Origin of the sequence: Burkholderia pyrrocinia (assembly GCF_022809715.1) — a bacterium.
Taxonomy (GTDB): domain Bacteria; phylum Pseudomonadota; class Gammaproteobacteria; order Burkholderiales; family Burkholderiaceae; genus Burkholderia; species Burkholderia pyrrocinia_C.
In genome coordinates this window covers 345,087-402,757 of the sequence record NZ_CP094461.1, presented here as the reverse complement: position 1 = coordinate 402,757, position 57,671 = coordinate 345,087, and the positions used below count along the sequence as shown (strand labels likewise).

Below are 57,671 nucleotides of genomic sequence, written 5' to 3'. Positions count from 1 at the left end.
GCAGCAGAAAGCGCTCGCCTTCACCCGGTGCCGCCGGATAAAGGCGATTCAACCGGTCGATGCCGGCCGCCGCGAATGCCAGCAGCTCGTCGTCGCCGTCGGCGTGCGGGGCGGGCGCGTCCACCCAGTCGGACAGCAAGGCGAAGTACAGCGCGCCGTTGGGGCTCGCCAGATGGTGAATTTCCAGTTGCTCGATCTGCTCCGCGAGCGCCGCTTCCGTCGTCAGCAGCACCGGCACCGCGACCAGGGTGCGCAGGTCCGGCGGGATGCCGTCGAGCAATGCGAGGCCGGGCAGGATCTTCGCGCCGACATCGCGCATCACGCTGCGATTGACGAGTGCGAGCGCGGCGTCGAGCGCGGGCAGCAGGCCGGCGAGGCCGAGCCAGATCAGCCAGTGGCCGGGCGGTTCGACGCGCGTGAGCCACGCCAGCATGCCCGCCAGCAGCAGTGCGGCGATCAGCCCGATACGGGCGAGATAACCGCCGAGGCCGGCGTGGCGCGTCAGGCGCCGCAACCACAACGCAACGGGCGGCCGATAGCCGATCTCCGCTTCCAGTGCGGCGCGGCCGTCGGCCAGCAGGTAGTAACCGGGGTCGGTCTCGCGGCCCGGCACCGCGCCTGCGGCCGGTGCGCGGGCTGCCGCATCGGCGACGACGCGGCGGGCAATCTCGAGCTCGCTGACCGGCGCGCCGCGCGCAAGCGCTTCAACGGCGTCGCGATACAGGTTGCGCGTGGGGAAATCCATCTCCGCGAAACCCGGGTGGCTGCGCAGCACCTGATCGACCAGGCTGATGCGTTCGAACAGATCGGTCCAGTCCACCTCCGAAATCAGCCGCATGCTGGTGATCACGTTGCGCACGGTCAGGCTGGCGGCGCCCTGCTGATGGTTGACTGACGCAACGATCTGGTCCGGCGTCGCGCCGCGCGCCGCCAGGTGCCGATGCAGCCACGCGAGTGCCGGCGCGACGGCCGGATCGGGATCATGCAGCCGCTGAATCAGCTGCACCGCGAACGCATCGTGCAATACGGCCTGCTCATAACGGGCGACGAGCGGCGCCGTCTCCAGCCGCGCTTGCCCGCCTTCGCCGAGCAGGCGATCGGCGAGCGCGTCGGCATCGAGCCGCGCGCGCCGGTCGTCGATGATCTGATCCGCGAGCCGCCGCAGGTTTTCGATCAGCACGATCCGCAGCGTGATCGCCACCGCCCACAGTTCGCCGATCGTCAGCGGTTCCACGGCCTGGTAGGCAAGCATGAAACGGCATAGCGCATCGGGATCGAAACGACTGTCGGTATGGGCGACGAATGACCAGTTGATCCCGAACACGCGCGGATAACCGGCGAACGGGCCGTTGCTCAGTTTGGGCAGTTGCCGGTAATAGCGAGGGGAAAGATCGTCGCGGATCTGCCGCACCTGTTCCGCGACAAGATAGTAGTTGTCGAGCAGCCACTCCGCCGCGGGCGTGATTTCCTCGCCGCGCGCATCTGCGGCCACCGTGTTCCGGTAGGCCTTCAGCAGATGATCCGCATTGTCCTTCAGCCGTGTGGCCAGCGAGGGGCCCGACGCCGCACCGGGCAACACCTTCTGCGCGCGAGCCAGGCTGCCAGCATGCTGCGCGAGTCGCTCGTCGCCGAAGAACTCCTCGCGAATCGGCCGGGCATTGCTCCACGGCGAGGTCCGGCGTCGCGAAACGCGCGCAACGTGAATCTTCAACAGGCTTTCTCCCAGATGGCTGCACCGCTCGGCCAGGCGCGCCCGGGCCGTCAAACCGCTTCCGACAGCGATATCGCGACAGGTTCGCCACGCAAGCCGCCGTGCTGCGCGGATCGGTCGACGGCGTGCTCGCACGCCATCGACACGAACGCATCGCGGGTCGTGTGCAGCGCGCCCGCCGTCCGATCGATGTCGTGCACGATGCGCTTCGGCAGGCACAGCTCGATCCGCACGGAACTCGACGTCACCCCGGTCAGGTCGATGTCGAAGAACCGCCAGATCCCGTCGCCGGCATCGACCTCCGACGCCTGCAATACCGACATGTCCGTGGTCGGCGGCGGAATGAGACGCGCGGACCGGTCATAACGGGCCACGACCCGCTGCGCGGCGGCCGCCTGCAACTCGCCATACGAGTCGCCCTCCACGTCGACCTCGGGAAAATCCGCAAGCGCGCCGCGATAGCGGGGATTCCCGTGCCGCGTGATATAGATCGGATATTTCATGAACCGCTCCAGACAGAAGAATGCGACGAATGTCATCGTGCATCGCGGCGGTCCGGTGAGTCGGTACGCTGAAGAACAGTCTTCGGGGCAGGTTTAGTGGTGACTTCTCGAATGGCCTGGAACCGATCGGCGACGATCCGCCGCTTCGACGCATCAGGCACAATACGCGGCTGAGAAATTCGACCGCGGTCAAACACATGCGCTTCGTCGTCGTCGGAACAAGCGGGTCGGGGAAATCCACCTTCTCCAGTGCGCTGGCGGCCGCTGCGGGTTGCCCATACATCGAACTGGATCAACTCTATTGGGGCCCCGACTGGACAGCCGTACCGCCCGAACAGTTCGAGAATGCCGTGCTTGCCGCGACGGCAGGCGACCGGTGGGTCGCCGACGGGAACTACAGCGCCGTACGCGACGTGCTCTGGTCGAGAGCCACGCACGTCGTCTGGCTCAACTTCGGGCGATGGACTGTGTTCTCCCGGGTGCTCTGGCGCACGCTAAGCCGCGGGCTCATGCGCACCGAGCTTTTTCACGGCAACCGGGAGTCGCTGCGGATGGCGTTCTGCTCCAAAGACTCGGTACTGCTGTGGTCATACACCACCTTCGCCAGGAACCGCGTCAAATTCGCCGCCCTGCGCGACGATCCGAAATACGCGCATCTGCAATGGACGGAGATCACCGAGCCATCGCATACCCGCGCGTTCATCGAAAGGCACGCCCGCGCCGGCAGTTGAGCATTCGATATATCAGGACTTCTGACTGAAAGTCCCGGACGCCGTGCAAACCATTCGCGGCCTGCCCTTGCCGGAACCCATCGCCGGGCGTATGGTTTATTTCTCTGTCGCCCTTTTTTTTGGGGAGATATCGAAATGGCTGCCATGCAATCCGCGGCCACGCCCCTCTCCGACGAGGAAGCCCGGCGCCAGCTGCGCCGCGCCGTCATCGCCAGCACGATCGGCACCACGATCGAATGGTATGACTTTTTCCTCTACAGCACGGTCACCGGCCTGGTCTTCGCAAAGCTGTATTTCCCGCAATCCCACCCTCTCGTCGGCACGCTGCAGGCGTTCCTGATCTATGCGGTCGGCTTTGTCGCGCGGCCGGTCGGCGCGGCGATCTTCGGCCATTACGGCGATCGCATCGGACGCAAGGCCACCCTGATCGTGACCCTGTTGCTGATGGGGCTCGCCACGTTCGCCGTGGCCTTCGTCCCGACCTACGCGACGATCGGCATCTGGGGCGCCGTTCTCCTCACGGTGCTGCGCTTCATCCAGGGCGTCGGCGTCGGCGGCGAATGGGGCGGCTCGGTCCTGATGTCGATGGAATGGGCGCGCACCAATGCGCATCGCGGCTTCGTCGCGTCGTGGCCGCAGTTCGGCGTGCCGGCGGGATTGTTCCTCGCCAACCTCGCCGTGCTGGCCATGAGCTGGCTTTCCGGCAGCAGTTTCCTCGCGTGGGGCTGGCGCGTGCCGTTTTTCCTCAGCATCCTGCTGGTCGCGATCGGGCTCTATATCCGCCTGAATATTCTCGAGACGCCGATCTTCGCGAAACTGCTGGCCGAGCGCCGGATCGAGAAGACGCCGATGCTCGAAGTGCTGCGCAAGCAGCCGAGGGATATCGTGCTGTCGGCGTTCGCGCGGATGGCCGAACAGGCGCCGTTCTATATCTTTACGGCGTTCGTGTTCACTTACGGGATCACGGCGCTCGGCGTCACGCGCGAACTGCTGCTGACGGCGGTGCTGGTTGCATCCGTGGTCGAATTCGTCACCATCCCGCTGTTCGGGCACGTGTCGGATCTGATCGGGCGGCGGCGGATGTACATGATCGGCGCGGCTGCCGTCGGTGTATTCGGATTCCTCTACTTCGCGATGGTCGACAGCCGGAATCCGGTATGGATCTTCGCGGCCATCGTGCTGTCGCTGGTCCCGCATTCGATGATGTACGGGCCGCAGGCTGCGTTGATTGCCGAGTCGTTTACCGGGCGGTTGCGATACAGCGGTGCGTCGATGGGGTATCAGCTCGCTTCGGTCATCGCAGGCGGCCCGGCACCGCTGATCGCGACGGCGCTGTTTGCCTACTACCATTCGGGGTATGCGATCGCGGTGTACGTGCTGGTGTGTGCAGTGCTGAGCCTGGTCGCCGCGTCGAAGCTCGGGGATTACACGAACAAGGATATTTCGCGGGAATACGACGAAGCGCGGGATCTGGGGGATCACGGACACGCGCCGCCGGTAACTTGACGGCCCTGCCGCGCGCCCCTCACTTTTTGTTGTCCGCGCGAACGGTGCCCAGCGCTTCGAGCAACGGCCGGAGCGCATCGAGTTCGGCGCCGAAGCCGGCCCAGTCCCCCGCCTTCATCCGCTCGATCGCGCGGTCGTAATGGGCCAGCGCTTCGCGGGCGCGCGCATCCGCCGCGCCGCGGGCCGGTGCCGCCACCGGCCCCGGCCCCGTCTCCCTGAAGAGCGCCGCGAGCGCTGCGCTCAGGTTTTCCTCCATCACGACGCGATCGCCGTAGGCCGCAATCACCCGCTTCAGCTCGGGCAATTGGCCCGACGCCGCGCGCAGATAAAGCGGCGACACGTACAGAATCGAATTCTCGATCGGCACGACCACCAGATGGCCGCGGATCACGCGTGAGCCCATCTGGTTCCACAGCGAGATCTGCTGCGAGATTTCCGTGCTCTGCTGGATGCGCGCCTCGATCTGGTACGGCCCGTAGATCAGCTTGTCCTTGGGGAACGCGTAGACGATCAGCTTGCCGTACCCGGGCGGATCGCAACGCGCGGCCAGCCACGCGATCATGTTCTCGCGCTGGCTCGGCACCATCGGCAGCATCAGCACGAAGCCGGCCTGCGCGTCGCCGGGCAGCCTCATGATCGTGTAGTACGGCGCCATCTGCGCGTTCGCTGCGTCGCCCCCGTCGATATCGCCCAGCGCGCGAGGAAACTGCCAGAGGTCCTCGCGGTTATAGAACACTTCCGGCGCATCCATGTGATAAGCACGGTAGAGGTTCGCCTGGATCAGGAACAGATCCTCGGGGTAGCGGATATGCTGCCGAAGATCCGGCGGCATCGCGTCGAGCGGCTTGAACATGCCGGGGAAGATGCGCGCGTAAGTCCGCACCAGCGGATCGGAAGGATCGCTGACGTAGAAGTCGACCGTGCCGTTGTACGCGTCGACCACCACTTTCACCGCGTTGCGAATGTAGTTGGCGCCGTCGCCGACGCCGGGCGGCGCATACGGAAACCAGCGGCTGGTCGTATAGGCGTCCTGCATCCAGAACAGGCGTCCGTTGCTTGCCACGACATACGGGTCGTGGTCGAGCGCGAGAAACGGCGCAATCGTGCGGATCCGGTCCCGGATGTTGCGGTGAAACAGGATCCTGCTGTCGTTCGTGATGTAGTGCGTCAGCAGGATGTTGGGATCGCCGAACTGCCATGCGAAGAGGCTGCGCCGCGCCGCGCCGCCGATCGCGACACCGTCGCGCCCGCTGTAGGACGTGTAGACGTTGCTGTCGCCCTTCGGGTAGTCGAATTCGGGCACGCTGCCCTTCACGATCACATAGCCCTGCCCGCCTTCGCCGAAGTAGATGCGCGGTTCGTGGATCGCCGGCCCGCCGTCCGCGGCAGGCGGAATGTCGCGCAGATACAGCGACGGCAGGCCTTCCGTGGATTTCTCGGTGACCGGCGACATCACGACGCCGTTGCCGTGGGTAAACAGCAGATGCAGGTTCACCCAGGTTCGGGCGTTCTCCGGCAGCATCGACTGCTCCAGCTCGCGCGCCGACAGCATGACCTGCCGGTAGCCGGAGTCGAGCCGGTAGCGATCGATATCCACGGAGAAGAACTTGTAGTAAGTCCTGATCTCCTGCAACTGCGCATAGGTATCCATCAGCGGCTGCACATCCCACAGCCGGATGTTGTCGACGGTCGCGCGATTGGCCTGCAGCGACGCGAGATTCAGGCCCTGCCCGGCCGCAAACGGCTTGACCTCGATCTGCGCGAGACCGTAAGCCTGCCTCGTCAACGCGATGTTGTGCTGGATATAGGGCGTCTCGAGCTGCAGCTCGCTCGGCTTGACGTAGAAGCGCTGGAACAGCGCGGGATAGACGATGCCGAGCGCAAACGACGTGCCGAACACCAGCAGCACCGCAGCGCCCGGCAGCCGATAGCCGGGCCGGCGCAGGTTGACCAGCATCGCAACGGCCGACGCAGTGGCGAGGCCGACGAGCAGCCACAGCACCGGCAGCATCACGTGGATATCGGTATAACCGGCGCCGACCACGACACCGTTGTTGTCGTAGAGCAGCAGAAAGCGTTCGAGCCACCAGGACCAGGCTTTCAGCAGGAAGAACAGCGCCAGCAGCGCCGAGCCGTGAACGGCGGCAGCCGACGAAAGCCCCTTCTGCGGGCGCAGCATGATGTCGCCGCGCAGCCAGTAGACGCTGCCTGCGACGATCGCGCAGCAGGCGACCACTTGCAGCAGCAGGTTCTTCAGTACGATCCAGACGGGCAGCGCGAACAGATAGAAACCGATGTCGTTGCCGAAGATCGGATCGCGCGCGCCGAACGGCACCCGATGCAGAAAGCGCAGCGCGACATCCCAGCTCGACATCGCACCGGCGGCGATCGCAAGCCCGAGGAAGACGGCACCCGCGGCGATGACCGCGCGCCATGGAACGCGCGATGCGACCTCGGCTGCAAGCGCCCGAAGGACATCCTCCGCACGCGTCGACGAAGCTTCCTCTACCTGCCAGACATCGACGGGCCTTGCAAAACGATGCGCGAGCAACCCCGACGCGCCGATCGCGGCCGCCGACACGGCGAGCACCGCGACGAACAGCAGCACCCTCGCGGACAGGATCGTCCAGAAGACGCCGGCATAGCCGATCGACGAGAACCAAAGCCAGTCGACCAGGATACCGGTGATGCGCCCGATGACGATCAGGCACGCGACGACGACCGCAGCCATGATCCCATAGCGCCTCAGGCGCGAGACGGACATTGCTTGCGAGCGCATCGATGCTCCTTTGCCGGGCCGTCATGCGAGGCCGGCTGCGGCCGGATCGGGGTGTGCCGCCGATCCGTCGGTCGGGATCGCGGCCGGCCGCATGTCTGAATGCTACGCTCGTTGCCGGCACGTCGCCATCCGACGGCATGCGCGACGTCACTCGCGGGCGATCGATCGCAGTGCACTGCACTGCAGCAAATCCGCTCGCTCCCACTCGCGGGACGCGATGCGAAGCCGGGTGAGCACACGATCAACGGGGCGTTTGCACGCCATCCGGGTCACGCTCACAATGAGCGTTCGGGCGGCTTGCCGCGCCGGAACGGACGGAGGGCGAAATGGACGATCCCCATGATCTTCAGCGCTTTGTCGACGCACAGGATTCGGTGTATGCGCAGGTATGCGACGAGCTGAAGAACGGACACAAGCGAAGCCACTGGATGTGGTTCGTGTTTCCGCAGATCGAAGGGCTTGGCAACAGCGCGATGGCGCAACGGTATGCGATCGCGACACTGGCCGAAGCCGTCGCGTATCTTCAGCATCCGCTGCTCGGCGAAAGGCTGCGGGAATGCACACGGCTGGTCAATCAGGTCGAAGGCAGTTCGATCCAGACGATTTTCGGGTATCCGGACTACCTGAAATTCCGGTCGTCGGTCACGTTGTTTGCGCATGCGACTGCCGACAACGCGGTGTTCGTGGAGGCGCTCGAGAAATATTTCGGCGGTGAGGCCGATCACGACACGCTCGCGCGAATCTAGGCGGGGGCGGCGCGAATGAACCTCCACGTAACAACATGGGCGGTGATTTTGAGCGACGCGTCGAACAACGATGGCCCGGGGTCAACCGACAGACCCCGGGCCAGGGATGTCCCGCCGGGGTGCCGGGCATCGCATGCATTGCCCGGCACCACCGATCGCGCTACGCCGCGCGAACGACGTCAGAACTGATAACCCGCGCCCACCACCGCGCCGAAGTCAGACCGGCTGTTGCCCGTCACCGATGCCTTGACGACCCAGCGGTTGCTCTCCGTCACGTACGAGTAGCCGGCGGCAAAACCCTGCTGACCGTGATAGTTCGCGGTTGCCGCCGACACCATCGAGCGACCCGCACCCGTCGGCTGCGGCAGGCCGGCCACTGCCATCGCCGACGCGACGCCGCCGTACATGTCCTTCTTCAGGTCGTTGAACGAGTTGTACACCTGCCCGATGCGCTGGTCGGTGTAGCTCTTCGCCTGCGTCGAAGCGGCCGTGAGGTTGTCGTTCAGCTGCTGCACGTTCACCGCGTCGGTCGGCGCCGTTCCGGCCGCGACGTTCGTGATCTGGCGTTCGCTGCCCTTCGCGCCGACCGAGAACGAATTGTCGCGATCGGCGACGGAGCCCTGGCCGACCGCCACCGCATTCTTGCCGGTCGCGGTCGCCGTCGACCCGATCGAACCCGCATCGGCACGCGCGATCCACGTCGTGTTCGCATCGGTTGCCGCCGTGCGGATCTTGTCGTTGGCCGCCACGCTCTTCATCGCGTTGTTGAACTGGCCGACGTTGACCGCATCGTTGTCGTTCACGCCCGCCGCGACACCGGTCAGCGTACGGTCGCCCGCCGTGCCGGAGAAGTTCACGCTGGTGCCGCCCGTGTCCTTCCCGACCGTGATCGCACCGTTCGGGTCCTGCTGCTGCACGAGGCCGGCCTTGCCGTTCGCGATGTTGGTCACGCTGCCCTGCAGGTTCGAGATGTCGGTCGTGTTCTTCGACACCTGCTGGTTGGTCGCGTAGAGCTGCGAGCCGTTCACCGCATCCGTGCTGGTGGCGCTGAGCGTGCCTGCCTGCACGTTGGTGATGCGCGTGCCGCCGGCGCCGCCGAGCGTGATCGTGCTCTTCGAGCTGTCGTCGTACTGCACCGCGAGCGCGCCGAGCTGGTTGAGATTCGACTGCACGTCCTTCAGTTGCTTCACGTTCACCGCGTCGGTGTCGCTGGTGCCCGCCGCGACGTTCTTGAGCACGAGCGCCGAGTTCGTGTCGCCGCCGACGAGCGACACCGAATTCAGCCGGTTGCCGTTCGTGTCGACGTCATACTTGACGACGTTCTTCACGGCTTCGCCGGTCTGGTTCGACACCTGCGTGATCTGCTGTTCGAGAGCGGATCTCACGCCCGACAGCTGGCCGCCGTTCACCGCGTCCGTGCTGCCCGCGGCGACGTTGCCGTCGGCCACGTTCGTCAGCTTGGTCGGGGCACCGCCGCGCGCCGCGCTGTAGGCGCCGAGTTTCGGGTCGAACTGCAGCGCGTCCTGCTGCAGCCCGGCGATCGCGGCCGTATTGCCGGCGATGTTCGTTTCGGCATTGCCAAGGCGCGTTTCATGATTCTCGAGCGTCGTCGTATTGCTGCCGACGCGGCCGTCGAGGTTCGTCAGCGCGTCGCCGACGTTGTTGAACGAGCCGCCGCCGACCTTATAAGCCGGCGCGCCGATCGAGCCGTCCGGATTCGCCGTTGCGCCGCCGCCGAGCGCGGCCGCGGTGCCGTCGATCGCGCGGCGCAATTGCGCGCCGTTCACCGCGTCCGTGCTGCCGGACGCCACGTTGCCTTCCGCGACGTTGGTCACGCGCACCGGGCTCCCGCCGTTGCCCGCGCCGAGCGAAACCTGCCGCTTGCTCGCATCGTCGTACTTCACGGCCAGCGCATCGAGCTGGCTCGTGCCGTCGTGAATCGCTGCGGTCAACTGATCGACGTTGACCGCGTCGGTTCCGTTCTTGCCGGCCGCGACGTTGCTGATCAGTTGCGGGCCGTTGCCGCCGTGGCTCGCGTCGTACGCGCCGAGGCTCGCGTTCCACTGGAGCGCATCCTGCTGGAGCGCGGCGATGTTGCCCGTGTTCGTCGTCACCTGGTTGCCGACGGTCGTGATCGACTGGTTGAGCGTGTCGGTCGCCTTGCCGAGCTGGCCGACGTTCACCGCGTCGCCCGCGGCAATGCCGTCCGCGACGTTGTGCAGGCCGACCGGCGCCTGCGCGCCCTGCCCGCCGAGCGTGACGCCGCCGTGCGCGTCGTCGTCGTACTGCACGGCGTTCTTCGTCGCCGCGCCGATCTGGCTGGTGATCGACGTGCTCAGGTTGCCGAGCGTCGTGCTGAGGTTGTTCGTCACGCTCGTGCTGAGCGATGCGAGGCCGCCGTTCAGTTGCCCGACGTTGACGGCGTCGTGCACGTCCTTGCCGTCAGCGACGTTGTGCAGCGTGGTGCCGTTGGTGCCGGCGAACGTCACCGAGTCGAACCCGCTCGCGCCGTCGTACTTCACGTTGCGCGTATCGGCCGCCTGCAGGTTGCCGATGTTCGAGGCGGCCGTGCTCAGCGACGTGTTGATGCCGGAGACGCTGTTCTGCAGGTTCGCGATGTTCGAAGCCGCCGTCGAAATGGACGTTTGCAGCGGCGCGACACTGCCCTTCAACTGGCCGACGTTCACCGCGTCGGTATCGGCCACGCCGGCCGCGACGCCGCCGATCGTGGTGCCGTTGCTGCCGTCGAGCGCGATCGCCGCATGCGAATCGTCCGTGTATTTCACGACGTTCTGCGTTGCCGACACGATGCTCGTGCTGAGGCTGTTGCCCACATTGGTCACGCGCTGGTCGACGTTCGTGATCGACGTCGACAACGAATTGCCGACCGACGTCACGCGTGCGTCGACATTGCCGATGCCCGTGCTGAGCGTGCTGTTCACGTTCTTCAACTGCTGAACGTTGACGGCGTCCGTATCGGCCGCGCCCGCCGCGACGTTCTTCAGCTGGCGTTCGCTGCCGATCGCGCCGAACGACACCGCGCCGCCGACCGGTGCGGCCGTGCCGCCGAATACCGGCGTGCCGCCGTTGTTCGCGCCGACGCTGCCCGAGCCGATCGCCACCTGGTTGTTGTCGTTCGTCTGCGCGCCCGCGCCGATCGCCACGGATTGCGTGCCGCCGGCGCGCGTCTGCGTCGCCGCGTCGTACGCGGCGCCGTTCGATACGCCGTCGCTCGACGTCGGGTTGGCGCCGCCGATCGCGATCGAGCGATCGCCGCTGGCCAGCGCCGAGTGGCCGAGCGCGATCGAGCTCGTGCCGTGCGCATCCGCGACGTTGCCGAGCGCCATCGAGAAATCGCCGACCGCGGCCGACTGGCGGCCGACCGCGAGCGACGTATTGCCTTGCGCGACCGCCACCGTGCCGATCGCCATGGCCGAGTTCGCCAGCGCCTGCGAGCCGACGCCGATCGCGATTGCGCCGCCGCTGCTGCTGCCGCCCTTGCTGCTTGCATTCGACTGGTCGCCGATCGCGATACCGCTGGTGCCGGCCCTGGCATTCGTTCCCTGCGTCACGTTCGAGGTGCTCACCGCCACGTAGCTCCCGCTCTTCGTTGCCACGCACAGCGGGTTGGTCCCGTCGATGCACTGGCCGTTCAGCGCGTTGTCCGGGTTGCCGCGGTCGACGAAATTGTCCGCGTGCGCGACTCCCGCGATCAGCACACCTGCACCCGTGAACATGGCGGCGGCAAGCGCCGAAATCTGATTCCTCTTCATGCTGTTCTGCTCCGTTTTGTAGCGTCTGGTTTGAATATGGACTACTTACTTTTATTGACAGCTTCGACTTCGACTGCGATTGCGACTTCAGTGCGGAACCTGTTCCCGATGCCCGGCGTGGCCATGTCGAACGTGACACGCACCGACCGCGCAAATCGACAGGGCGTCCGATAGCCCGGGCACGCCGTCTCTTTGCGGCCCGTTCCGTTAATCCGTTACATACATTAGGAATACGTAGTGTTATTTATGGACGAGCTCTCCCCCGACTGAATCCGGAGATTCAACCCGTCTTTATAACCACCCCGAATCCGACGTCGCGCCGACCGCGACCAACCTCGTCTCTTTTATTTCATCTCCGGCAACCGGATTTCCGTTTCGATGCCCAGGACATTCGCTCGGGCATGCATCGACTGATGCTTCGGACTCGACTCGCGCAACGTCCGTCGCGATTCGCGGAGCCTTCGTTTGTTCCGTGCCATCCGTCGCTCAAAGTTCGGACGAATTATGAGACACGATCGATGATTATCAAAGGCGACATTGTTTATAGATTGCAAAATCCAATATATTCAATGCGTTACTTAAAATATTGCCGCCTCGCAAACGATTGCGCATTGTCGCACTTAATCGGAATGTTTTTTGAGGCAGATAAATACTTTGCCGAAGCGGATTTGAATTAAATGCAATCGAACGACTCGCAGCCAGAAAGTCGACCAGACAGCAGACGTAAACCGCAGCACATCCCGAAAATACGTAAAACGGCATGGCACGAATATCGACAAGCCATCTGGCGGGATTCGAAATATGCTCCTACAATTCCGCTCGCATCGATACCGGCAGCCGCGACCATTCACGACGCGACCGCGGCAATCGTCCGCGCCTTTACCGGCTCAGCGATCAAAACAACGAACGCCGGGTATTGCGCCGGGCGGTTGCGTGCCGCGCAGTCCGGCCCGATCCGATTGTCGATGCGAGCGTGCGATGCGTTTGCGCGTCGTCATAGAGCGGCATCCGACGATTCCCCGAACCGGGCAGGCCACCCGCGGGATCGCGGCCAACCGCCTTTCCAGAACAGGTGCACGATGTCTCCATCGATCTCCGCATTGAGCGACGCCCATCTCCTGATCGTCGACGATCAGCCCGACCAGCTGCGTTTGCTGATCGACATCCTGCGCAGCACCGGCTGCCGGATCAGCATCGCATCCGACGGCGCGCAGGCGTGCGAACGCGCGCAGGCGCTGATACCCGACCTGATCCTGATGGATGTCCGCATGCCGCGCATGGACGGTTTTACCGCGTGCCGGCTGCTGGCCGCCGATCCGCTGACGAGCGCGATTCCGGTCATCTTCCTGACCGTGGCCGGCGAATTGCACGAACGCCTCGAGGGGCTGGAGATCGGCGGCGTCGACTATGTGGTGAAGCCGTTCGAGCCGGCCGAAGTGCTCGCGCGGATTCGCGTGCAGCTCGCGCGGACGAAGCGCGAGCGGCCGTCGGACACGGAAAGCCCGCTCGCGGCCGGCCAGGACGACGACATCATCGTGCGCGCGGCCATTCGCCACCTGTCGCGTACCTTGAACGATCCGCCGACGGTCGAGCAACTGGCGCGCGCGGTCGGCACGCATGAAAAGCGGCTGTCGCGCGCGTTTCGCGACAATCTCGGCCAGACGGTGTTCGAGTATCTGCGGCACGAGCGGCTGCGGATCGCGCAGGATCTGCTGGATTCGACGTCGCTCAGCATCGCCAGCATCGCGAAGGAAATCGGCTTTTCCACGCCGGCGAACTTCGCGACCGCCTTCCGCGAACGTTTCGGCATCACGCCGACCGAATGGCGGCGCCAGCGCCATGCGGGCCGTCGCACCTCGACCCGCGATCCGCAACGCGGCGCATAGGCCGGAGCGGCGCGAGCGCGACTACCAGTTGTATTTCGCGCTGGCCAGCACGGTCCGCTCGTTGCCGAACACGCACACCGTGTACGACGTGCAGCCGCTGACGTAACGCCGGTCGAACAGGTTCGCGACGTTCAGCGCGAACCGCCAGTGGCGCATCTCGTAGTGCATCGCCAGGTCGTACAGCGTCGTGCTCGGCACCGTCAGCGAGTTGTCGGGGGCGCCGGCCGACGCGCTCTGATAGCGCACGCCGGCGCCGATCCCGAGGCCCGCCAGCGCGCCCGTATGCCAGGTCCAGTCGGCCCACATCGACGCCATCTGCCGCGGCAGCGGCACGGACACGGGCCAGTTGTTCAGCGACGCGTCGTTCGCCTGCACGTTCTTGACGTCCTGATACATATACGACGCGACGACCGACAGCTCGCGGGTCAGCTTGCCGACCGCGCTCAGCTCGATGCCGCGCGAGCGCACCTTGCCGGTCTGCACGGATGTCGTGCCGGTGGGATCGAGATTCACCGGTGTCGGGGTCACGACGTTGGTCTGGTCGATCTGGTAAATGGCCGCGTTCAGCATCAGGTTCCGGCCGGGCGGTTGCCAGCGCAGCCCGGCTTCCGTCTGCGTGCCGCGCGTCGGCTTCGGCAAACCGCCGCCGGCCATCCGCACGCCGATGACCGGATCGAACGACGTCGAATAACCCACATACGGCGACAGCCCCGCATCGCCCTGATAGGTGAGCCCGACGCGCCCGGAGAACGCACTGACGTCCTGCCGCGACTGCGTGCCGGCCGTCTGCGACTGCGTGCCGGCCGTCCGGTCGTCGAACCGCGCATTCACGCGATCCTCGCGGCCGCCGAGCGTCAGCGTCCAGCGCCGCCAGCGGATCTGGTCCTGCGCGTACACGCCGACCGCGTTCATCGCCGTGTACTGGTCGACGTGGCCGAGCGACGTCGGGCCGGAGAAGATCGCGGCCGTCACGGGCCGATAGACGGGGTGGTACAGGTTCAGCGACGGCGCCAGCGCGAGCCACACGCTGTTGGTCGTCGTCTGCCGGTCGAACTGCAGGCCGAACAGCAGCGTGTGTTCGAGCGGCCCCGTGCCGAAGCGCGCCTGCGCGCGGTTGTCGATATCGAGCCGGCTGTAGTTGAGCTGGAACAGCCCCGCGAAACGCATCATGTTGGTCGTGCTGCGGGGCGCCAGGCCGACGCCGAACACCGTTGCGTCGTCGAGCGACAGGTGCGACCAGCGCACGTCCTGGTGCAGCGTCCAGATCGCATTCACGCGATGCTCCAGCGCGTAGCCGAGCGACCATTGCTTCTTCCGGTAGTCGTTGAACGCCGGGTCGCCCATGTAGATGTCCGGCGACAGGCGACCGTTCGGGTTCGGCAGCACCGTGCCCGACGCGGGCAGGAAGTTCGACGTGATGTCGCCGCTGTCCTGCAGGAACGACGCGGAGAACGTCAGCGACGTATCGGCGTTCGGCCGCCATCGGAACGACGGCGCCAGCGCGACGCGCCGGTCGCCGTTCGGGCCGGTCACCGCATTGCCGTCGCGTGCAACGCCGACGAAGCGATACGCATACCGGCCGTCCGGGTCGAGCCGGTCGCCGACGTCGAGCATGAACTGCTTGCGCGCATCGTTGCCGATCTGCACGCCGGCTTCGCGCACGCGCTCGCCGTCGGCGAGTTTCGTGTGCGCGTCGACGATCGCGCCGGGCTCGCCCGCGCCGTACAGCACCGACGTCGGCCCGCGCAGCACCGCGATCGAGTCGATCGTGTACGGGTCGACGCGCCAGTTCGCGATCACGGCCGTATTCGGCGTCGGCATACCGTCGACGTACAGCGTCGGCGTGAAGCCGCGCAGCGCCGCATACCAGTCGGTCCGGCTGTCGGAGCCGAACGTCGCGAAACCCGGCACGTAGCGCAGCGCCTGGTTCAGGTCGGCCGCGCCGGTCATCTCGATCTGTTGCGCGGTCACGATGTTGGTCGTCTGCGGGATCTCGGCCACCGGCGTGTCGGTCTTCGTGCCGGCCGTGGTGCGCAGCCCGACGAGCCCGACGGACGATCCGCCGGCCGTTCCTTTCACATCGATCGGCGGCAGCACGGCCGCCGCCGTGCCGGCCTGCGCCGCCGCCGCTGCGTTCGACGCCTGCGCGTGCGCGCCGCCCGCTGCGGCCACGCACAACGCTCCCCCGGCAGCGATCGCCCATGTGCGTCGCACCGCCCCTGTCTCCGTCAACATTGTTTCAATACTCCGTCGTGCTGTCTCGGCCCGTTCGGCCCCGGCGACGAGCGGTGCGTCGCCGCGGCCGTCCTGTGTTGTCGTGCTCGTGATGTCGGTTGCGCGCGGGTCGGCATGCACCGGCCTGCACTGTCCAGTGGCGCCGTTCGCGAGCGCAGCGATCATACCGGTCGAACGTGGCGCGGTCTTTAAAAAAACTGAGCGGGCGTTTGAAAGTCCGCACGCTTCGAGTCATGCCGTCGCCGATCGCGGCACGACGTCATGCGAAGCCGTATATCGCGAACGTTCCGGGCAAATTGAACATGCGCATCGAAACCGATCCGCAGCCACGCTGCCGGTACCTGGAATGCCGCGCAGCCGAAAGCGTAACGGACCCGTTCGACGGAGAACACGCCGAACGGGCGGCGGGTGCGCCACGCCATCGCCGGCGTGGCGCGCATGCCGGCCGGATCGGATCGGCGAAGCCGGCGCGACGGATTTCAGCGTCGTGAACGCGGCGCTGCAGTCGTACGGCGTGGACGTGCCCGGCGTGCCGGTGACCGTCACGTCGTTCGCGCTCGACGTGACGATCGAGCCGAAGAAACTCACGGCGCCCGGCCCGGGCGTGTCGTGCGTCGCGGCGCCTTTCTCGAACGTCGGCTGCGTGCCGTCGAACACGACGTTGTTCTGCACGATGCCGAGCGGAAAGTGCCGCCCGTTCGCTTCATAGCCGGAGAACATGATCTTTCCGCCGCCGAATTTCGCGCTGACGACGTCGTGAAAGTCCTGGACCGCGACGTTCGTGAAATCCGGATACCGCGTGCCGGTCGATGTGCTGGAGAACCTACCGCGCATCGCGCGAATCGATCGTCAAGGACTGCGATCCTGCTCGTCATCGTGTTGTTCTCCGTTTTTTTCATCCGTCGAGCGACACCGGCGTTGCTGCGCCGGCATGAAGTCGTATCGGCCCGCAAACCGGCATGCGATACGCAAAACATCACAAGTTGTCAGTTGTATGACAACAAAGAAAATAGCGCACCGCCATCGATCCACATACGTGAAGCGCCTCCTGCTCGCTGTGCCGGCGACGATAATATCTCGCAAACGTATCAATCACCATTTATTCCCATTTTTATTAGCATGTTAATCAATTTGCTTGCAGCAATCACTATCCGATCGACGAGTTGTTTCGTGACAACTTTTTATTCCGAAACGATGACGCGTCCGCTACACTCCGCGTCGTTATGCGATGACTGATTTCGACCGCGCTCAAGATGACGCTCGGCGGTCGGTCGCCCCGCTCGCCCTCGGTGCTCGCGAGCGGGTCTCGTCAAGGAACGATGCAATCATGAACGACACGCAATTTGGGCCCGGATCCGGCGCAGGCATCTCCCGGCGCACCTTCCTTTACAGCGTCGGTGCGCTCGCGCTGTCGGCATGCGGCAGCACGAACGCGAGCGGCAGCGTCACCGGCATCGCAACTTCCGGGGCGGGCAACCGCGCGCTCGCACGCGTTGCGACGGGTACCGCGACCGTCGCGACGCGCAAAGCGTTCGCGCATCCGGGCTTGCTGCATACGCAAGCCGATTTCGACCGGATCGCGCAGAAGGTATCTACCGCCGCGTCGCCCTGGCTCGACGGCTGGAACCGGCTGGTCACGAACGGTCATGCACAGTTGTCATGGTCGCCGCGACCGCAGGCCGTCGTGACGCGCGGCGGCACCGGCGCGCAAAACTACCCGGTGCTGTACAAGGACATCGCAGCCGCCTATGCGTGCGCGCTGCGCTGGAAGATCTCGGGCAACGTCGCGTATGCGAACAAGGCCGTGCAGATCATGAACGCGTGGTCGTCGACGCTGCAGAACCTCGCCGGGGACTCGAACGTCGATCTGGCAGCCGGCATCTACGGCTACGAATTCGCCAACGCCGGCGAAATCATGCGCACCTATCCCGGCTGGGCGGCGGCCGACTTCGCCGCGTTCCAGGCGATGATGGCCGACAAGTTCTACCCGATCGACGCCGACTTCCTGAATCGCCACAACAACACGGACATCACGCACTACTGGGCCAACTGGGATCTGTGCAACCTCGCATCGGTCATGGCGATCGGCGTGCTGTGCGACGACCACGCGAAGTTCGACGAGGCCGTCAACTATTTCATCGACGGGCCCGGCAACGGCGCGATCGCGCAGGCCGTCTACTACGTGCACCCCGGCCATCTGGGCCAATGGCAGGAGTCGGGCCGCGACCAGGGGCACAACACGCTCGGCATCGCGCTGGGCGGCGCGATCTGCGAAATGGCGTGGAACCAGGGCATCGACCTGTACGGTCACGACAACAACCGTTTCCTCGCGGGCGCGGAATATGTCGCGAAGGCGAATCTCGTGCGGCCCGACGGCACGTTCCTGCCGGTGCCGTACGCGTCGTACTCGAATGTCGACGTGACCCAGACGCAATTCTCGACCGCCGGCCAGGGCACGATCCGCCCATGCTGGGCACTCGTCCACAACCATTACGTGAACCGCAAGGGGCTGTCGGCGCCGTGGTCGACGAAGTTCGCGCACGCGATCCAGCCCGAAGGCGGCGGCGGCAATTACGGCGAAGCGAGCGGCGGCTACGATCAGCTCGGCTACGGCACGCTCACCTGCACGCGCGATCCCGTCGCGCCCGCCGCCGCGCCGAGCGGGCTGACCGCGTGGCCGGGTGCCGGACGGGTCGTGCTGTCGTGGTGGGGCGTCGCGAACGCGGCAAGCTACAACGTGAAGCGCGCGTCCAAATCGGGCGGCCCCTACACGACCGTCGCGAGCGGCATCGCCGATCCGCTGACGTACGCGGACAGCCCGGCGGCGGGCGTCTGGTACTACGTGATCAGCGGGCATACCGCGTCGGGCGAAACCGCGAATTCGGCGGAAGTCGCCGCGTCGACGGCGCTGCAACTGCATACGCTGCTGACGTTCGACGAGACGGGCGGCACGGCCGCCGCGGACGCGTCCGGCAACGGTCATGCGGGCACGCTCGCCGGCGGCGTTTTGCGCGGGCCCGGAAAAACCGGCAACGCCGTGTCGCTCGACGGTTCGACCGGTTACGTCGCGTTGCCGAACGACATCGTCGCCGACGTGTCGGATTTCACGATCGCGGCCTGGGTGAACTGGAACGGCGGACAGACGTGGGCGCGCCTCTTCGATTTCGGCTCGGGCACCGGACGCTATCTGTACGTCACGCCGAGGAGCCATCGCGGGACGATGCGCTTTGCGATCACGACCAACGGCGGGCACGGCGAACGCGCGATCGACGGCAACGCCGCGCTGCCGGCCGGACAATGGGCGCACGTGGCCGTCACGCTGGCGGCAACGACCGCGACGCTCTATCTGAACGGCAACGCGATCGGCACGGCGGGCGACGTCATCTTCGCGCCATGGCGCATCGGGCACACCGCGCAGAACTGGATCGGACGTTCGCAGTATCCGGGCGATCCGTTCTTCAGCGGCTCGATCGACGAGTTCCGCATCTATCGCGGCGCGATGTCGGCCGATCAGGTAAAGGCGCTCGCGCAGCGCGCGTGATGCGCGTCAAGCGGCGCTGTCGACGAGCCCTGCCGGTCAGGTAGAACGGCCGCAGGCCGAACTGCGGCAACGCAAGCGTGTCGGGCGCCGAGGGGCGCCCGCGTCAGTTCGCTGATTTTCATGCGCATCTCCTGCAATCGAGGACCCGTCATTCATCCCGGCGCCACGACGTGCACCGATGGCCCGTTTCCCTATGAGCCGAGGTGGCATCGTCCGGATTCCTGACGTACGTCAAGTACCCGTTTTCGCGCGCGTGACATGACGCCCCGGGAATGCGCGCCCTTTCGTACCTCGCCAGATAGTAGGCAACGCATGCGTTCTTTGCGTGTGCGAAGGCGGGTGCGCTACGCTCGATCCGGCCTCGTATCGAGGCCTGAAATTTAAGCGCTTAAAACTTTGAAGCCGACGGCCCCGTGCCCGACGGGGTCCATCACATGGAGGATGACGTTGACGTCCTCACCTCCCTAAAGGGATGTGATTCCCACACCTGGCGATGCACGTCCGCATCGGAGAATGTTCAATGCAGCGTTGATATCGCGATCATGCTCGACACCACAGTTGCTGCACTTCCACTCCCTTATTCTCAGTCCCGCGATACCTTTCGGCCGCGCCGTGCTGTCTGTCGACCCGCACGCCGAACAGGACTGGGTAGAACCGCTTTCGTCGACTTCCTCGAACGTGGCTCCGTGCGCGATCGCTTTGTAACGGAGCCTATTTCGGAAGGACGACCAGGACGCGTCGTAGACGCTTTTCGCCATCCTGGTTCTGGCGAGCTTGGCGGCCGACACATTGCCGACCGCGATGTAGTCGAAGCGCCGCACCAGATCGAGCGCGAGCTTGTGCTGGAAATCGGCGCGGGCATTCGCCACCTTGGCGTGCAGCTTCGCGATATGCCGCTTGTGCTTGCGTGCCCGCTGCGCCTTCGCCAGCTTCTCAGCCGCACGTCGACCGAACCGGTCGTTGAGCAGCTTCTCGCCGGTCGAAAGTGTGACGAAGTCTTTCAGGCCGAGATCGATGCCGACACCGGAACGGATCGGGCGCGCCTGAACATCGGGTATCTCGATCACGATATTCAGGAACCAGTTGCCGCGCGCATCCTGCGCGAAGTTGGTGCCGTCCTTGATCTTGCCGTCCGGCAGCGGGCGACTGCTGAACACGCGGAAGGTGTGGCCGGCGAAGCGGAATGCGTCGCCCTCGCGCTTCAGGTCGCGGCCCTTCAGCGGCACCCAGCCCAGCGATTTCCTGCCGCGATAGCGCAGGTACGGGCGCCGGTGCTGGCTGCGCGACTTCGCGTATTGCTCGCACGTTGCGTTGACCGTTCCCGAGTGAATGCCGAGTTCCTTGCTGCTGCCGGTCGTCAGCACGTTCAGGTCGAACCCCGTCGGCCACTTCTTGCTCCACTTGAGCGCGTGCTTCTGCGTGTCATTGCAGAAGTTCCACACGTAGCTCACCGCCCGGCTCTGTTTGTTCAAGAGTCCGTTGAGCGACTTCACCCGGTAGCGGTATACAAGAATCATGCCGGTCATTTTAACGTTGGAATGCCGCTGTCAAACAGCGGCGCTCCTTTCCTCCCCGCCCTGAAGGACGGGGTTTCTCGGAGCATCTGATGAACAGACGATCGATGTTGCGCTGGAGCGTTTCAACCGCGGCGCTCGCGTGCCTCGACCTGGCCGGCCCGCTGCCGGCCTTCGCGCAACGCACTGCGCGCGGTACGGCGGCGAGCCCGTTCGCAATGGGCGCCGACATTTCGACGCTGCCGGAACTCGAAGCCCATGGCGCAACCTTCTTCGACCGTGACGGCGCCCCGCGCGACTGCCTGAAGATCCTGCGCGCGCACGGCGTCGACGCGATCCGCATCAAGGTCTGGAACGATCCCGGCAACACGGATTTCTTTCCCGCGAACCAGAGCGCCGCGGCCGGCTACAACGATGCGGCCCATGTCGTTGCACTCGCGAAGCGCGCGGCCGCGCTCGGGATGCGCATCCTGATCGACTTCCACTACAGCGACTGGTGGGCCGACCCCGGCAAGCAATATCCGCCGCACGCGTGGGCCGGCAAGAACCTGGCCGACACCTGCGTGCTGCTGTCCGCGTATACGACCGACGTGCTGCGCCGGCTTCAGCGCGCCGGCGTGCGGCCCGAGTGGGTGCAGATCGGCAACGAGATCACGGGCGGCATGCTGTGGCCGCTCGGCCGTTACGACCAGTGGGACAACCTCGCTCAATTGCTGAAGACGGGCCACGACGCGGTGAAGGCCGTCGATCCGCGCATCAAGGTGATGCTGCACATCGACAGCGGCGGCGACAACGGGAAGAGCCGCTGGTGGTTCGACAGCGCGACGCAGCGCGGTGTCGCGTTCGACGTGATCGGCCTGTCCTACTACCCGCAATGGCAAGGCTCGCTCGACGACCTGCGCAACAACGCGAACGACCTCGCGGTGCGTTACGACAAGGAACTGATCGTCGTCGAAACCGCGTATCCGTGGACCACCAGCGACGGCGACTCGGAGCCGAACTCGATGACGAACACCGGCTCGACCGCATTCCCGCCGTCGCCGGCCGGGCAGGCGCAGTTCCTCGCGGCGGTGGTCGACATCGTGAAGGGTGTGCCGGGTCATCGCGGCAAGGGCGTGTTCTGGTGGGAGCCGGAATGGATCCCGACGCCGGGGGTCGGCTGGAAACTCGGCGCGGGCGATCAGTGGGACAACAACACGCTGTTCGACTTCCACGGCCGTGCGCTGTCGTCGCTCGACGCGTTCCAGCAACGCTGACCTGCCGCCGCACTGGCGCGCTGCGCGTCAGTGCGGCGCGTCGAAGCGGCGGCGCGGCTGCTTCGACGCACCTGCCGCACGTGTCATGCCGGCCTGCGGATCGCGTGCATCGTGAACGAGCAGCGCGAGCGCCACGAGTGCAAGTGCGCCGCAACCCGCGAACGTCGCGCGATAACCGAACAGGTCGACGAACGCGCCCGACAGCACGCCCGACACGATCGAGCCGACGCGCGCGGTACTGAAGAACATCGCGGTCGCGGTGCCGGGGCGCGCGGGCATCAGGTCGCACACGCGCGTCATGCCGAGGCACGACGTGATCGCGACCACGCATGCGCTCAGCAGTTGCAGCGGCAGGATCGCATCGACGTGCGTGACCTCCGCGAGCCCGACGAAGTACGCAGCATGCACGGCCGCACACGCAGTCAGCCAGCGCGCCTTGTTCAGCCGTGTCGAACGGATGCCGAGCCACAGCATCATCGGGATCTCGAGCAACGCGGCGAGACCGAGCGCGGCCGACACGTTGGTCGGCGTGCCGCCCAGCCTGCGCACGATATACAGCGGCAGCACGATCATCGTCGCGTTCGCCGCGAGCCCGATCAGCATGAGCGCGGCAAGCGTGCGCAGCACGACCGCACGCGGTGCGGCGACCGCCGGCGCTGCCCCGTCCGGCGGCACCGGATCGCCGCCGGATGCGCTCGCCGTCGTGGACCTGCCCGCATCGGCCGCCGCAGGCCGGCGCGCGGGTTCCGGAATGCGCGCGACGATCGCCGCGCACGCGACAAAGCCGGCGGCGGCCGCGAGAAAGAGCCCGGTGAAGCCCGCCTGCGCGAGTATCAGCGCGCCGAGCGCGGGGCCGAATACCCATGCGACCGACAGCATCGTGCGCAGCGCGGCCGACGCGAGCTCACGCTGCGCATGGTCGTCGACCGGCAGCACCGCGCGCGCGAACGAGAAGATCTGCGACAGCGACACGGCGCCCGCGCCGAGCAGGATCGTGCCGGCCGCGATCACGGCCATCGGTGCGCGCAACACGCACAGCAGCGCGAACCCGAGCGCGGCGGCCGCGAGCGACGCGACGAGCAGCGGCCGGTGCCGGTCGCGGCGATCGGACCAGCGGCCGGCCCACGTGCTTGCGACGACGCCGCTCGCCGCGATCAGCGTCATGAACACACCTGCGAGAAACGGCGACATTCCGACCGCCTCGACGCCGAACAGCGACAGGTACGGCGCGGTAAACGACATCGCGACACCAAGCATCAGCGCCGCGGCGGACAGCGGAACGAAATGCGCGATCCCGGCCAGGCCCGCAAAATGCGACCGCAGCGACCGTAGCGACCGCATCGCGTCAGTCCGGCTCGACCCACGCGGCCACGTCGACTGCGCCGAGTTCCGGGCCGCCGAGCACGAATCGCGCGCCGGCCGGTGCAGGCAGCGTGCATGGCGCGTCGCCGTAGTTCAGCGCGAACACGACGCGCCCGCGCCGGCGCAATCGCAGGCCGTCGGGCAGCGCCGCCACGGGCAACCCGGCATCGCGTGCGCAGCGGCCGACGATCGCACGCAACAGCGCGCGATCGAAGCACGCGGTCGCCATCGTCACGTGAGCGCGCCGCACCAGCGCGGGCACGCCGTCGTCGAACGCCGCGAGCACGTCGACTCCGGCCGCCGCGTCCGTGTCGACGTGATCGCGCCATTTCACCGCGTGGCCTTCGACGCCGTCGAACGCGACACGCGGCGCGAGCGACGGCCGCAACGATTCGACCTGCGCGATCCTCATCGGCAGCACGTCGCGCAGCTTGCCCGGCGCCAGGCCCGGCACGATCGCGAAGTCGGCCGTGCGCGAACCCGTGCGCGGCCCGAACAGCCAGTGCGTGCCGCTGCCGGCGACCTGCTCGACGACGCGGTCCGGGACGACCGGCAGCGTCGGCGCGACGACCAGCGCATAACGCGACACGTCGGCATCGGCCGCGACGATGTCGACGTCGAGCCCCAGCTCGCGCAGCGTGCGATACCAGTCGAACGCGTGCTGCTGATAGTCGAAATCGACGCCGTGCGGCTGGATCCGGATCAGCCAGTCGGCTTCGTAGTCGAACAGCAGCGCGACGCGTGCCGACGTGCGTTCGCCCGCAACGAGCGCGGGATCGAGCGTCGCAAGCTCGCCGGCGACGCGCGCCACTTCGTACCCGCCGGGCGACAGGCGGTCATCGGGCGTATTGAGCCCGGAATGCAGTTGCTCCTGCGCGTGCGGATACTGCCGCCAGCGGAAATACGACACGAGCTCCGCGCCGTGCGCGAACGCTTCCCACGTCCACAGCCGCACCGCGCCGGCGTGCGGCACCGGGTTGTACGGCCCCCAGTTGACGGGCCCCGCCTGTTGCTCCATCACCCACATCCGGCCGTTGCCGACGCCGCGATACAGGTCGTGCGAGAACGCCGACACGTCCGGATGGCCCGTGCGGGCCCAGCGATGCTTGTCCTGCTCGTCGAGCGGCAGCACTTCGGTGCGCGGCACCGGATAGCTGTCCCACGCGGCGACATCGAGGCCACTGCGCGCGAACGCGTAGTGATCGAATTCGGTGAAAAAGCCCATGAAGTTGTGCAGCACGTCGCGCCCCGGCGCGTGCGCGCGGATCGCATCGACCTGCACCGCATGGAAGCGCGCGACCTCGTCCGACTGAAAGCGCCGGAAGTCGAGCACGTGGGCGGGATTCGCGTCGGTCGGCGTATGGCGCGGCAATTCGATCTCGTCGAAACCGCGATATTCCATGCTCCAGAACACGTTGCCCCACGCACGGTTCAACGCGCCGACGTCGCCGTAGCGCACGGCGAGCCACGCGCGAAAGCCTTCGAGCGCCGCACGCGTGTAGCTCGGCAGCGTGTTGTGGCAGCCGAGTTCGTTGTCGGTCTGCCACGCGATCACGGCCGGATGCGCGCCGTAGCGCCGCGCCATCGCGTCGGCGATCCGCACGCAGTGCTCGCGATAGACGGGGCTCGAGATGTCGTAGTGGCGGCGCGAGCCGAACTGCCGGACGGCGCCGTCCGCGCCGACCGGCAGGATCTCCGGATGACGGTCTACCAGCCATTTCGGCGGTGCCGCGGTCGGCGTGCCGAGCACGATCTTCAACTGCTGTCTGGCGAGCGTGTCGATCGCTTCGTCGAGCCACGCCCAGTCGTAGCGGCCGGGCTCCGGCTCCATCCGGCTCCACGCGAATTCGGCGATCCGTACGCGGGTCAGGCCGAGTTCGGCCATCCGCCGCGCGTCGCGATCCCATTGTTCGCGCGGCCAGTGTTCGGGGTAGTAGCAAACGCCGAGTTGCATCGTGGATTCCTTGCAGAAGAAAGAGGATTGGACGGATCAGCCCTTGGTCGCGCCGAACGTGAGCCCCGCGACGAAGTGCTTCTGCATCGCGAAGAACATCAGCACCGACGGCAGCGCAGCGAGCACCGAACCGGCCGACACGAGGTTCCATGCGGTGGTCCACTGCCCCTTGAGCGCGGCGACGCCGACGGTGATCGGTGCCGCGTCGTCGCCTTGCGTGAGGCACAGCGCCCAGAAGTAGTCGTTCCACACGAACGTGAACACGAGGATCGCAAGCGCCGCGAGCGCCGGCCGCACGAGCGGCAGCACGACGCGCCAGTAGATCGCCCATTCGGACGCGCCTTCGACGCGCGCGGCTTCGATCAGCTCGAACGGCAGCTCGCGGATGAAGTTGCGCAGGAACAGCGTGCAGAAGCCCGTCTGAAACGCGGTATGGAACAGCACGAGCGCCCATACGGTGTTGTAGAGCCCGATGCCGAGCATGATCTGGCGCACCGGAATCATCAGGATCTGGATCGGCACGAAATTGCCGGCGACGAACAACCCGAGCAGCACGACGTTGCCGCGGAACCGGAAGTTTGCGAGCGCATGGCCCGCAAGCGACGCAAGCAGGATCGACGCGGCGACCGACGGCAGCGTGATCAGCATGCTGTTCGCGAAGTAGTGGAGCATCGGCGTCTGCGTGAGCGCGGTGCCGTAGTTGTCGACGAATGCGAACTGCTTCGGCCAGCCCCAGTAATGGCCGGCCATGACCTCGTCGGTCGAACGAACCGACGTGACGAGCACCGCGAGCAGCGGCACGAGCCACAGCACGAGCGCGCACGGCAGCGACAGGCGGTACAGCCAGCGGGACGAGCGTCCCCAGCGTGATACGGGCATCGGGTACATGAATCGCAATCCTTAGGGTCTGTTTACATATGGAACGCGCATGCGTTGCCACGAGAACGGCCGCTCGCGAGGCGCGCGACGCCGCGAATACTGACGTATTCGCAAGGAGCGCAACGCGGCGAGCGGCCGTTCTCGTGGCAACCCCAAATTAGAAAATTCATGTCACGGGAATGCCCGAAATCGCCCGTATGGCGGCGTCGCTCGTCGCTTGTTTGGCTCGGCCAAACGGCGCTCCTCACTTCTTGCCCTACGCGCGATTTCGGGCATTCGCATGTGCGTTCCATATGTAAACAGACCCTAAGATTCGACGCGCACCAGCTTGCACAGCTGCCACACGAGATAGACGAGCATGATCGCGAACAGCACCACCGCGATCGCGGCCGAATAGCCTTCGCGGTAGTACTTGATCGCCTGGTCGACCATGAAGTACGCGAGCACGGTCGAGCTGTCGAACGGGCCGCCGCCCGTCATCACGGAGATCAGGTCGAAGCTGCGCAACGCGCCGATCACGGTCAGCACCACCGCCATGAAGGTGGCCGGGCGCAGCTGCGGCAGGATCACGTGCCACAGCAGCGTGAAGCCGCGCGCGCCTTCCATCCGTGCGGCCTCGACGATCTCGCCGTTGATGCCGGTAAGCCCGGTCAGGTAGAGGATCATGCAGAACGGGATCTGCGGCCACAGCGCCGCGACGATCACACCGTAGGTCGCATAGTGCGGATCGCCGAGCACCGGGATGCCGTGCCCGACGAGCAGCTTCAGCAGCCCGAAAGTCGGATCGTAGAACCACGAGAACACCAGGCCGACGACGACGCCCGGCAGCACGAACGGCGCGAAGAACAGCGACTTCACGAGCCGGATCCCGAACACGTTCTGGTTCAGGTACAGCGCGAGCGCGAGACCGAGCGGCGGTGCGGCGAGGAACAGCGCGAGCCACAGCACGTTGTTCTTCAGTGCGACGTAGAACGTGTCGGACTGCAGCAGCTCGCGATAATTGTCGAGCCCTGCATACGTCATCGGCGTCATCCCGTCCCAGTGATGGAAGCTCAGCCAGATGCTGCTGACGATCGGATACAGCACGAACACGGTGAAGAGCGCGAAACCCGGCAGCACGAACAGCAGTGCGGCACGGTTGCGCCGGCGCGCGAGCGACGCGCGCGCATGCCGCTGCGGGCCGGCGTCGCGACGCACGGCGCCTTCGGACAGGCTGGTTGACATGAGGTGACCTTCGACGAAACGAACATGACGACGACAACGGAGCGCCGGACCGGCCGCGGCCGATCCGGTCCGCACGCTACTTCCGGTAGATGCGCTTGCGGGTCTGCTCGAGGCGCTGCAGGATCGCGTCGAGTTGCGCCGGGTCGGACAGGAACTGCTGCATAGCTTTCATCCCCTCGTCCGCCATTTCCTTCGTCATGTCGCGGTCGTAGAACTGCGCGATGCCGCCCTGCGTCGCGGCCAGCGTGCGGAAGCCGATCTTCGAGATCGGGTCCTGCGGCTCGGGCGCCTTGTTGTTCGACGGCAACTGGCCCATGCCCTTCGCGAACTCGCCGTTGATCGCAGGCTGCCCCATGAACGCAAGCAGGCGGCGTGCATCCGCCTTGTTGTGCGCCTTCGCCGGGACGACCATCACGTTGACCGGACCGTCCTCCGCAAGCGGCACCGACGCGTCGATCGCCGGGAAGCGGAAGAAGCCGATCGGGTTGCGCGCCGCGCTCAGCAGGCCCGCCGAATACCAGGTGCCCATCAGCGTCATCGCGGCCTGGCCGTTGACGATCAGCGGGCTCAGCGCATCGACGTCGTAAGACAGCGCGTTGTCGATGAAATACTTGTCGTCGATCAGCTTCTTCCATGCCGCGTACACGGCGCGCACGCGCGGATCGGTATAAGCGACATCGCCCGCCATCAGCTTCTGGTGGAACGCGTAGCCGTTGATCCGCAGGTCGAGGTAGTCGAACCATGCGGCAAGCGTCCACGCATCGCGCGCGGCCACCGCGATCGGCGCAATGCCCGCCGCCTTCAGCTTGCGGCATGCGTCGAGAAACTGCGGCCAGTCGGCCGGTTCGCCGTGAATGCCGGCCTTCTCGAACAGGTCCTTGCGGTAGAACAGGCCATAGGCGTCGTAACCGAGCGGCAAACTGTAGAGCTTGCCGCCGTAAGTCGACGACTGCTTCACGGCCGCATACGTATCGTTCCAGCCGTTCTTCTGCCAGTCCTGACTCAGATCCTCGATCAGCCCGCGCTTCGCGAAATAAGCGAGCCGCTCGCCGTTGTTCCAGCTCAGCACGTCGGGCGGATCGGTCGCGAGCCAGCCGGACATCTGCACCTTGTACGCCTCCTCGGCGACGTAGCTGACCTTCAGGTCGATGTCCGGATTCGCCTTGCGGAACTGGTCGAACACCGCTTGCCACGTCGCGCGCTGGTTGCCACGCGAGGCTACGTTCACCTTGAGCGTACCCGCGTCGGCGGCCCCTGCCGCCAGTGCGGCGGCGGTCGTCAGGGCAAGCAGCAGTTGGCTCGCACGAAGTCTCATCGTTGTCTCCTGGTATTGGTGTGATGGATGCCGCGTCGCGCGCGGCGGATCGGCGCCGCGCCGCTACGCGAATTCCGCCTCGGCACGAACGGCGGGCACCGCGATGCCGGCCTCGTCGAACAGGTGGCAGCACGACGGCGGCACGCTGAACGCATGGCGCTCGCCGCGCCGCAGCGCGGCCTGCCCCGGCAGCTTCGCGAGCAGCGGCACGCCGCCAGGGTGATCGAGATGCACGTAGGCGGCCTCGCCCAGTTGCTCGACCAGCGCGACATCGCGCACGATCGCGGGCAGCCCGGCGTCGCCGGCCGGGCCGACGGACAGATGCTCGGGACGGATACCGAGCGTGATGCGCGCGCCGGGGCCGATGCCGGACGGTAATGGACGGTCGTGCAGCGTCAGCACCTCGTCCGTGCCGTCGACGCGCAGGCGGCATCCGTGTGCATCGCTCGATACGACGGCCGCCGGCAGGAAGTTCATTCGCGGCGAGCCGATGAAGCCTGCAACGAAGCGGTTGGCCGGCCGGTGATACAGCTCGAGCGGCGCACCGGCCTGCGCGATGCTGCCGAAGCGCGCGACGTCGTCGCCCGCGTGCAGCAGCACGATCCGGTCGGCCAGCGTCATCGCCTCGATCTGATCGTGCGTCACATAGACGGAGCTCGACTGCGAGAAGCGTGCATGCAGGCGCGCGATCTCGACACGCGTCTGCCCGCGCAGCGTCGCGTCGAGATTCGACAGCGGCTCGTCGAACAGGAACACGCGCGGCTCGCGCACGATCGCGCGGCCGATCGCGACGCGCTGCCGCTGGCCGCCCGACAGCGCCTTCGGCTTGCGCTCCAGCAGCGCGTCGAGCTGCAGCACGCGCGCGGCCTCGGTCACGCGGCGGCGGATCTCGTCCTTCGGCACGCCGGCGATGCGCAACCCGAAGCCGATGTTGTCGAACACGGTCATGTGCGGAAACAGCGCATAGCTCTGGAACACCATCGCGACGCCGCGCTCGGCGGGCGGCGTGTCGTTCATGCGCGCGCCGCCGATCCGCAGCTCGCCTTCGCTCACGTCCTCGAGCCCCGCGATCATCCGCAGCAGCGTGGATTTGCCGCAGCCCGACGGGCCGAGAAACACGCAGAACTCATGCGACTCAATCTCGAGGTTCACGTTGCGCAGCACCGGCGCATGGTCGCCGTAGCGCTTCGAGACGTCCTTCAATGAAATGGCGGTCATCGCGCCCTCCTCTGCCGAATCACGCGCGTCGAATCGGAAAATTTAAACGCTTAAATTTTGATGGCGCGATTGGCCCGGTTCGCCGTACCATGTTGTCTCCTTCATGTGATGTGTCGAGAAATTAGCGTATCGCCTGTCCCTGCGCAACTTGTGGGACGCACTCCCAGAATATGAGCAAACACACCCACGCTTCCCCGTTCCCGCACGACGCTTCCCGACCGGCCGGGGGCCGCGCATGGTGACGCTCGCGGAAGTCGCGCGACGCGCGAACGTGACCGCGGCGACGGTCTCGAACGTGTTACGGAATCCTCAGAAAGTGAAGCCGGCGACCGTCGAACGCGTGATGGCGGCGATTCGCGAACTCGGCTATCGACCGAATCTCACCGCGCGTGCGCTCGCCGAAGGCCGCACGTCGACGCTCGCGCTGATGCTGTCGAACATCACCAACCCGTTCTATCCGGAGTTCGTGCTCGCCGCCGAGCGCGAGGCGCGCAAGCGCGGCCATTATCTGCTGGTGTCCAACACCGACGACGACCCGGCGATCACGCGCAACTACCTCGAGCGGATCGCCGGCACGCTTGCGGCCGGCGCGATCGTGATGAACACCGACCTCGCCGAGGCCGAACTTGCCGACATCGCGCGCCATGGCGCGGCGATCGTGCTGTGCATGTGGGAGCATGTGCACGCGTCGCGCACGCTGCCCTGCGTGACCGTCGATTTCGCGGCGGCGGGCGCGTTGGCTGCCGCGCACCTGTCCGGGCTGCGGCATCGCGCATTCGGCGCACTCGTCGGCAAGGGTTCGGGCGGCCCGCAGTCGATGCGGCTGCGCGGCTTCACCGACGAACTCGCGGCTCGCGGCCATGCGCCGGACGCGGTGACGACCGTGTCCGCGCACGATTCGATCGAGGGTGGCTACGAGGCGGCCGCCGCGCTGCTGCGCGCGAAGCCCGGCGTCACCGCGCTGTTCGCGACCAACGACCTGATGGCGATCGGCGCGATGCAGGCGGCGGCCGATCTTGGCCGGCGCGTGCCGGCCGACCTTTCGATCGTCGGCATGACCGATATCCAGCTCGCCCACCAGTTCCGCCCCGCGCTGACGACGGTCCGATTCCCGACATCATTGATTGCCGCGCGCGCGATCGCGCTGACGCTCGACATGATCGACGGCATCGAGCCGACTGCGGCCGTGCATACGATCGGTACGCCGGAGCTCGTCGTGCGCGAGTCGACCGGTACGGCACCGGCCCGATGATCGACGGACGGGCGCGCCGCATGCGAGCCCGTCGTTTCCTCCATCACCCCCGCACCCGCCGCAACCTGAGCGTCGCCGACGGCGACTCCCCGAACGCCCGCTTGTATTCGATCGCGAAGCGCCCGAGGTGCGCGAATCCCCATTTCAGCGCGACGTCGGTGACCGACGCGAGCCCCGGCGTATCGTCGGCCAGCAGTTCCTCGCGCACATGCTGCAGCCGCAACTGCCGCACGAAGCCCATCGGCGTGATCCCGTGGCGATTGCGGAAGCCGGCGAACAGCGTGCTCGGGCTGACGCCGGCGAGTTCGGCGAGCCGTTCGATCGTCAGCGGCTCGTCGAGATGCGCACGGATGTATTCCTCGACGCGCCGCACATAGAACGGCGCGAGCGCCATCGGCAGGTGCCGCGTGCCGTCGCGCGCGCTGTTCGGCTGGCCGTGCAGCAGCAGGTTGAGCAACGTCGATTCGAGCTGCTCGAACGCGAGCGGATGACGCAGCGGATGCGCATCCGTCGCGATCGCGCCGGCGAGGATCGGCAGCATCTGGGCCAGACACGTCCCCTGCGGTGACGACAGGCCGAATTCCGGTTCGAATTCGACCGGTGCGCGCCGATCGTCGCCGAAATGCCGCTGCGCGTGGCGCTCCATCACCTCGCGCTCGATGCGCAGGATGACTTGCGGGCACGCGTCGCCCCACCGCATCTTGAGCGGCAGCGTCGGCGAGATCAGCGACGCGGTGCCCGGCGACGACACGAAGCGCGTCGAGCCGCACTCGATCTCCGCGTCGCCGCGCAGCGGAATCTGCAACAGGAAGAAATGCTCGAGCGGCCCCGGCTCGATGCTGACGCCGCCGCCGTAATCGAGCAGGTTCAGCGACAGGTTGCCCCAGCGCGCATGGTGCATGCAGCTGTGCAACGCGCGCGATTCGCCGATCGGCGTGAGCCGGTGCGGCTTGAACACATCGGCGACGCGTGCGCGCACCTCGTCGACATCGTCCGACTGCAGCATCAGGTTGTCGTGATTGAAACAGGCGGCGTCGGCAAGCCAGCCGGTTTCTGAAATTTGCGCCATCGAAGTTCTCCCGTCATGCTCGATCGCACTCGCGCCGTGCATGCGTTCCCGGTATTGGGGAATCCCGCTGCACGATCCGGATAGCGCCCGGAGTATCCGGACAGTCCGGCCATCCGAACCCGCAAGTCCCGCGCAACCAACGCAAGAACCGGACCGTTCGCGCATCGTAGAAAACTGTGCGGGGCTTCCGTATCCGCACATACCCGCACACACCCGCGGTTCAGCCGCGCGCCCGCCCGGGCGCGGCGGCCGGATCGTCAGGTTTCCGGAGTTCGCGGATACCGGCCGAAGAAAGCGGATAGAAGCGCGCGTTTCGGCCGCCAATACTGGGCCCGTCACGGAAACAAACAGCATGGAGGGACACATGAAAGGACGTCACATCGAGATTCCGTCGCCGGACGGCGGAACGTTTCGCGGCTACCTGAGTACGCCGGCCGGCGGCAGCGGGCCGGGCATCGTGCTGTGTCACGAGATCTTCGGCGCGAACGCGACCATGCGGGCAACCGCCGACTACTACGCGGAGGAAGGCTACGCGGTGCTCGTGCCCGACCTGTTCTGGCGCCAGTCTCCGGGGATCGAACTCGGCGATTCCGCTGCCGATTTCGAGCGCGCGATGGCGCTTTACCGCGAGTACGACGAGAACAAGGGCGTCGAGGACATCGGCGCCGCGCTGCGCGTGCTCACGCAACGGCCGGAATGCACGGGCGAAGCCGGCGTGCTCGGCTACTGCCTCGGCGGCAAGCTCGCGTATCTCGCCGCCTGCCGGCTGCCGGGCGTGGCCGCCGCGGTCAGCTATTACGGCGTCGGCATCGAGCATGCGCTGGACGAGGCCGTGCAGCTGCGCGGTCGGCTCGTGCTGCAGATCGCGGCGCAGGACCGCTTCTGCCCGCCCGACGCGCAGCGGCGCATTACCGAAGCGCTGTCCGGGCGCGACGGCGTCGAGGTGTATGTGTATCCGGGCGTCGATCACGCGTTCGCGCGCATCGGCGGCGATCATTTCGACAAGGCCGCCGCGGCCATGGCGCATCAGCGCTCGATCGCCGCGTTCCGCGCCGCGCTCGGCCCGCACTACGACCTCTCCGCGCTGTGGGAAGCGCATCTGCTGCACGAGTTCGACACGCGCAACGTCGACGCGACGATGGCCACGATGGTCGCCGAGCCGTACGTCAACCATATTCCGACGCTGACGGGCGGCGTCGGCTACGACGAGCTCAAGCGTTTCTACACGCATCACTTCGTGCATGCGAACCCGCCCGACACCACGATCACGCCGATCTCGCGCACGATCGGCGCGAGCCAGATCGTCGACGAACTGCTGTTCTGCTTCACGCACACCACCGAGATCGACTGGATGCTGCCGGGCGTCGCGCCGACCGGCAAGCGCGTCGAGATCCCGCTCGTCGCGATCGTGAAATTTCGCGGCGACAAGCTCTATCACGAACACATCTATTGGGATCAGGCGAGCGTGCTCGTGCAGGTTGGCCTGCTCGATCCGGCCGGCCTGCCGGTCGCGGGCGTCGAAACGGCGCGCAAGCTGCTCGACGAGACCGTGCCGTCGAACGGCCTGATGCGCCGCTGGCAGGACAGCGAACCGCCGACGGGCGCGCATTGACGCGGCCCTTCCCCCACCCATCGATTCCGGGAGATACCCCATGACTGCCCTTGCAGGCAAAGTCGCGATCGTCACCGGCGGCGCCACGCTGATCGGCGCCGCGGTCGCGCAGGACCTGACCCGCGCCGGCGCGTGCGTCGCAATACTCGATCTCGATACCGAGAACGGCGCGCGCGTCGCCGATTCGCTCGGCGAACGCGCGATGTTCGTCGCGATCGACATCACCGACGACCACGCGATCGAGCGCGCGGTGTCGGCCATCGTCGAGCGGTTCGGCGCGATCGACGTGCTCGTCAACCTCGCGTGCAGCTACGTCGACAACGGCATCCAGGCGACCCGCAACGACTGGCTCGCCGCGATGGACGTGAACGTCGTGTCGGCGGCGATGCTGGCGAAGGCCGTTCATCCGCACATGGTCCGGCGCGGCGGCGGCGCGATCGTGAACTTCAGCTCGATCTCGGCCCAGTGCGCGCAAACCGGCCGCTGGCTGTATCCGACGTCCAAGGCGGCGATCCGCCAGCTCACGCGCAGCATGGCGATGGATCTCGCGCCCGACCGCATTCGCGTCAACTCGGTATCGCCGGGGTGGACGTGGTCGCGCGTGATGGACGAGATGACGCACGGCGACCGCGCGAAGACCGACCGCGTCGCCGCGCCGTTTCACCTGCTCGGCCGGGTCGGCGATCCGTCGGAGGTCGCGCAGGTCGTGACGTTCCTGTGCAGCGACGCGGCGAGCTTCGTGACGGGCGCCGACTACGCGGTGGACGGCGGTTATTCCGCGATGGGCCCCGAGCAGGCGGTGCCGGCCATTCCGCGCCTGGCGGAATGACCGCTGCCCGCCGCCGCTCCCCGCAATCATTCCGGCCGGCATCCGGCCACCCGAGGACATTCTCATGAGACGCATCGCTATCGTCGGCGCCGGCCAGTCCGGCCTGCAACTCGCCTTCGCCCTGCTCGACCAGGGCTATCACGTCACGCTCGCGACCAATCGCGACGCGGAGCAGATCCGCACCGGCAAGGTCATGTCGAGCCAGTGCATGTTCCATACGGCGCTGCAGATCGAGCGCGATCTCGGCCTGAATGCCTGGGAGGAAGCGTGCCCGTCCGTCGAGGGCATCGGCATCGCGGTGCCGCACCCGAACGGCAACGGCCGCAAGGCGATCGAGTGGTCGTCGCGGCTGACCCGCTATGCGCAGTCCGTCGACCAGCGCGTGAAGATGGCCGACTGGCTCGACGGCATTCGGCGCCGCGGCGCGGAGGTGCGCATCTGCGACGTCGGCGTGCCCGAACTCGAGGAACTGGCGCGCAGCCACGATCTCGTGCTGCTCGCGGCCGGCAAGGGCGAGATCGTCAACCTGCTCGGCCGCGACGACGCACGCAGCACGTTCGACCGCCCGCAACGCGCGCTCGCCCTCACCTACGTGAAAGGGATGACGCCGAGCCAGCCGTATTCGCGCGTGCGCTTCAACCTGCTGCCCGGCATCGGCGAGTACTTCGTGTTCCCCGCGCTGACCACGACGGGCCCGTGCGAGATCATGGTGTTCGAAGGCATTCCGGGCGGCCCGCTCGACTGCTGGGCCGACGTGAAGACACCCGAGCAGCACCTCGATCGAAGCCTGTCGTTCCTGCAGCAGTATGTGCCGTGGGAATTCGAGCGCTGCCGCGACGTCGAGCTGACCGATCCGAACGGCACGCTGTCCGGGCGCTTTACGCCGACGGTGCGCAAGCCGTTCTTCCGGCTGCCGTCGGGCCGCACCGTGTTCGGGATGGCCGATGCGGTGGTGGTCAACGATCCGATCACGGGCCAGGGATCGAACAACGCCGCGAAATGCGCGAACGCCTATTTCGACGCGATCGTCGCGCGCGATGCCGCGCCGTTCGGCGAGGACTGGATGCAGCAGACGTTCGAAGGCTACTGGGCCTACGCACAGCATGTCGTGCGCTGGACCAACTCGCTGCTCACGCCGCCGCCGCCGCACATTCTCGAACTGCTCGGCGCGGCCGGCCAGTTGCCGTCGCTCGCCGCGGCGATCGTCGACGGCTTCGACGATCCGCGCCGGTTCTCGCCGTGGTGGTTCGAGCCGTCGGCGTGCGCGGCGCTGATCCGCGAACACAGTACCCGTTCGGAGTAACCGACATGGAAACGACCGTTACCTGCAGCCCAACCGTCGACCCGATGCAATTGCGTGCCGCGTTCGGGCAGTTCCCGACCGGCGTCACCGTGATCACCACGTGCGCGGCCGACGGACGCAAGGTGGGCCTCACCGCCAACTCGTTCTCGTCGCTGTCGCTGGATCCGCCGCTCGTGCTGTGGAGCCTTCGCAAGGTCGCGCCGAGCCGGCCCGATTTCGTCGCGGCCACCCACTTCGCGATCAACATCCTCGCGCACGACCAGATCGACCTGTCGCGCCGCTTCGCGACGCCCAGTGCCGACAAGTTCGACGGCGTGCTTCACGTGGATTCGGACAGCGGCGGCGTGCCCTGCCTCGACGGTGCGAGCGCGCGCTTCGTGTGCCGCAACGTCGGCCATTACGAAGGCGGCGATCACCTGCTCTTCATCGGCCAGATCGAGCAGTTCGACGCGTTCGGCAAGGCACCGCTGGTGTTCCATGCCGGCCAGTATCGTGCGATTGCCGATCACCCCGATCTTTCACGCACTATTTGATTAGTTATACAAATAAATATCCAGGAGGTGGTGAACATGAAACTCGGCTCTCGCCTGCTCGTCGCCGCAGGCCTCGCGATCGCCGGCATGGCCGGTCACGCGTCGGCCAACGCGGCCGACCTGCCGCCGGTCAACCTCGGCATGACCAGCTTCCTCGACGGGATGCCGCCGGCCGGCTCCGGCTGGTACGGCACGCAGTACCTGCAGTACTACACGGCCGGCCGCGTCAACGACAATGCCGGCAACAAGGTCGGCCTGCCGAAGCAGGACATCGACCTGTTCGCGGGCCTGAGCCAGCTCGTCTATCAGTCGCCGCTGACGTTCGCCGGCATGCATCCGGGCCTCGACGTGATCCTGCCGTGGATCGCGTCAGCACGTACCGACGACGGCATCGGCAACGTCGCGCTGAATTCGCGAGCCGGTTTCGGCGATCTGCTGATCGGCCCGTTCATCCAGTTCGACCCGGTGATGGGCGCGCAGGGGCCGCGCTTCGCGCAGCGCGTGGAATTCCAGTTCATCGCGCCGACCGGCGCGTACGATCCGTCGCGCGCGATCAACCCGGGCAGCCATTTCTGGTCGTTCGACCCGTACTGGGCGGCGACGCTGTGGCTGACGCCGAAATGGACCGTGTCGTGGCGCCTGCACTATCTGTGGAACGCGACCAACCATCAGCCGGCCGCGTCGCTCGGCCCCGACGTGACGTCGACCCGGGCCGGCCAGGCGATCCATGCGAACTTCGCGACCGAATATGAAGTGCGCCCGGGCCTGCGGCTGGGGCTCAACGGCTACTGGCTGCGCCAGACCACCGACATGAAGGAAAACGGGCAGGACGTGCCCGGTACGCGCGAGGCCGTGCTGGCGATCGGCCCGGGCGCCATGGTCAGCTTCTCGCCGCACGATCACCTGCTGTTCAATACGTACTTCGAGTTCCAGGCGCGCAACCGGCCGCAGGGGACGCGGATGGTGCTGCGCTATGTGCATCACTTCCAGTAACGCGACGAAGCGGCGAAGCGGCGGGTATGCAAACCGGGTGGCACGAACGGCGCGATTCGTTCGCCCCGCCCGCCGCAGCCTGAAAATCCATCGTCAAGGAAAACGAACTACTTCGCCGCCTGCGCCGCCGGCGTGAACGTGCACTTCGGATCGTTCTTGCCCCGCGCCGAGCAGCACTCGAGCAAGTCGCTCACCGACTTCGCGTTGGCCGCATTCCATTCGGCGAGGCTGCGGTTGTTGTCGATCGGCATCCAGTGCGTCAGCGGATAACTGCTCGCGAGCTCGTTGCTGCCTTTCGGCGGCGGCAGCCTCCCGGCGGCGAGCGGCACGTAGATCTCGCAACTGTTCCGGTTGCCGATCCGGTGACAGCCGATGCAGGTATTACCCGGCGTGCTGATCGCATGCGATGTAAACGATGCGAAATCGGCGCCGAGATTGATGTACTTGCCCCACGGATCGGTCGGCACCTTGTTCCACACCTGCCCGATCCACGGGCTGTACATGACCGGGCTCGCGTCATGGCACGCCGCGCAGCGCTTCGTCGCGGTCGCGGCGGGCTTCCACCAGAATTCCACCGCCGACGGATGGCCGGGCGGCGGCGTCTTCTCGTTCGGCGGCGGCACGCGCGACGCGTTCATGCCGGCCGTGCCGCCCCGTTCCGCATGAAACCAGCAGGTCTTGCCGTTGCCCGCATGGTGCAGCACGATATCGACTTCGTCGTAATACGGGCTCCGGTTCGCGCGGATCTGCTTGCGGCGGCAAAACGCCGATATCTGCGTGTCGCCGTGCGAAAGATCGAGAATCTTCGAATAAGGCGTGCATTGCCCGGACGTCGGCGCTTCATACGGCAACAGCGCCGGGCGATCGCAGGTCATGTGCGCCGCATATCGCGCGGGCACGCGGCCATTGACGGTGATCGGCACGTCGGTGCCGCTGTTGCAGTCGAACGCGGGAATCTCGCCGATTTCGTCGGTGCACTGCTGCGCGTATTCGAGCAGCGACGCATCGCCGCCTTCCGCCGCGAATGCGGCAGGCGCGGCCAGCAGCATCGCCAGCGCGACGACGCAGGTTCGGATCGTCATGCCGCCCCCTTCGTGTAGTGCATCGCCACCTTGCGAATCGCCTCGATATATTTGACGTAGCCGGTGCAGCGGCATACGTTGCCGCCCACCCACGTCTCGATCATCGCGTCCAGTTCGCCGGCGTGCACCGGCTGCACGCGCAGGTGATCGAGCATCGCGGTCGCGGCCATCAGGAATCCCGACGCACAATAGCCGCACTGGAACGCGAACGATTCGAGAAAGCTCTGCTGCAGCGGCGACAGCGTGCCGCCCTGCGCGAGCCCTTCGATCGTGTACACGTGCATGCCGGCCATCGCGCTGACCGGAGTCGAGCACGACAGCGTCTTTTCCATCGGCGCATCGGGCGTGTTGCGCACGCCGACCGTGCACGCGCGGCACACGCCGATGCCGCAGCACAGCTTCGTGCCCGTCAGGTCCTGTCGCTCGTGCAGGAAATCGATGAGGTTCATGTCGCCGTCGGCGGCGGCCGCTTCGACGGGTTTGCCGTTCACATGCATGCGGACCGGATCGCTCATCGCAGTGCCTCCCGAATCTTGTCCGGCGTCACCGGCGTCACCCGGAACCGCCGCCCCGTCGCCATCGCCAGCGCATTGAGCAGCGCCGGCGCGATCGGGCACATCACCGCTTCCGCGATGCCGCGCGCATTCGCGGGATCGCCGCCGGGCGGCGGCAGCGCGATCAGTTCCTGCGCGGGAATGTCCGGCAGACGCGTCACCTCGTAGCGGTCGAGGTTCCATCTGCCGCCGCCCGGCCCGTCGGGACCTAGCGGGCACGTCTCGGTCAGCACGTTGCCGATCCCCATCGCCACCGCGCCCTGCGACTGCCCTTCGACGAGCGCCGGCGCAAGCTGCCGGCCGACGCTCACGGCCGTCACCACGCGTTCGACCTTCACGCGCCCGGTCGCCGGATCGACGGACGCGGCGACGAGCGCCGCCGACGGCGCATAGGTCGTGCGCCCGTAGAGGGTCGTGTCGACCGGCGGCGCCTGCAGCGTGCGCGACAGCGGCGTCAGGTAATACGGATCGAGGCCGACCGCCACATAGTCGTAGTCGACTTGCGCACTGCCGGACGCGAACGGATACGTGCCCTTCCAGAAGTACCCGGCATAACTCGCATGCACGGCGGCAACCGTCTGCAGGCCCAGCTTCGCGATCGTGCCGAGCAGCGCCGGCCACGGAATCGGCGCGAGGCCGTTCGCGACGAGCGCGCGATCGACCCAGCGCACGTCCTCGGCCCGCACCGGCACGCCCCACCATGCGCGAGCGGCCGGCAGCACGCTTTGCAGGAACAGCGCCTGCGCGGCCCCCTTCACCGCGTGGTACTGATGGAATGCGCCGAGACAGGCGCTCGACGAGCCGTACGTGTAGCGCACCGTCTTCGAGTTGGCCGCCGGATTGCTCGAACGCGTGAGCCCGAGCGCGTTGAACGGTCCGATCTCGCTCATCGCAATCGTTTGCGCGTTCTGCCCGAGAAATTCGGCCGGTGCGAGACCGAGCGTCGTGGCCGCGCCGTTGCCCATGTCGGTATACGGCGTGACCACGCGCAGCCTGCTGTCGGGCAGGATCTGCACCATCCCGAACATCCCGTCCCCGGACGTTCCGTATGCCTCGTTCGCCATCGCGAGGCCGACGCCGTACCGGAGGTTGCGCGCGCCGCGCTCCGCACGCGTGCGCTCGTGGTCGCGCCACAACGGATGCCGCTCGAGCCGGTCGAGCAGCGCGTCGAGCTGCAGGTCGAACAGGATCGGCGCGCCCGTGATCGCACGCCCCTTGCCGAGACGGGGTGCGTTGCCGAGAAAGTTGGCGCGGCGGATCGCGAACGGCGAAAGCCCGAGCCGGCGCGCAGCCTCGTCCATCAGCGTCTCGATCGCCATGAACGCCTGCGGCCCGCCGAAGCCGCGCTGCGATCCGCCGAACACTTCGCGCGTGTAGGTCGACGCTGCCTGCGCGCGTGCGCGCGGAATCTCGTAGCAGCTCATCGCGCTCAACGCGGCGAGCTGCGCGACGTACGGCGACAGGTTCTTCTTGCCGCCGCCGTTCATCAGGAAGTCGCACGTGATCGCTTCGAGCTTGCCGCGGCGGTTGAACCACAGCGATTCGGAGAATTGGGTCTCGCAGCGCTTCAGGCCGACCTGGAACTGTTCGTAGCGCGACTGCTGCCAGCGCAGCGCGCCCTTCGCGAACGGCGCGGCGAGCGCCAGATACAGCGGGAAGTAGGACTTGTCGCGTCCGCCGAAACCGCCGCCCGGATAACACGCGATCACATGCGCCTCCTTCACCGGAATGGCGCTGCCGTCGAACAGCGCGCAGGCGCCGGTCGCATCGTCGTACGCCGATTGCGTGCCGAGGACGAGGCCCATTTTCGCGGCGGATGCGTCGTACCATGCGAGCCCCGCTTCGGGCTCCATGAACATCGGGTCCATCGCCGGCGTCTCGAAGCCGTCGTTGCCGGTCGCGCGCACGCCGATCCACGCACCGGAGGCCGCGTTGCGCGCAATCGTCGCGTCGATGTTGACGACAGCCTCCTCGCGTTCCTTCAGGTATTGCGCGGTCGGCTTGCCGCTGCTGTCGGTCCGGTAGTTGTTCACGTAGTTGAAACCGCGTTCGTCGTCGCGCACGTAGATGGTCACCGGCGTATACGGCACGGGCTGTGCGGCTGCCGAGCGGTCGACCGCCGCGCCGTAGCGGATCACGCTGTCGTTGAAATCGAGCAGCTTCCTCGCGCGACGATAGACATCGAAGTTCTCGAAGATCAGCAGCGCGGCCGGTTGCCCGTAGCAGTCCGCCGGATGGCCGGGCCGTGCGAGCCAGTAGATGTCCTGGTTCGCGATCGGGTCGGGGACCGGCGCAAGCGGAATCCGCCGCGCGCTCAGCAGCGCGTTGTCGACGACGGCGATCGGCCGCAGCTCGGCCGGCAGCACGCCGAGGTCGTAGCCTTCGTACACGGCGTCGACGCGGCCGCACCGCAGCGCATAGAGCCAGTTCTCCTGCTGCGGCCAGCCGACGAAGTCGCGCGACTTGAAATCGCGCGCGTAGATTTTCTGGCCCGTGACCTTCGGCATCCCGTCGATGCGCCACCGCGCCTTGCCGGGCACCGGCGCCCAGCTCGGCCCGCTCGCGCCGGTATCGGCCTGCTCGCCGGCGTCGAGCGCCAGCGCCGGCAAATGGGTGATCGAGATCGCGACGACAGCGCCGCTCCCGGCCAGCTTCAGAAACGTCCGGCGTGTCACAGGCACATCGATGGCCATGCTGCGTCCCTCGTTCGATTTGTCATGGCTGGGGCACCGTCGATGCGCGACGCGCGCCGCCGCGCCGGCCGTGCGCGGGCCGCTGCGCGTGCGCTTCGCGGTGCTGGAGTCGGTGCGGAAACGGTCTTGCGGGCGCGGTGGTACGCGCCGGTAGTCAGGAATCGGGAGGAAGCGGACCGGGAAGGATGCGCGGCGGATTCGCGGGGCCGTCCGAGGCCCGTGGACGCCGGCTCGATGAAGCGTCAGGCTGCGTGCTTGTCGCTGATTGCTCGTTCATGATTCCCCCGGCCTTGATCGTGCGTAACTGGCCTGTTTTCCGTATTGTCGGGCAGTCTCTTGATTTTCAAGTGTTTTTGTTCGGTCTTTCCGGTATGCGTGACGTTTTTCGTGTTCATACCGTCATACGAGTTCGATTTTGAATAATGCTAGAAATTGGCACCGGAGATTTCAAGGAGATTTTCGGATAGCGCGCATGGCGCCGGTGCGCGTGAAGCGCCGAACCGTGCCGTTCTGGCTGCCTGCTGGCGGGACGGGGCGCGCGACAGAGATTACAAATTGCCTTCAATGAATCTGGCGTTTCGTCAACCGTCGTTTTCCCGCGGGTGCGTAAATAACGAACGGAAAGCAATCGCAATCAACAACTCAATGAACAATCCCGCGCATTATTGAATTGGATTAATTCGTCTGCGGGTGTTCAGCGTTTTCCGTCGCTTTTAACCGCGCCGGCGCAATGCCGGCAACGGGGCCTTCAGGGTTAGCAGTAGGGGGCAGCCGATGAGGGCGGTGGACTACGGCTTGCTCCATGGCCGACCATGGGTCCAGGTTGCATTGACGCCGCTATGGTCGACCTGTCTCGCGGCGCCGCCTGGGGAGGGAGCCTCCATGAAGCCTGTTGCCGTGCCGGCCGGCGCGTGTGTCGGGGCCGGCACGCAAAACCTCTGGCGCTGCGCTCGAAGCCGCGCGTGTCCGCCGCTCACGGCGCGATGCTGACGAACGTCGGCAGCAGCACGCGATAGACGTGAATCATCGCCGGCCCGAGCAGCACCAGCATCAGCGCGGGAAAAATGCAGAAGATCAGCGGGAACAGCAGCTTCAGCGCGATCTTCGCCGCACGCTCTTCCGCGCGCATCCGCCGCCGCGTGCGCAGCATGTCCGACAGCACGCGCAGCGATTCGCTGATGCTCGTGCCGAAGCGATCGGCCTGGATCAGCATCGCGCAGAACGACTCGATGTCCTCGACGCCGGTGCGCAGCGCGAAATTGCGCAGCGCCGTCTCCTTCGTGAAGCCGGAGCGCATCTCGAGCAGCAGCAGGTCGAGTTCGCCTGCGACCACCTCGCTGCGAAACCGCAGCTCCTCGCTCACCCGCATCAGCGCCGCGTCGAGCCCGAGCCCCGCTTCGACGCACACCGTCAGCAGGTCGAGCGCGTCCGGAAAATCCTCGAAGATCGTCTGCTGGCGCACCTTGACCCGCTGCGACAGCACGATGTTCGGGATGTAGTAGCCGATGCCGGCGAGCGCCACGAGGATGGCCGACAACAGCGCGCGCTCGTCGCCGAGCTTGGTCGTGACCAGCCCCAGCAGCGCCATGCACGGCAACGCGAGCGCGAGCACCGTCTTCGCGGTGAAATACAGCGCGGCCGCGCTCTGGTTGCGCCATCCGGCATTCATGAGCCGGACGCGCAGCGGCGAATTCTCCCAGCCCTCCTTCGGCACCGACAGCTTCGAGATCGGGGTGGACAGATCGACCAGCTTCGCGACCCAGCGCGACGCCAGATCGTCGCCGTCGCCCGGGCCCGCGACGGCACCCACGCCCGCACCGGCCCCGCCGGCCTGCTGGAGCCGGCGCTGGATGCTGCGCGGCGCGAACAGCAGCATCGCGACGAGCACCCCGCCGGCCACGAAGATGAACAAGCCGCCCAGCATCACGGCCTGGACCACGTTCAGATTTTGCATGACAGCCTCGCAAACGGTTCGTTATTCGACTCGCACGTCAGACGCGAATCCGGACAATCCGGCGGATCCAGAACAGGCCGAAGAGCATCGACACCAGCATCCCGCCGACCATCTTGATCCCTGCCGGATCCTCCCAGAGCACGGACAGGAACTCGCGGTTCAGCAACGCCATCACCGCGGCGGTGCCGAACGGCAGCAGCCCGAGAATCCACGCCGACAGCCGCCCTTCCGCCGACAGCACGCGCACCTTGTCGAACAGCTTGAAGCGCTCGCGGATCAGCGCCGCGATGCTGTCGAGCAGCTCGGCCAGGTTGCCGCCCGTCTCGCGCTGGATCAGCACCGCGATCACGAAGTAGCGCAGATCCTGCACCGGCACGCGCGTCGCGAGGTTCATCAGCGCGTCGTGCAGCGACACGCCGTAGTTGACTTCGTCGAACGTGATCCGGAACTCGCCGCCCATCGGATCGGGAAACTCGTCGCCGACCATCCCGAGCGTGCCAGTGAACGAATGACCGGAACGCAGTGCGCGCGCGATCATGTCGCAGATGTCCGGCAGCTGCCGCTCGAGCTTGAGCATCCGGCGCGCACGGCAGCGCATCACGTACATCGTCGGCAGGCACCCGGCAAACAGCGCGCCCGGCAGCGCTGCCAGTTGCGGCAGCGTGGCGAGGCTCAGCACGAGCCATGTGAACGCCGCGAACACCACGCTGAGCACGATCAGCTTCGGAAGCGTCCAGTCGAGGCCCGATTGCTGGATCACGAGATCGAGCGAGTGCACGCGCGGCACGCGTAGCAGCAGCCGGTCGAACGGCTTCGATTCGTCGAGCATCCGCTTCTTCAGGATCGACAGCCGCTCCTCCTGCACGTTGCCGCCGGCCGACATCGCGCGAATGCGCGATTCGATCCGGCGCGCGGCGGCGCCGTGCCGCGCGTTCCACCATTGATAGACACCTTCGATCGCGAGCACGACCGCGACGAAGGTGAGAATCACAAAACCGTAAAAGATCGTGTTCATGAAGCCTCCCCGGCAGCAAACGGCGCCATGTCGTCAGTCCGTCTCGTAACGCTGGGACGGGTCGTACAGCGAATCCGGCAGGTTGATGCCGAACGCCTGCAGCCGCTCGACGAACTTCGGCCGCACGCCGGTCGCGCAGAAGTGGCCGCGTACCGTGCCGTCGCGATCCACGCCGGTGCGCTTGAACGTGAAGATCTCCTGCATGTTGATGATGTCGCCTTCCATCCCGGTCAGCTCCTGGATGCTGACGATCTTGCGCTTGCCGTCCGTCAGCCGCGCCGCCTGCACGACCACCGAGATCGCCGACGCGATCTGCTGGCGCATCGTCTTCGGCGGCAGCGACAGGCCGGACACGCTGATCATGTTCTCGAGCCGCGTCAGCGCATCGCGCGGCGTGTTCGCGTGGATCGTCGCGAGCGAGCCTTCGTGGCCGGTGTTCATCGCGTTGAGCATGTCGAGCGCTTCGGCGCCGCGCACTTCGCCGAGGATGATCCGGTCCGGCCGCATCCGCAGCGCGTTGCGCACCAGCGTGCGCTGCGTGATCTCGCCCTTGCCCTCGATGTTCGGCGGGCGCGTCTCGAGCCGCAGCACGTGCGGCTGCTGGAGCTGCAGCTCGGCGGCGTCCTCGATCGTCACGATCCGCTCGTTGCGCGGGATGAAGCCGGACAGGATGTTGAGCAGCGTCGTCTTGCCGCTGCCGGTGCCGCCAGACACGAGCACGTTCACCTTCGCGTGCGACAGCGCATCGAGCAGCTCCGCCATCGGCGGCGTCAGGCTGTGGTAGCGCACCAGGTCGTCCATCTTCAGCGGGTTGACCGCGAAACGCCGGATCGACATCAGCGGCCCGTCGATCGCCGACGGCGGGATGATCGCGTTCACGCGCGAGCCGTCCGGCAGCCGCGCATCGACCATCGGGCTCGATTCGTCGATGCGGCGCCCGACGCGCGACACGATCTTCTCGATCACCTTCATCAGGTGCGCGTCGTCGTAGAACGTCACGTCGGTCAGTTCGAGCTGGCCGCCGCGTTCGACATAAACCTGCCGGTACGTGTTCACGAGGATGTCGGAGATGCTCGGGTCGCGCAGCAGCGCTTCGAGCGGGCCGAAGCCGAACATCTCGTCGTACACGTCGATCGCGAGCTGCCGCCGCTCGATGTCGTTCGCGGGCGTCCGCTCGTCGTCGAGGATGCGCGAGATCAGCGAGGAGATTTCCTGGCGGACCTGCTCCTGCGGCAGCCGCGACAGGCGCTCCAGCTCGACGCGATCGAGCACGGTCTGGTGAATTTCGCGGCGCAGCTTCTGGTATGCGTCGCGTACCGACGAATGCGCCGGGCCGGCCGGCTCGCTGCCCGCCGCCAGCGGCTGGGCCCGGTGCAAGGACATCTGTTCGCGCAATGACATGACGGTTCCCCGAGAGATTTACATGGACTTGAGCTTCGGCGTGGCCTTGCGGCCGAACAGCCGGGACATCAGCGGTTCGCTGCGCGTCGCGCTGCGTCCGGCGCGCACTTCGCCGTCGACGAGTTGCTTCGCACAGCCCTGCAATGCACGCGCGACCGCGGTGCCGCGCGCGAGCCGCGACACCGGATGGCCCTGGTTGATCGCTTCGAGCACGGTGTCGGCGTCGTCGGGAATCATGCAGGCGGCCTGCAGGCCGAGCACTTCCTCGAGCGCGGTGCGGGTCCGGTCGCTCGCGCGCGTCGCGCGGTTCACGACCAGTCGCATCTGGTCGGTCGAGTAGCCGAGCGACACGAGGATTTCCAGCAGCCGGCGGCCGGCGCGCACGTGCGGCATCGCGGGCTGCAGCACGAGCTGGATCTGGTCGCTGCGATCGAGCGCGACCATCGACAGCGGATTGATGCCGACGCCGATGTCGAAGATCACGAAGTCGTAGCGCGGCGCGGCGACGCCGAGGATCCATTCGAGCGCGTCCTCGCGCATCTCGGCGGCCTTGACCGGATCGCCGGCGCCCGCGAGCACGTGGAAGTTCTCGGTCACGTGCGCGACGCTCGCGTCGAGAAACGCGCTGTCGAGCCGCTCGATCTGCGCGCAGAGCTGCGGCAGCGTCGACGGCGGGGTTTCGTCGCTGACCAGGAACGCCGCGTCGGCGAACTGCTGGTTCAGGTCGATCAGCAGCACGCGGCGCTTGAAGCCCTCGGCGATCTCGAACGCAACGTTGCTGGCGACGAAGCTCGTGCCGGCCCCGCCCTTGCACGACATGAACGACACGATCCGCGTATCGTCGGTGTCGCTTCGCGTGCTTTGCGCGGCGGCACGCTCGAGCGCGTTGCCGAGCGCCTGCCGATCGAGCGGCCACTGCAGCACGTCGCGGGCGCCCGCGCGCATCGCGTCCAGCAGCACGTGCGGCGACGTGTCTGCCGTCACGAGGATGCAGGTCAGGCCCGCGTGCGCGCGGCAGATCCGCTCGATCGCCGACAGCTCCGACGGATCGGTCGACGTGCCGTCGATCAGCAGGATGTCGAACGCGTCGAGCCCGTCGGTGCGGTGCTCGATCTGCGACGGCCGTCCGGTCGCGCGTGTCGCGCGATAGCGTCCGCAGTCGGCCACGAGGCGCGCGATCTGCGTGAGCCGCGCGGTATCGTCGGAAGCTACGAGGATATTGATCATGTCGTGTGCCTCGTCTGTTCAGTTAATTGCAGGCGGTGCCGCCGGTCGCGGAAGTCAGGCTTTCGCGCGGCAGCGTTGTCGTGAACGGCGGCATCTTGATCGTCACGTTCACGAACGGAATCATCGTCTTGACCGTGACGTTCTTGACGCTCACGGTCACGAACGAGCAGGTGTTCACATCGCAGCTCGCCGGCGAGTAGTCCACCGACACGTTCGCGCTCGACAGCAGCGGCAGCAGCGCCGTCACGCGCTTCGCGACGCCGGCGGCATCCACGTCGCAGACCACCGCCGTGCGCGCGCCGAGGCGTACGGCCTCGCTCGCGGTGTTCCAGTAAAACAGCACGCGGCCGAATTCGAAGATGCCGATCAGCAGCATGATCAGCACCGACGCGATGAGCCCGAACTCGACGATCGTCGAGCCTCGCTCGCCGCGCCGGCGCGACAGCGGAAAATGGCGCGCGTTCATGACACTTGCCTCATCACGGTGACGATGTTGCCGAAGGTGATCGACGTCAGCCCCGGGTACGCGGGGATCGGTTGGTACTGGTAGCCCTTGATCTTCACTTCGACGACGTTGATGCTGCCCGTCGCCGTGCCGCTTGCCGCGTTGTTGTCCGCGTCGTAGGTCGGCAGGTTCGAGAACTGCGCCGGGTCGGACGCATCGCCGCAGCCGGTCGTATGCGACGCATCGCAGATGGTCACCATCGACGTGGTGAGCCCCGGCACCAGCTCGGTGCCTGCCGAGCCGCAGGTCGTGCTGCCGTATACGACGAGACACTGCGCCGCCGCCACCGGATACGCGCTGTCGCTCGGCAGCCAGATCGACAGGTAGCGCGCCGCGTCGCGCGTCGCCTTGGTCAGCGTCTCGTACTGGTAGATCGCGCGGCCGAACTCGGCCACGCCGGTCGCGAGCATGATCATCGGCATCAGCACGAGCGCGAACTCGACGGCGGCCACGCCACGGGTGCGCGAACGGCGAAACGGGGGCCTTTTCATGATCGCCTCTCCCTATTGAACGAGCATCGGCACCTGGACCCCGGATGCGCTGCCGTCGCCGGGCAACCCGTGCGTCGCGCACGGATTGTTGCCGGATACGGTCGAGCCGAGGTATTCGAGGTGGGCTATGACGGGGCCGCTGCCGGGGCTGAACGGCACGGGATCGAGCATCAGCACGCAATCCCATTGCGTGATGTGCACCTTGCCGCTGCTGCCGCTCAGCGCCGAGCAGTCGCCTTCCGGCGCGAGCGCGACACGGCGGTCGCCGCCAAAGGTCTGGTAGTTGCTCGCCGTCGCGGTGCCGTTGGTGGAGATCCCGCTGCCCGCCGGCGGCGCGCCGTCGCCCTGGTAGGTCTTGTAGGTCGTGCGGTCGGTCACGAACTGCGTGTATGCGTCGCCCTTGATGCCCGGCGTTCCGGGCGGCCCGTAGTTCGGGCCGACATACGCGTAGCCGGTGAAGTCGGGCTGGCCGCTCGAGCCGTTCGCGCCGTTCGTATAAATGCCGAAGCGCGTATTCCAGGCGCGCAGCGCCGCCGACTTCAGGCCGGTGCTGCCGAGGTCGGGTGGGCTCTTGATATTGCAGGTGTTGCCCGACAGCTCGTTCGCGATGGTCGTTTCGCTCGTCGAACCGTCGAGCGCCGCCCAGCCGAAGTTGCCCGGCCCGTAGGTCGAACCGGACGGCGACGTGATCCAGTCGCCGACGTTGTAGGGCGGCGCGCCCGTCGCGCGGCACACGAACACCGGGATCGCGCAGGTGGTCTGCCCGCCGCCGACCGTCGCGATCGCGCTCGCCGACACTTCGGCCGCGTTCGCGAGCTTCGTGCCCGGCAGCACGTTCAGCACCTCGATGAACCAGTGTGCGATGTTGCTCAGCGACGCGACGCACTTCACGTACTTGATGTTCGCCGGCGTCGCGACCGAGTTCTTCGTCAGGAACGGATTGGACAGCGAGTCGCTGAACGTGATGTTCGAATTCGTCAGCATCTGCACCGACTTGTTCTGGAAGAACACGAAATTCAGGTGGCCGGCGGCGATGCCGTTCGCCTCGGCGACCGACAGGCTGATGGCCGAAGTCAGGTCGCGTGCAGCCGACAGCGCGCACGCATCGGCGCTGTTCTGCAGTTCGCTGCGCGTGACGTACAGCTTGCCGAGGTCCAGCGCGAGACCGACGAACCCGATCATCACCGCCAGTGCGAGACCGACGATGATCGCGACGGCGCCGCGCTGGCGATGGAGGCCGCGACGCGTGACTTTCGGATAGCGAGCTGCGCTGGACATGGCGTTCTCCCTGAGCGTGCCGTCGTTATTGAGTCGCCTTGCCGATGCCGATCACGAACGCATTGGCAGGCGGCTGGATCTGCTTGAACGACTTGTCGTAGTTGTCGAGCGCGGCCGCGGCCGCGCCGCCGTCGATGCCCGACGCCGAAGCCGATGCCGCGTGTTCGGCGGCATGCGGGTCGATGATCTGGGCCTGCATCACGGAGCGGACCGAGTCGCCGAAGCGGCTGTCCCACACCGGGGTCGACGACATGCAGCCGGCAAGCGCGAACGCGAGCGGTGCGGCGAGCGCCGCGCGGCGCACGAATACGAGGTAGGCGGATTTCATGGAGCTTCCCCTTGGATGGCTTCAACGATCGGTGGACTTGGGTTCCGAGCGCGCGACCTGCGCCCGGGCACCCGCGGGCACCCGTTGCTTCGGTCGCGCCGCCGGCTGGGCCGGCGTGTCGGGGCCGGCCGCCGCGAGGCGCGCGGCGGCGGCTTCGATACGTGCGACGCGGGCCGCGTTTGCCGCGTCTGGCTGCGGCGCGGTGGCCGCTACCGGCGCAGGCGTCTTCTGCGGCTCGGCCGGCACCGGCGGCTGTGCGTCCGTGCCCTGCGGCGCGCGCGGCGCGGGCAGTGCGGCGGCCGCAGCGGCGGGTGCTTCCGATTGCGGTGCAGGTGCCGGACCCTGGGCCGGAGCCTGGGCCGGTGCCTCCTGCGGTGCAGCCGCCGCGCCGTTCGCGGGTTGCGCGCCCGCCTTGCGGACCCCGCGGCGGCCTTCCATGTTGCCCGTCGCGTACACGTCGATTTCGTGCGGCTTCGAGAAGCTGTCGGTCGGCAACTGCACGTCCGCGGTCTGCATCGGCTTCACGAGGTGCGGCGTGATCAGGAAGATCAGCTCGGTGCGGTCCTGCTGGAACGACGTGCTGCGGAACAGCGCGCCGAGCACCGGCACTTCGCCCACACCCGGGATCGCCTTCAGCGCGCCGCTCGCGTTGTCCTTGATCAGCCCGCCGATCGCGAACGATTCGCCGTCGCTCATCTGGACCGTCGTCGAAGCACGCCGCGTCGTGATCAGCGGCAGGATCGACGTGCCGCCGATGTTGGTCGCGCTCAGCGTGACGCCCGTCTGCGACAGCTCCGACACTTCCGGTGCGACCTTCAGGCTGATCCGGCCGTTCGCCAGCACCGTCGGCGTGAACTTCAGCGCGACGCCGAACTCCTCTTCCTGCAGCGTGATCGACGACGTGCCGTTGCCGCTGCTCTGCGGGATCGGGATGAAGATCTTGCCGCCGGCGAGGAACGTCGCTTCCTGGCCGCTGATCGTCACGAGATTCGGCTCCGCGAGGATCTTGACGAGGTTGTCGGTGTTCTGTGCGTCGGCCGAGATGCTGAACGGCTTGTTGTTCGCCTTGTTGAAGATGGCCCCGCTCGCGACGCCCGCGAGCAGGTTGCTGACCAGCGCGCCGCTCCACGAACCGAACCCGCCCTGGATGTTGAACGCGCTGCCCATCTGGTTGATCAGCGTCTTCGACACCTCGGCCACCTTCACCTCGAGCATCACCTGCTGCGGCGACGTGACGCTCAGCATGTTCAGCACGCCGGCGCCCTGCTTGCCGCCCCCGCCGGCATCACCCGCGCTGTCGCCGTACGCACGTGCGATCTGCACGGCCTGCTGCGCGGCCTGCGAGCTCGACACCGTGCCGGCCAGCACGATCGTGCCGGCCGCGGTCGACACGTGGATGTCGCGTTCTCCCGGCAGCAGTTGCAGCAGCGATGCCTGCAGGCCGCCGGCGTCCGCGCCGACCGCGACGTCGATCACGCGGCATGCGCCGCTCTTGCCCTGCACGATCATGTTGGTCGTGCCGACCGACAGCCCGAGGATGTACAGCGTCTGCGGCGACACCATCGTCGCCTGCGCGACGGCCGGGTTGCCGATCGTCCGATTGCGGACCGGCTCCGGCATCGGCACCAGCAGCGACTTGCCGAGCGGCACGCTGACGCTGCTCGACTCGCGCACGGCACCGACGCAGTTCGGCCCGCGCAGCGGCCCCGCCGCAGCGGCGGCCGCGGCGACCGGCGCCGGCGCCATGCTGATCGTCATCTGCACGGGCCCCTTGCCGACCGCGGCCGGCGCGCTGGCGCCGCCCTTCGTCAGCACGCCCGCCTCGATGCCTTCCTGGGCCAGTGCGCCATAAACGGTCAGCCATCCTGAACAGAGGATCGCGGCCATCATCGTGCCCCGTGCGACGCGAGTCCGCAGTGGGCCGGTACCTGTACGTTGCGATTTGAGCTTCATTTTGTTTGATCCCCCGAGAGACCGGCGCCGTGCCGGTTGTCGACTTCCGAGGCCGCCGTACCCTGCCGGCGGCCGATTTGTTTATCTGGCTGTGTTGATCTGCTTCAGAAACATTCGACGCTGCCCTTCACGCCGGCCAGCACGCCGACGCAGTCGCGCCGCGCTGCCGGCGCCGCGTGCGACGCGACGTGCACGCGCACCGTCCGCACCTGTGCGGGAACGGGAAGCGGCGGCAAATCGGGTACGGGCGGCTTGCCGAGCAGCGTCATCTTGGTCGCGCCACCCGTGTTCAGCGTCTTCTGGTCGACCTGATTGCGCAGCACGAGCGACAGCGTGCCGACGCTGCGCGCGAGGTCGAGCCGTTCGGCCTGGTCGGGCGTGACTTCCAGCGTGACCGCGTTGACGACCTTCGGTGCGGTGTCGTCGCGGCTGACCTGCTGTGCGACGGCGAGCACGAGGATGTGCTCGAGCACGATCTTGGAGATGCTCTGCCCGTCGGTCTTGCCCTGCTGCTCCTGCGTGTTGACGATCACGTCGACGTAGGTGCCCGGCAGCGCGAAGCCCGCGACGCCGACCACGTCGTTCACGCGCACCGTGATCGCGCGGCTGCCGTCGGCGATCACCGCGGACAGCCCGCCCTTCGTGCCGAGCGGTGCGAGCTTCGACTCGATCACCGGCTCGCCGCGCGCCAGGCTGGTGCGCACGACGCGCCCTTCGAGGGTTTTCGTATCGGTGAACGCGCCGGTCGGCACGCTGCCCGACGGCCAGCTCACCATGTGGATCTGGTTCGCCCCGAGCGGCTCGCCCAGGTTCAGGTCCGCGGCCGCCACCGCGACGGGCGTGACCGAGTTCGTGGATGTCTGCACCAGCCAGTGGGACGCGAACACGACCGCGGCAAGACCCGCGACCATCGCGACGGCCAGCATCATGAGCGCTCGACTGTTTTTCATGGCAATGCTCCTCGACGATTCGTAAAAAAAACGGCTCAACCGGTGATGTACGTACGTCCGCCTCGCTCAACGGGCGGCGTATGGTTGCCGTCCCGTTCGGGCGCTGCGCCGAAATAGCTCGCCCACGCGTCGTACAGCGCGTCGTGCGTCACCTCGGGCGGATCGCCGCGGTAACGTGCGCCGGCGGCGACAAGGCGCAGCAGATCCGCCGGAAAGCACGCGAGAAACGCCTTGCCGGTCGGCAGATGCAGCCGATGCAGCAGGAACTCGAATGCATCGCTCGCCGAGACGAGACCGAGCGATGTGCAGGCCGCGTCGTACACCGCGCGGTAGTGGTCGATCGACAGCGGACCGACGTGAAGCTTCGAGCCGAGGCGGCGCAGGAACGCGTCGTCGCAGAACTGTTCCGGCGCGAGGTTGCTCGAGAACACCGGCCACACGTCGAACGGCAGCACGAAGCGGTTGCCGGATTCGAGCGTCAGGAAATCGACGCCGCGATCGAGCGGGCGCAGCCAGCGATTGAGCAGGTCGCGCGGCTCGACGCGCTGGCGGCCGAGATCGTCGACGATGTACATGCCCATGTTCGCCTTCATGTGCGGTGGCGCCTGGTAGAAGCCGGCAGCTTCATCGCGGCGCAGGTCGAGCTCGTCGAGCGTCAGTTCGCCGCCGGACAGCACGACCGGCCGCTTGCACAGGCGCCAGCGGCGATCGAGCGACTGGCCGCCGGATTGCGGTTCCGCGTCGACATGCACGAGCGGGTCGTAGATCTGGATCACTTCACCGGCCGCGCAGATCGCGTGCGGCACCGGCACGCGGCCGTGCATCAGCGCGCCGAGCCGCTCGGCGAGGAAGGTCTTGCCGCTGCCGGCCGGACCGTAGATCAGCAGCGGACGGCCCGCGTTCAGCGCCGCGGCCGCCGCATCGATGACCGACGTGTCGATCACGATGCCTTCGAACGCGGCCCACACGTCGCCCTGGTCGATGTGCAGCTTGCGCACCGAATGCGCGCTCACGCATTCGAGATACGCTTCGAGCGTGACCGGCGCGGGGCCGCTGTAACCGCTGCGCGCGCGTTCCTCGAGCGCGAGCACGCGGCCCGCGTCGGTCAGGCGGAACGTCACGTCGAGATCGGTCGCGCCGCGATGGGTGAGCTCGACGAGATGCTCGCGCACCAGGAACGCGAAGACGTCGTCGAGCACCGCGAGCGGCAGGCAGTGCCGCTCGACCAGGTCGCCGTACGAAGGGCGGCCGAGCATCAGCGTCGACTTCAGCACGAGCCCGGCGACGAACGTCATGCTCAGCCCGGTTTCGCCGAGCGAGCGCGGCGCCGCCGGCAGCTGCGCGCCCAGCTTCGTATTGGCCTCCCGCGACGGCAACGGATCGGGCAGTTTGGATACCTGCGCGTCGCGTCTCGGTTCGGTGTGATTCGTGTTCATGGTCGTTCCATCCTCGTTGCGGGCTCGTCGCGCTACGCGCACGACGCGAACAGCATGCCCAGCGTGCCGGCCGCGATCGCGACGCCGTACGGCAGCGTGCCGACCGACGCGATTTCCGCTGGGCCGTCGGCTGCCCCTGCGCGCGCCCCTTGCGAACGGCGCGCGATCAGCACGCGGACGTTCGCCCACATCCGGCGCATCCGCCCGCGCAGCAGCGCGAACGCGATGGCACCGATCCCGCCGGCCACGAAGGTGGCCAGCACGATGTAAAACGTCATTTCCGCGCCGACCCATGCACCGATCGCGAGCATCAGCTTCACGTCGCCGGCCGCCATCCCGCGCAACAGGTAGAACGGCAGCAGCAGGCCGAAGCCGGTCGCTGCTCCCGCGAGCCATCCGAGTGCGCCTGCCAGGACGCCGTGCAGCATGCACTGGGCGACCAGCGCGCCGACGAGTCCGGCCGCGACGAGGCGGTTCGGAATGCGGCGGGCCGCGATGTCCGTGCTGGCCGCGGCGACCGCGAGCAGCGTCACGCACAACGGAACCGGGTACGGCGGCGCGACGAGTAACATGGCGAACCTCGCGGAGCGAATCGATGGATCAGGAAACCATTGCAAGCGCGGTGGTCACGGCAGCCGTCAAGGCTGTTGCGATCACCTCGTACGTATCGGCCAGCGAGCCTCTCAGCGTGACGACGCTGCCCAGCACCGCGACGGCGAACATCGCCCCGAGCAACGCATATTCGATCGACGTCACACCCTGCTCGTCGCCGATCCAGCGGCGACATACGGCACGCACCCTGGCTTGCATGATGGTCTCCGGTTCCGGTTGATCAGATGACCGGGGACGGCTCGAGCACTGCACCAGCCGAGCCGTCCGCGGTACGGTCCATCAGATGCCTGCCACCGCCGAATCCAGGTCGGCCGCGATCGTGCTGAACACGGTCTTGAGGTCCTTCCCGATCGTCGACAGCGCGAGGATGATGCCTACCGCGATCAGTGCGGCGATCAGGCCGTATTCGATGGCGGTCACGCCGTCTTCATCGCGGACGAAACGGCTGGCTTGTTGAATGAACTTGGACATGGTTATCTCCTTGCGTGATGACTTTCAAAGCCCTCGTGTACCGGCTGGATCGATCGATCTGGCATCGATACGTCGAGGAAAGTTGTTAATGCCGTGTGGTGCCGGCGAACGATTCGGACGAGCCGCCCGCCGCACCGTCCATCAGAGTCCTGCTACCGCCGAGTCCAGATCTGCGGCGATCGTGCTGAACACGGTCTTCAGATCCGTACCGACCGTCGCCAACGCGGCGACGATGCCGATCGCGATCAGTGCGGCGATCAGGCCGTATTCAATGGCCGTCACGCCGCGCTGATCCCGAATGAACCAGGCGATCTTTTCGATGATTCTTGACATGAGCATTCTCCTTTCGGACTGCTATGAAATACCCTTCGTCTGTCATGACGTCGGGGACGGGCACCACCGGCACTACGAGAAAATCGAAACGCGACGCTCAGCTGCGAGAACAGGGATGCGCACACCTGTCCGTGAGAACGGATTTCAGTGAGAAGGAACGCGAGAGATGCGCGTACGGTTCGATCAGCCGGATATACCGGGCTGGACGATCGACCTGAACGGCGTGACTGCCGTTCGACGCACGGAATTCAATTGAGCGGGAGCCGAACTCCCGGCGATGCTGAAAATCGCTTTTGTCGCGGCTCGCCGGCCGCGATGTGCTTTGCTGTTTCATTTTTATTCCCCGTCTGCTGCGATGCCGATTTCTTTTTGCCCTGACGATCCCGGGTCTCGTTGGCCTATCGACGAAGGTTCTCGCGGTTCATCGACCTGGAGCTGCGTGTTTTCCCCGACGCGCTCCGGCCCTCTTCTCCGCAGGTGATTCCTAAGCTGGCTCCGTCTGTTCCCGGAACCGCCCGGTCGTCACGTCGTCGACTGCCGTGCCAACGCTGACGCAAAGAGCAGGCCACCTCGAGCGAAATCCAGGCGTATCAAGGGTTCCGGCGATCTCCGGGTTCCCGCGTCAATGGTGCGACGAACGAAATGTTTCAACTTTGATATATGCATTCCCGCGAGCGAGGTACGCCGGAACGCTCGCCGCCGCGCTGCACAAAGGATCCAAAATTTTTTCTCGGGACTTTCCCGAACGCGGGCAGCCGGTTGCATTTCACGGGATCGGCAGGACGCGACACCGCTCGAAAACACGGAATGTTTCAAGCCAGAAACATGAAATCCGGCCGGGTCGTTTTTTCATACCTGAAAACGCGGTTTTCACGCCTGTCACCGATTGATCGGGATCACCGCTTCCTGTGCGCGGTTTGCATCACGCGATTTTTTCTTCAACAATGAATTCACCGGACAACGCCATTCAGAGCGATTCGATCCGGCGGCACGACAACATGAAACGGCTGCGACAGACCAGGCAGCCTCCACTACATACGGGGCATCATGTACACAGCCAATCGTGGAACGCGCGATCGCGCCATATGCCGGGCTCAATGGCTGACGGCGGACCGGATCGTTCCGTACAGCTGCATCATGCTGATGCTCTTCGCCGCGCTGCTGGCCATCTGGGGCGTCGTGACGGACGGCTTCACGTCGAATGCCACCGCCCGCCCGGGCACCGACTTCTCGGTCTTCTGGACCGCATCGAACCTCGTGTTGCAAGGCCATGCCGCAGCGGCCTACGACTCTTCGTCATTCCTGCAGGCCGAGTTCGCGCACTTCGGTGCGTATCTGCAGCACCGGCCGCTTCCCTGGCTCTATCCGCCGACGATGTTGCTGTTCATCGCGCCGGTTGCCCTCGTGCCTTTCCTGCCCGCATATTTCCTCTTTTTCGCGGGCAGTCTTTTATGCTACGCGTTCGCCGTCTCGCGGTTGTCGGGATTGCGCGCGCATCTTCCGCACCCGCGCGCCGCGGCGCTCGTCGTGGTCGCGTATTCGGCGGTGTGCATGTCCGCGCTGTTCGGCCAGAACAGCATCCTGACCGCCGGCCTCGCCGCGCTCGCGCTGCATCTGCTCGGCAAGCGTCCGGTCGCGGCCGGCGTGCTGATCGGGCTGCTCGC

At 66.6% G+C, this 57,671-nt stretch carries 47 protein-coding genes (2 of these 47 cut by a window edge); 16 read left to right on the top strand and 31 right to left on the bottom strand.

Annotation, left to right across the window (positions count from 1 at the left end):
* A protein-coding gene (locus MRS60_RS32140) for a GH36-type glycosyl hydrolase domain-containing protein (RefSeq protein WP_243567379.1) crosses the window boundary here: on the bottom strand, positions 1–1,711 show its beginning. The gene continues 6,920 nt to the left of window position 1, outside the view; only the first 1,711 of its 8,631 coding nucleotides appear in the window; it begins with the start codon at positions 1,709–1,711; its stop codon lies beyond the left edge, outside the window.
* A 50-nt stretch (positions 1,712–1,761) separates the two neighbouring features.
* The gene (locus MRS60_RS32135) at positions 1,762–2,214 is read right to left on the bottom strand and encodes a type II toxin-antitoxin system HicB family antitoxin (protein WP_243567378.1); all 453 of its coding nucleotides are present in this window, start codon (positions 2,212–2,214) and stop codon (positions 1,762–1,764) included.
* Between the two features lie 197 nt (positions 2,215–2,411).
* On the opposite strand from MRS60_RS32135, the gene MRS60_RS32130 reads away from it, so the two are divergent.
* Both MRS60_RS32130 and MRS60_RS32125 read left to right on the top strand, forming a co-directional pair.
* Entirely contained in the window at positions 2,412–2,945 is a 534-nt protein-coding gene (locus MRS60_RS32130) for a toxin (protein ID WP_243567377.1), read from the top strand.
* Positions 2,946–3,080: 135 nt separating this feature from the next.
* Positions 3,081–4,451 (top strand): MFS transporter, encoded by a 1,371-nt coding sequence (locus MRS60_RS32125; protein ID WP_034182297.1) that lies wholly within the window; start codon positions 3,081–3,083, stop codon positions 4,449–4,451.
* 19 nt (positions 4,452–4,470) lie between these two features.
* On the opposite strand, the gene MRS60_RS32120 is transcribed toward MRS60_RS32125, so the two are convergent.
* A complete protein-coding gene (locus tag MRS60_RS32120) occupies positions 4,471–7,230 on the bottom strand; it encodes a UPF0182 family membrane protein (protein WP_243567375.1) in 2,760 nt (919 codons plus the stop codon).
* 326 nt (positions 7,231–7,556) lie between these two features.
* Here MRS60_RS32120 and MRS60_RS32115 point away from each other — a divergent pair, with 326 nt between their 5' ends.
* Positions 7,557–7,976 carry a DUF1810 domain-containing protein gene (locus tag MRS60_RS32115; RefSeq protein WP_034182299.1) on the top strand — a complete coding sequence of 140 codons (420 nt, stop codon included), beginning with the start codon at positions 7,557–7,559 and terminating at the stop codon, positions 7,974–7,976.
* Between the two features lie 179 nt (positions 7,977–8,155).
* Here the strand turns inward: MRS60_RS32115 and MRS60_RS32110 are convergent, their stop codons facing one another.
* Entirely contained in the window at positions 8,156–11,749 is a 3,594-nt protein-coding gene (locus tag MRS60_RS32110; protein ID WP_243567374.1) for a YadA-like family protein, read from the bottom strand.
* Positions 11,750–12,828: 1,079 nt separating this feature from the next.
* On the opposite strand from MRS60_RS32110, the gene MRS60_RS32105 reads away from it, so the two are divergent.
* Positions 12,829–13,635: a response regulator transcription factor gene (locus MRS60_RS32105; protein ID WP_243567430.1), complete on the top strand. Its 807-nt coding sequence runs from the start codon at positions 12,829–12,831 to the stop codon at positions 13,633–13,635.
* A gap of 21 nt (positions 13,636–13,656) precedes the next feature.
* Here the strand turns inward: MRS60_RS32105 and MRS60_RS32100 are convergent, their stop codons facing one another.
* Positions 13,657–15,870 (bottom strand): TonB-dependent siderophore receptor, encoded by a 2,214-nt coding sequence (locus tag MRS60_RS32100; RefSeq protein WP_243567372.1) that lies wholly within the window; start codon positions 15,868–15,870, stop codon positions 13,657–13,659.
* 233 nt (positions 15,871–16,103) lie between these two features.
* Here MRS60_RS32100 and MRS60_RS32095 point away from each other — a divergent pair, with 233 nt between their 5' ends.
* The 4 genes from MRS60_RS32095 (at position 16,104) to MRS60_RS32080 (ending at position 19,411) form a co-directional block, all read left to right on the top strand.
* Positions 16,104–16,361 (top strand): hypothetical protein, encoded by a 258-nt coding sequence (locus MRS60_RS32095; protein WP_243567371.1) that lies wholly within the window; start codon positions 16,104–16,106, stop codon positions 16,359–16,361.
* On the top strand, positions 16,358–16,579 hold the full coding sequence (locus MRS60_RS32090; RefSeq protein ID WP_243567369.1) for a hypothetical protein: 222 nt from the start codon (positions 16,358–16,360) through the stop codon (positions 16,577–16,579). The genes MRS60_RS32095 and MRS60_RS32090 overlap by 4 nt, the downstream gene beginning before the upstream one ends.
* A complete protein-coding gene (locus MRS60_RS32085) occupies positions 16,558–17,106 on the top strand; it encodes a hypothetical protein (RefSeq protein WP_243567368.1) in 549 nt (182 codons plus the stop codon). The genes MRS60_RS32090 and MRS60_RS32085 overlap by 22 nt, the downstream gene beginning before the upstream one ends.
* A gap of 91 nt (positions 17,107–17,197) precedes the next feature.
* Positions 17,198–19,411 (top strand): LamG-like jellyroll fold domain-containing protein, encoded by a 2,214-nt coding sequence (locus MRS60_RS32080; RefSeq protein WP_243567366.1) that lies wholly within the window; start codon positions 17,198–17,200, stop codon positions 19,409–19,411.
* 464 nt (positions 19,412–19,875) lie between these two features.
* Here the strand turns inward: MRS60_RS32080 and MRS60_RS32075 are convergent, their stop codons facing one another.
* Positions 19,876–20,928, bottom strand: coding sequence for an RNA-guided endonuclease InsQ/TnpB family protein (locus tag MRS60_RS32075; protein ID WP_243567429.1), 1,053 nt, complete (start codon positions 20,926–20,928; stop codon positions 19,876–19,878).
* Positions 20,929–21,017: 89 nt separating this feature from the next.
* Here MRS60_RS32075 and MRS60_RS32070 point away from each other — a divergent pair, with 89 nt between their 5' ends.
* Positions 21,018–22,181, top strand: coding sequence for a glycoside hydrolase family 53 protein (locus MRS60_RS32070; protein WP_243567364.1), 1,164 nt, complete (start codon positions 21,018–21,020; stop codon positions 22,179–22,181).
* A gap of 27 nt (positions 22,182–22,208) precedes the next feature.
* On the opposite strand, the gene MRS60_RS32065 is transcribed toward MRS60_RS32070, so the two are convergent.
* The 6 genes from MRS60_RS32065 to MRS60_RS32040 form a co-directional block, all read right to left on the bottom strand.
* On the bottom strand, positions 22,209–23,522 hold the full coding sequence (locus tag MRS60_RS32065; RefSeq protein ID WP_243567363.1) for an MFS transporter: 1,314 nt from the start codon (positions 23,520–23,522) through the stop codon (positions 22,209–22,211).
* 4 nt (positions 23,523–23,526) lie between these two features.
* Positions 23,527–25,497 carry a beta-galactosidase gene (locus MRS60_RS32060; protein ID WP_243567362.1) on the bottom strand — a complete coding sequence of 657 codons (1,971 nt, stop codon included), beginning with the start codon at positions 25,495–25,497 and terminating at the stop codon, positions 23,527–23,529.
* 36 nt (positions 25,498–25,533) lie between these two features.
* Entirely contained in the window at positions 25,534–26,385 is an 852-nt protein-coding gene (locus tag MRS60_RS32055; protein ID WP_034182307.1) for a carbohydrate ABC transporter permease, read from the bottom strand.
* Between the two features lie 297 nt (positions 26,386–26,682).
* Entirely contained in the window at positions 26,683–27,600 is a 918-nt protein-coding gene (locus tag MRS60_RS32050; protein WP_243567361.1) for a carbohydrate ABC transporter permease, read from the bottom strand.
* A gap of 76 nt (positions 27,601–27,676) precedes the next feature.
* Positions 27,677–28,915: an ABC transporter substrate-binding protein gene (locus MRS60_RS32045; protein ID WP_034182309.1), complete on the bottom strand. Its 1,239-nt coding sequence runs from the start codon at positions 28,913–28,915 to the stop codon at positions 27,677–27,679.
* A gap of 63 nt (positions 28,916–28,978) precedes the next feature.
* Positions 28,979–30,133, bottom strand: coding sequence for an ABC transporter ATP-binding protein (locus MRS60_RS32040; RefSeq protein WP_131946497.1), 1,155 nt, complete (start codon positions 30,131–30,133; stop codon positions 28,979–28,981).
* Positions 30,134–30,368: 235 nt separating this feature from the next.
* Between MRS60_RS32040 and MRS60_RS32035 the strand changes: the two genes are divergently transcribed.
* On the top strand, positions 30,369–31,385 hold the full coding sequence (locus tag MRS60_RS32035; RefSeq protein ID WP_105390930.1) for a LacI family DNA-binding transcriptional regulator: 1,017 nt from the start codon (positions 30,369–30,371) through the stop codon (positions 31,383–31,385).
* 43 nt (positions 31,386–31,428) lie between these two features.
* On the opposite strand, the gene MRS60_RS32030 is transcribed toward MRS60_RS32035, so the two are convergent.
* Complete coding sequence (locus tag MRS60_RS32030) at positions 31,429–32,454, bottom strand: AraC family transcriptional regulator (RefSeq protein WP_217591124.1); 1,026 nt, start codon at positions 32,452–32,454, stop codon at positions 31,429–31,431.
* Between the two features lie 364 nt (positions 32,455–32,818).
* Between MRS60_RS32030 and MRS60_RS32025 the strand changes: the two genes are divergently transcribed.
* The 5 genes from MRS60_RS32025 (at position 32,819) to MRS60_RS32005 (ending at position 37,724) form a co-directional block, all read left to right on the top strand.
* Entirely contained in the window at positions 32,819–34,066 is a 1,248-nt protein-coding gene (locus tag MRS60_RS32025; protein WP_217591125.1) for a dienelactone hydrolase family protein, read from the top strand.
* A gap of 40 nt (positions 34,067–34,106) precedes the next feature.
* Positions 34,107–34,895, top strand: coding sequence for an SDR family oxidoreductase (locus tag MRS60_RS32020; protein ID WP_217591126.1), 789 nt, complete (start codon positions 34,107–34,109; stop codon positions 34,893–34,895).
* Positions 34,896–34,959: 64 nt separating this feature from the next.
* Positions 34,960–36,198 carry a styrene monooxygenase/indole monooxygenase family protein gene (locus MRS60_RS32015; RefSeq protein ID WP_034182315.1) on the top strand — a complete coding sequence of 413 codons (1,239 nt, stop codon included), beginning with the start codon at positions 34,960–34,962 and terminating at the stop codon, positions 36,196–36,198.
* A gap of 5 nt (positions 36,199–36,203) precedes the next feature.
* A complete protein-coding gene (locus MRS60_RS32010; RefSeq protein WP_034182316.1) occupies positions 36,204–36,731 on the top strand; it encodes a flavin reductase family protein in 528 nt (175 codons plus the stop codon).
* Positions 36,732–36,767: 36 nt separating this feature from the next.
* Positions 36,768–37,724: a SphA family protein gene (locus MRS60_RS32005; protein WP_105390934.1), complete on the top strand. Its 957-nt coding sequence runs from the start codon at positions 36,768–36,770 to the stop codon at positions 37,722–37,724.
* Between the two features lie 107 nt (positions 37,725–37,831).
* On the opposite strand, the gene MRS60_RS32000 is transcribed toward MRS60_RS32005, so the two are convergent.
* From MRS60_RS32000 to MRS60_RS31915, 18 genes are all read right to left on the bottom strand, one after another.
* Positions 37,832–38,806 (bottom strand): hypothetical protein, encoded by a 975-nt coding sequence (locus MRS60_RS32000; RefSeq protein ID WP_131946490.1) that lies wholly within the window; start codon positions 38,804–38,806, stop codon positions 37,832–37,834.
* A complete protein-coding gene (locus tag MRS60_RS31995; RefSeq protein WP_243567360.1) occupies positions 38,803–39,321 on the bottom strand; it encodes a (2Fe-2S)-binding protein in 519 nt (172 codons plus the stop codon). Before MRS60_RS31995 ends, MRS60_RS32000 begins: the two co-directional genes overlap by 4 nt.
* Positions 39,318–42,053, bottom strand: coding sequence for a xanthine dehydrogenase family protein molybdopterin-binding subunit (locus MRS60_RS31990; protein ID WP_243567359.1), 2,736 nt, complete (start codon positions 42,051–42,053; stop codon positions 39,318–39,320). The genes MRS60_RS31995 and MRS60_RS31990 overlap by 4 nt, the downstream gene beginning before the upstream one ends.
* Positions 42,054–43,026: 973 nt before the next feature.
* Positions 43,027–44,007 carry a type II secretion system F family protein gene (locus tag MRS60_RS31985; protein WP_243567357.1) on the bottom strand — a complete coding sequence of 327 codons (981 nt, stop codon included), beginning with the start codon at positions 44,005–44,007 and terminating at the stop codon, positions 43,027–43,029.
* 37 nt (positions 44,008–44,044) lie between these two features.
* Positions 44,045–45,022 carry a type II secretion system F family protein gene (locus MRS60_RS31980; RefSeq protein ID WP_243567356.1) on the bottom strand — a complete coding sequence of 326 codons (978 nt, stop codon included), beginning with the start codon at positions 45,020–45,022 and terminating at the stop codon, positions 44,045–44,047.
* Between the two features lie 33 nt (positions 45,023–45,055).
* The gene (locus MRS60_RS31975; RefSeq protein WP_034182322.1) at positions 45,056–46,423 is read right to left on the bottom strand and encodes a CpaF family protein; all 1,368 of its coding nucleotides are present in this window, start codon (positions 46,421–46,423) and stop codon (positions 45,056–45,058) included.
* An 18-nt stretch (positions 46,424–46,441) separates the two neighbouring features.
* Positions 46,442–47,650 (bottom strand): AAA family ATPase, encoded by a 1,209-nt coding sequence (locus MRS60_RS31970; RefSeq protein WP_175749150.1) that lies wholly within the window; start codon positions 47,648–47,650, stop codon positions 46,442–46,444.
* A 22-nt stretch (positions 47,651–47,672) separates the two neighbouring features.
* Positions 47,673–48,116, bottom strand: coding sequence for a TadE/TadG family type IV pilus assembly protein (locus tag MRS60_RS31965; RefSeq protein ID WP_034182324.1), 444 nt, complete (start codon positions 48,114–48,116; stop codon positions 47,673–47,675).
* Positions 48,113–48,646, bottom strand: a complete 534-nt coding sequence (locus tag MRS60_RS31960; RefSeq protein WP_034182325.1) for a TadE/TadG family type IV pilus assembly protein — start codon at positions 48,644–48,646, stop codon at positions 48,113–48,115. The genes MRS60_RS31965 and MRS60_RS31960 overlap by 4 nt, the downstream gene beginning before the upstream one ends.
* Positions 48,647–48,658: 12 nt before the next feature.
* Positions 48,659–49,924, bottom strand: a complete 1,266-nt coding sequence (locus MRS60_RS31955; protein WP_243567354.1) for a pilus assembly protein TadG-related protein — start codon at positions 49,922–49,924, stop codon at positions 48,659–48,661.
* Positions 49,925–49,949: 25 nt separating this feature from the next.
* Positions 49,950–50,252, bottom strand: a complete 303-nt coding sequence (locus MRS60_RS31950; RefSeq protein WP_034182327.1) for a hypothetical protein — start codon at positions 50,250–50,252, stop codon at positions 49,950–49,952.
* A gap of 21 nt (positions 50,253–50,273) precedes the next feature.
* Positions 50,274–52,205 carry a type II and III secretion system protein family protein gene (locus MRS60_RS31945; RefSeq protein ID WP_034182328.1) on the bottom strand — a complete coding sequence of 644 codons (1,932 nt, stop codon included), beginning with the start codon at positions 52,203–52,205 and terminating at the stop codon, positions 50,274–50,276.
* A gap of 104 nt (positions 52,206–52,309) precedes the next feature.
* Positions 52,310–53,155, bottom strand: a complete 846-nt coding sequence (gene cpaB, locus MRS60_RS31940) for a Flp pilus assembly protein CpaB (RefSeq protein WP_034182329.1) — start codon at positions 53,153–53,155, stop codon at positions 52,310–52,312.
* Between the two features lie 35 nt (positions 53,156–53,190).
* Positions 53,191–54,591 carry an ATP-binding protein gene (locus tag MRS60_RS31935; protein ID WP_243567352.1) on the bottom strand — a complete coding sequence of 467 codons (1,401 nt, stop codon included), beginning with the start codon at positions 54,589–54,591 and terminating at the stop codon, positions 53,191–53,193.
* A gap of 32 nt (positions 54,592–54,623) precedes the next feature.
* Entirely contained in the window at positions 54,624–55,163 is a 540-nt protein-coding gene (locus tag MRS60_RS31930; RefSeq protein WP_034182331.1) for an A24 family peptidase, read from the bottom strand.
* Positions 55,164–55,191: 28 nt separating this feature from the next.
* Complete coding sequence (locus MRS60_RS31925; protein ID WP_034182332.1) at positions 55,192–55,401, bottom strand: Flp family type IVb pilin; 210 nt, start codon at positions 55,399–55,401, stop codon at positions 55,192–55,194.
* Between the two features lie 81 nt (positions 55,402–55,482).
* On the bottom strand, positions 55,483–55,674 hold the full coding sequence (locus MRS60_RS31920) for a Flp family type IVb pilin (RefSeq protein WP_011349893.1): 192 nt from the start codon (positions 55,672–55,674) through the stop codon (positions 55,483–55,485).
* Positions 55,675–55,815: 141 nt separating this feature from the next.
* On the bottom strand, positions 55,816–56,007 hold the full coding sequence (locus MRS60_RS31915; RefSeq protein ID WP_034182591.1) for a Flp family type IVb pilin: 192 nt from the start codon (positions 56,005–56,007) through the stop codon (positions 55,816–55,818).
* A 1,047-nt stretch (positions 56,008–57,054) separates the two neighbouring features.
* On the opposite strand from MRS60_RS31915, the gene MRS60_RS31910 reads away from it, so the two are divergent.
* A protein-coding gene (locus tag MRS60_RS31910) for a glycosyltransferase family 87 protein (RefSeq protein WP_243567350.1) crosses the window boundary here: on the top strand, positions 57,055–57,671 show its 5' portion. Its footprint extends 622 nt past the window's final position; the window shows 617 of its 1,239 coding nt (coding positions 1–617); it begins with the start codon at positions 57,055–57,057; its stop codon lies off the right edge, out of view.

Bases quoted from the DNA above. Each gene is read 5' to 3' on its own strand.
- MRS60_RS31920 (WP_011349893.1), bottom strand. From the start codon at position 55,674: ATGTCCAAGTTCATTCAACAAGCCAGCCGTTTCGTCCGCGATGAAGAC.
- MRS60_RS31960 (WP_034182325.1), bottom strand. From the start codon at position 48,646: ATGAAAAGGCCCCCGTTTCGCCGTTCGCGCACCCGTGGCGTGGCCGCC.
- MRS60_RS31985 (WP_243567357.1), bottom strand. From the start codon at position 44,007: ATGCAAAATCTGAACGTGGTCCAGGCCGTGATGCTGGGCGGCTTGTTC.
- MRS60_RS31955 (WP_243567354.1), bottom strand. From the start codon at position 49,924: ATGTCCAGCGCAGCTCGCTATCCGAAAGTCACGCGTCGCGGCCTCCAT.
- MRS60_RS32055 (WP_034182307.1), bottom strand. From the start codon at position 26,385: ATGTACCCGATGCCCGTATCACGCTGGGGACGCTCGTCCCGCTGGCTG.
- MRS60_RS31980 (WP_243567356.1), bottom strand. From the start codon at position 45,022: ATGAACACGATCTTTTACGGTTTTGTGATTCTCACCTTCGTCGCGGTC.
- MRS60_RS32110 (WP_243567374.1), bottom strand. From the start codon at position 11,749: ATGAAGAGGAATCAGATTTCGGCGCTTGCCGCCGCCATGTTCACGGGT.
- MRS60_RS31925 (WP_034182332.1), bottom strand. From the start codon at position 55,401: ATGCAAGCCAGGGTGCGTGCCGTATGTCGCCGCTGGATCGGCGACGAG.
- MRS60_RS31975 (WP_034182322.1), bottom strand. From the start codon at position 46,423: ATGTCATTGCGCGAACAGATGTCCTTGCACCGGGCCCAGCCGCTGGCG.
- MRS60_RS32075 (WP_243567429.1), bottom strand. From the start codon at position 20,928: ATGATTCTTGTATACCGCTACCGGGTGAAGTCGCTCAACGGACTCTTG.
- MRS60_RS31945 (WP_034182328.1), bottom strand. From the start codon at position 52,205: ATGAAGCTCAAATCGCAACGTACAGGTACCGGCCCACTGCGGACTCGC.
- MRS60_RS32105 (WP_243567430.1), top strand. From the start codon at position 12,829: ATGTCTCCATCGATCTCCGCATTGAGCGACGCCCATCTCCTGATCGTC.
- MRS60_RS31970 (WP_175749150.1), bottom strand. From the start codon at position 47,650: ATGATCAATATCCTCGTAGCTTCCGACGATACCGCGCGGCTCACGCAG.
- MRS60_RS31935 (WP_243567352.1), bottom strand. From the start codon at position 54,591: ATGAACACGAATCACACCGAACCGAGACGCGACGCGCAGGTATCCAAA.
- MRS60_RS31965 (WP_034182324.1), bottom strand. From the start codon at position 48,116: ATGAACGCGCGCCATTTTCCGCTGTCGCGCCGGCGCGGCGAGCGAGGC.
- MRS60_RS32005 (WP_105390934.1), top strand. From the start codon at position 36,768: ATGAAACTCGGCTCTCGCCTGCTCGTCGCCGCAGGCCTCGCGATCGCC.
- MRS60_RS32015 (WP_034182315.1), top strand. From the start codon at position 34,960: ATGAGACGCATCGCTATCGTCGGCGCCGGCCAGTCCGGCCTGCAACTC.
- MRS60_RS32020 (WP_217591126.1), top strand. From the start codon at position 34,107: ATGACTGCCCTTGCAGGCAAAGTCGCGATCGTCACCGGCGGCGCCACG.
- MRS60_RS32045 (WP_034182309.1), bottom strand. From the start codon at position 28,915: ATGAGACTTCGTGCGAGCCAACTGCTGCTTGCCCTGACGACCGCCGCC.
- MRS60_RS32010 (WP_034182316.1), top strand. From the start codon at position 36,204: ATGGAAACGACCGTTACCTGCAGCCCAACCGTCGACCCGATGCAATTG.
- MRS60_RS32030 (WP_217591124.1), bottom strand. From the start codon at position 32,454: ATGGCGCAAATTTCAGAAACCGGCTGGCTTGCCGACGCCGCCTGTTTC.
- MRS60_RS32065 (WP_243567363.1), bottom strand. From the start codon at position 23,522: ATGCGGTCGCTACGGTCGCTGCGGTCGCATTTTGCGGGCCTGGCCGGG.
- MRS60_RS31950 (WP_034182327.1), bottom strand. From the start codon at position 50,252: ATGAAATCCGCCTACCTCGTATTCGTGCGCCGCGCGGCGCTCGCCGCA.
- MRS60_RS32070 (WP_243567364.1), top strand. From the start codon at position 21,018: ATGAACAGACGATCGATGTTGCGCTGGAGCGTTTCAACCGCGGCGCTC.
- MRS60_RS31995 (WP_243567360.1), bottom strand. From the start codon at position 39,321: ATGAGCGATCCGGTCCGCATGCATGTGAACGGCAAACCCGTCGAAGCG.
- MRS60_RS32120 (WP_243567375.1), bottom strand. From the start codon at position 7,230: ATGCGCTCGCAAGCAATGTCCGTCTCGCGCCTGAGGCGCTATGGGATC.
- MRS60_RS32125 (WP_034182297.1), top strand. From the start codon at position 3,081: ATGGCTGCCATGCAATCCGCGGCCACGCCCCTCTCCGACGAGGAAGCC.
- MRS60_RS32115 (WP_034182299.1), top strand. From the start codon at position 7,557: ATGGACGATCCCCATGATCTTCAGCGCTTTGTCGACGCACAGGATTCG.
- MRS60_RS32035 (WP_105390930.1), top strand. From the start codon at position 30,369: ATGGTGACGCTCGCGGAAGTCGCGCGACGCGCGAACGTGACCGCGGCG.
- MRS60_RS32095 (WP_243567371.1), top strand. From the start codon at position 16,104: ATGCCGTCGCCGATCGCGGCACGACGTCATGCGAAGCCGTATATCGCG.
- MRS60_RS32050 (WP_243567361.1), bottom strand. From the start codon at position 27,600: ATGTCAACCAGCCTGTCCGAAGGCGCCGTGCGTCGCGACGCCGGCCCG.
- MRS60_RS32040 (WP_131946497.1), bottom strand. From the start codon at position 30,133: ATGACCGCCATTTCATTGAAGGACGTCTCGAAGCGCTACGGCGACCAT.
- MRS60_RS32135 (WP_243567378.1), bottom strand. From the start codon at position 2,214: ATGAAATATCCGATCTATATCACGCGGCACGGGAATCCCCGCTATCGC.
- MRS60_RS32100 (WP_243567372.1), bottom strand. From the start codon at position 15,870: ATGTTGACGGAGACAGGGGCGGTGCGACGCACATGGGCGATCGCTGCC.
- MRS60_RS32025 (WP_217591125.1), top strand. From the start codon at position 32,819: ATGAAAGGACGTCACATCGAGATTCCGTCGCCGGACGGCGGAACGTTT.
- MRS60_RS31990 (WP_243567359.1), bottom strand. From the start codon at position 42,053: ATGGCCATCGATGTGCCTGTGACACGCCGGACGTTTCTGAAGCTGGCC.
- MRS60_RS31930 (WP_034182331.1), bottom strand. From the start codon at position 55,163: ATGTTACTCGTCGCGCCGCCGTACCCGGTTCCGTTGTGCGTGACGCTG.
- MRS60_RS32000 (WP_131946490.1), bottom strand. From the start codon at position 38,806: ATGACGATCCGAACCTGCGTCGTCGCGCTGGCGATGCTGCTGGCCGCG.
- MRS60_RS32080 (WP_243567366.1), top strand. From the start codon at position 17,198: ATGAACGACACGCAATTTGGGCCCGGATCCGGCGCAGGCATCTCCCGG.
- cpaB (WP_034182329.1), bottom strand. From the start codon at position 53,155: ATGAAAAACAGTCGAGCGCTCATGATGCTGGCCGTCGCGATGGTCGCG.
- MRS60_RS32130 (WP_243567377.1), top strand. From the start codon at position 2,412: ATGCGCTTCGTCGTCGTCGGAACAAGCGGGTCGGGGAAATCCACCTTC.
- MRS60_RS32060 (WP_243567362.1), bottom strand. From the start codon at position 25,497: ATGCAACTCGGCGTTTGCTACTACCCCGAACACTGGCCGCGCGAACAA.
- MRS60_RS31915 (WP_034182591.1), bottom strand. From the start codon at position 56,007: ATGTCAAGAATCATCGAAAAGATCGCCTGGTTCATTCGGGATCAGCGC.